At 60.1% G+C, this 56746-nt stretch carries 58 protein-coding genes (2 of these 58 running past the window's edge); 46 read left to right on the top strand and 12 right to left on the bottom strand.

The features are described 5' to 3' along the window. The 4 genes from CWI75_RS01275 to CWI75_RS01260 all read left to right on the top strand — a co-directional run. Positions 1–65, top strand: the 3' portion of a protein-coding gene (locus CWI75_RS01275) for an SDR family NAD(P)-dependent oxidoreductase (protein ID WP_101519650.1). 826 nt of this gene lie to the left of the window's left edge; only the last 65 of its 891 coding nucleotides appear in the window; its start codon lies beyond the left edge, outside the window; the stop codon is at positions 63–65. A 49-nt stretch (positions 66–114) separates the two neighbouring features. Continuing rightward, positions 115–1290, top strand: coding sequence for a saccharopine dehydrogenase family protein (locus CWI75_RS01270; protein ID WP_101519649.1), 1176 nt, complete (start codon positions 115–117; stop codon positions 1288–1290). Between the two features lie 184 nt (positions 1291–1474). Continuing rightward, positions 1475–2776, top strand: a complete 1302-nt coding sequence (locus CWI75_RS01265) for an ATP-grasp domain-containing protein (protein ID WP_101519648.1) — start codon at positions 1475–1477, stop codon at positions 2774–2776. Positions 2777–2803: 27 nt separating this feature from the next. Further along, complete coding sequence (locus tag CWI75_RS01260; RefSeq protein ID WP_101519647.1) at positions 2804–4828, top strand: CocE/NonD family hydrolase; 2025 nt, start codon at positions 2804–2806, stop codon at positions 4826–4828. Positions 4829–4843: 15 nt separating this feature from the next. Here the strand turns inward: CWI75_RS01260 and CWI75_RS01255 are convergent, their stop codons facing one another. The 3 genes from CWI75_RS01255 to CWI75_RS01245 are packed head-to-tail and all read right to left on the bottom strand — an operon-like array spanning position 4844 to position 6992. Next, positions 4844–5275: a DUF6691 family protein gene (locus CWI75_RS01255; RefSeq protein WP_101519646.1), complete on the bottom strand. Its 432-nt coding sequence runs from the start codon at positions 5273–5275 to the stop codon at positions 4844–4846. Further along, complete coding sequence (locus CWI75_RS01250) at positions 5272–5730, bottom strand: YeeE/YedE family protein (RefSeq protein WP_101519645.1); 459 nt, start codon at positions 5728–5730, stop codon at positions 5272–5274. Before CWI75_RS01250 ends, CWI75_RS01255 begins: the two co-directional genes overlap by 4 nt. Then, positions 5730–6992, bottom strand: a complete 1263-nt coding sequence (locus CWI75_RS01245) for an OmpP1/FadL family transporter (RefSeq protein ID WP_241521033.1) — start codon at positions 6990–6992, stop codon at positions 5730–5732. The genes CWI75_RS01250 and CWI75_RS01245 overlap by 1 nt, the downstream gene beginning before the upstream one ends. Positions 6993–7218: 226 nt before the next feature. Between CWI75_RS01245 and ectB the strand changes: the two genes are divergently transcribed. Both ectB and CWI75_RS01235 read left to right on the top strand, forming a co-directional pair. Then, positions 7219–8487 (top strand): diaminobutyrate--2-oxoglutarate transaminase, encoded by a 1269-nt coding sequence (gene ectB / locus CWI75_RS01240; protein ID WP_101520078.1) that lies wholly within the window; start codon positions 7219–7221, stop codon positions 8485–8487. Between the two features lie 65 nt (positions 8488–8552). After that, a complete protein-coding gene (locus CWI75_RS01235) occupies positions 8553–9917 on the top strand; it encodes an aspartate kinase (RefSeq protein ID WP_101519643.1) in 1365 nt (454 codons plus the stop codon). Positions 9918–9925: 8 nt separating this feature from the next. On the opposite strand, the gene CWI75_RS01230 is transcribed toward CWI75_RS01235, so the two are convergent. Both CWI75_RS01230 and CWI75_RS01225 read right to left on the bottom strand, forming a co-directional pair. After that, positions 9926–10558 (bottom strand): superoxide dismutase family protein, encoded by a 633-nt coding sequence (locus CWI75_RS01230; protein WP_101519642.1) that lies wholly within the window; start codon positions 10556–10558, stop codon positions 9926–9928. Between the two features lie 143 nt (positions 10559–10701). Continuing rightward, positions 10702–11547 carry a hypothetical protein gene (locus CWI75_RS01225; protein ID WP_146003524.1) on the bottom strand — a complete coding sequence of 282 codons (846 nt, stop codon included), beginning with the start codon at positions 11545–11547 and terminating at the stop codon, positions 10702–10704. Between the two features lie 196 nt (positions 11548–11743). Here CWI75_RS01225 and CWI75_RS01220 point away from each other — a divergent pair, with 196 nt between their 5' ends. After that, complete coding sequence (locus CWI75_RS01220) at positions 11744–13888, top strand: putative bifunctional diguanylate cyclase/phosphodiesterase (protein ID WP_101519640.1); 2145 nt, start codon at positions 11744–11746, stop codon at positions 13886–13888. A 74-nt stretch (positions 13889–13962) separates the two neighbouring features. On the opposite strand, the gene CWI75_RS01215 is transcribed toward CWI75_RS01220, so the two are convergent. Both CWI75_RS01215 and CWI75_RS01210 read right to left on the bottom strand, forming a co-directional pair. Beyond that, positions 13963–15006 carry an NADP(H)-dependent aldo-keto reductase gene (locus CWI75_RS01215; RefSeq protein ID WP_101519639.1) on the bottom strand — a complete coding sequence of 348 codons (1044 nt, stop codon included), beginning with the start codon at positions 15004–15006 and terminating at the stop codon, positions 13963–13965. 57 nt (positions 15007–15063) lie between these two features. Further along, positions 15064–15978, bottom strand: a complete 915-nt coding sequence (locus CWI75_RS01210; RefSeq protein WP_101519638.1) for a cation diffusion facilitator family transporter — start codon at positions 15976–15978, stop codon at positions 15064–15066. 284 nt (positions 15979–16262) lie between these two features. On the opposite strand from CWI75_RS01210, the gene CWI75_RS01205 reads away from it, so the two are divergent. After that, entirely contained in the window at positions 16263–18149 is a 1887-nt protein-coding gene (locus CWI75_RS01205) for a putative bifunctional diguanylate cyclase/phosphodiesterase (RefSeq protein WP_101519637.1), read from the top strand. Between the two features lie 14 nt (positions 18150–18163). Here CWI75_RS01205 and CWI75_RS01200 read toward each other — a convergent pair whose 3' ends face one another. From CWI75_RS01200 to flgA, 5 genes are all read right to left on the bottom strand, one after another. After that, positions 18164–19450 (bottom strand): EAL and HDOD domain-containing protein, encoded by a 1287-nt coding sequence (locus CWI75_RS01200; RefSeq protein WP_101519636.1) that lies wholly within the window; start codon positions 19448–19450, stop codon positions 18164–18166. Between the two features lie 20 nt (positions 19451–19470). Further along, positions 19471–20166, bottom strand: a complete 696-nt coding sequence (locus CWI75_RS01195; RefSeq protein ID WP_101519635.1) for a flagellar brake protein — start codon at positions 20164–20166, stop codon at positions 19471–19473. 42 nt (positions 20167–20208) lie between these two features. Beyond that, positions 20209–20703, bottom strand: coding sequence for a flagellar protein FlgN (locus CWI75_RS01190; RefSeq protein WP_101519634.1), 495 nt, complete (start codon positions 20701–20703; stop codon positions 20209–20211). Next, on the bottom strand, positions 20703–21005 hold the full coding sequence (gene flgM, locus CWI75_RS01185) for a flagellar biosynthesis anti-sigma factor FlgM (protein ID WP_101519633.1): 303 nt from the start codon (positions 21003–21005) through the stop codon (positions 20703–20705). Before flgM ends, CWI75_RS01190 begins: the two co-directional genes overlap by 1 nt. Positions 21006–21106: 101 nt before the next feature. After that, positions 21107–21799 (bottom strand): flagellar basal body P-ring formation chaperone FlgA, encoded by a 693-nt coding sequence (gene flgA, locus CWI75_RS01180; RefSeq protein WP_162299961.1) that lies wholly within the window; start codon positions 21797–21799, stop codon positions 21107–21109. A gap of 267 nt (positions 21800–22066) precedes the next feature. On the opposite strand from flgA, the gene flgB reads away from it, so the two are divergent. The 38 genes from flgB to CWI75_RS00990 form a co-directional block, all read left to right on the top strand. After that, positions 22067–22471 (top strand): flagellar basal body rod protein FlgB, encoded by a 405-nt coding sequence (flgB, locus tag CWI75_RS01175; protein ID WP_101519631.1) that lies wholly within the window; start codon positions 22067–22069, stop codon positions 22469–22471. Next, a complete protein-coding gene (gene flgC / locus CWI75_RS01170) occupies positions 22471–22881 on the top strand; it encodes a flagellar basal body rod protein FlgC (protein ID WP_101519630.1) in 411 nt (136 codons plus the stop codon). Before flgB ends, flgC begins: the two co-directional genes overlap by 1 nt. A gap of 3 nt (positions 22882–22884) precedes the next feature. After that, positions 22885–23556, top strand: a complete 672-nt coding sequence (locus tag CWI75_RS01165) for a flagellar hook assembly protein FlgD (RefSeq protein ID WP_101519629.1) — start codon at positions 22885–22887, stop codon at positions 23554–23556. A 12-nt stretch (positions 23557–23568) separates the two neighbouring features. Beyond that, positions 23569–24783 (top strand): flagellar hook protein FlgE, encoded by a 1215-nt coding sequence (gene flgE / locus CWI75_RS01160; protein WP_101519628.1) that lies wholly within the window; start codon positions 23569–23571, stop codon positions 24781–24783. 27 nt (positions 24784–24810) lie between these two features. Further along, positions 24811–25554: a flagellar basal body rod protein FlgF gene (locus tag CWI75_RS01155; protein ID WP_101519627.1), complete on the top strand. Its 744-nt coding sequence runs from the start codon at positions 24811–24813 to the stop codon at positions 25552–25554. 80 nt (positions 25555–25634) lie between these two features. Continuing rightward, the gene (flgG, locus tag CWI75_RS01150) at positions 25635–26417 is read left to right on the top strand and encodes a flagellar basal-body rod protein FlgG (RefSeq protein WP_101519626.1); all 783 of its coding nucleotides are present in this window, start codon (positions 25635–25637) and stop codon (positions 26415–26417) included. An 11-nt stretch (positions 26418–26428) separates the two neighbouring features. Then, complete coding sequence (flgH, locus tag CWI75_RS01145; RefSeq protein ID WP_101519625.1) at positions 26429–27124, top strand: flagellar basal body L-ring protein FlgH; 696 nt, start codon at positions 26429–26431, stop codon at positions 27122–27124. Positions 27125–27135: 11 nt separating this feature from the next. After that, on the top strand, positions 27136–28254 hold the full coding sequence (locus CWI75_RS01140) for a flagellar basal body P-ring protein FlgI (RefSeq protein WP_206604599.1): 1119 nt from the start codon (positions 27136–27138) through the stop codon (positions 28252–28254). A 2-nt stretch (positions 28255–28256) separates the two neighbouring features. Beyond that, positions 28257–28775, top strand: a complete 519-nt coding sequence (locus CWI75_RS01135; RefSeq protein ID WP_101519623.1) for a rod-binding protein — start codon at positions 28257–28259, stop codon at positions 28773–28775. After that, entirely contained in the window at positions 28775–30652 is a 1878-nt protein-coding gene (flgK, locus tag CWI75_RS01130) for a flagellar hook-associated protein FlgK (protein WP_101519622.1), read from the top strand. Before CWI75_RS01135 ends, flgK begins: the two co-directional genes overlap by 1 nt. Before the next feature lie 5 nt (positions 30653–30657). Then, the gene (flgL, locus tag CWI75_RS01125; protein ID WP_101519621.1) at positions 30658–31845 is read left to right on the top strand and encodes a flagellar hook-associated protein FlgL; all 1188 of its coding nucleotides are present in this window, start codon (positions 30658–30660) and stop codon (positions 31843–31845) included. Between the two features lie 225 nt (positions 31846–32070). Continuing rightward, a complete protein-coding gene (locus tag CWI75_RS18785) occupies positions 32071–33579 on the top strand; it encodes a flagellin N-terminal helical domain-containing protein (RefSeq protein WP_101519620.1) in 1509 nt (502 codons plus the stop codon). A gap of 85 nt (positions 33580–33664) precedes the next feature. After that, complete coding sequence (locus tag CWI75_RS01115) at positions 33665–34057, top strand: flagellar protein FlaG (RefSeq protein WP_101519619.1); 393 nt, start codon at positions 33665–33667, stop codon at positions 34055–34057. 86 nt (positions 34058–34143) lie between these two features. Continuing rightward, positions 34144–35508, top strand: a complete 1365-nt coding sequence (gene fliD / locus CWI75_RS01110) for a flagellar filament capping protein FliD (RefSeq protein WP_101519618.1) — start codon at positions 34144–34146, stop codon at positions 35506–35508. 58 nt (positions 35509–35566) lie between these two features. Next, positions 35567–36007: a flagellar export chaperone FliS gene (gene fliS, locus CWI75_RS01105; RefSeq protein WP_206604596.1), complete on the top strand. Its 441-nt coding sequence runs from the start codon at positions 35567–35569 to the stop codon at positions 36005–36007. Beyond that, entirely contained in the window at positions 36004–36372 is a 369-nt protein-coding gene (fliT, locus tag CWI75_RS01100; protein ID WP_101519617.1) for a flagellar protein FliT, read from the top strand. The genes fliS and fliT overlap by 4 nt, the downstream gene beginning before the upstream one ends. Before the next feature lie 21 nt (positions 36373–36393). Beyond that, positions 36394–36927: a PilZ domain-containing protein gene (locus CWI75_RS01095; protein ID WP_101519616.1), complete on the top strand. Its 534-nt coding sequence runs from the start codon at positions 36394–36396 to the stop codon at positions 36925–36927. Positions 36928–37080: 153 nt separating this feature from the next. Beyond that, positions 37081–38184, top strand: a complete 1104-nt coding sequence (locus CWI75_RS01090; RefSeq protein ID WP_241521032.1) for a sigma-54 interaction domain-containing protein — start codon at positions 37081–37083, stop codon at positions 38182–38184. A gap of 75 nt (positions 38185–38259) precedes the next feature. Then, the gene (locus tag CWI75_RS01085; RefSeq protein WP_101519614.1) at positions 38260–39477 is read left to right on the top strand and encodes a sensor histidine kinase; all 1218 of its coding nucleotides are present in this window, start codon (positions 38260–38262) and stop codon (positions 39475–39477) included. Further along, positions 39474–40835 (top strand): sigma-54-dependent transcriptional regulator, encoded by a 1362-nt coding sequence (locus CWI75_RS01080; RefSeq protein WP_101519613.1) that lies wholly within the window; start codon positions 39474–39476, stop codon positions 40833–40835. The genes CWI75_RS01085 and CWI75_RS01080 overlap by 4 nt, the downstream gene beginning before the upstream one ends. 47 nt (positions 40836–40882) lie before the next feature. Further along, a complete protein-coding gene (gene fliE / locus CWI75_RS01075) occupies positions 40883–41200 on the top strand; it encodes a flagellar hook-basal body complex protein FliE (protein WP_101519612.1) in 318 nt (105 codons plus the stop codon). A 28-nt stretch (positions 41201–41228) separates the two neighbouring features. Beyond that, positions 41229–42908, top strand: a complete 1680-nt coding sequence (gene fliF / locus CWI75_RS01070) for a flagellar basal-body MS-ring/collar protein FliF (protein ID WP_101519611.1) — start codon at positions 41229–41231, stop codon at positions 42906–42908. Beyond that, entirely contained in the window at positions 42901–43917 is a 1017-nt protein-coding gene (gene fliG / locus CWI75_RS01065) for a flagellar motor switch protein FliG (protein ID WP_277621754.1), read from the top strand. Before fliF ends, fliG begins: the two co-directional genes overlap by 8 nt. Continuing rightward, positions 43910–44587, top strand: a complete 678-nt coding sequence (locus tag CWI75_RS01060) for a flagellar assembly protein FliH (RefSeq protein ID WP_162299960.1) — start codon at positions 43910–43912, stop codon at positions 44585–44587. The genes fliG and CWI75_RS01060 overlap by 8 nt, the downstream gene beginning before the upstream one ends. Before the next feature lie 62 nt (positions 44588–44649). After that, positions 44650–45948: a flagellar protein export ATPase FliI gene (fliI, locus tag CWI75_RS01055; RefSeq protein ID WP_175580187.1), complete on the top strand. Its 1299-nt coding sequence runs from the start codon at positions 44650–44652 to the stop codon at positions 45946–45948. A 48-nt stretch (positions 45949–45996) separates the two neighbouring features. Beyond that, positions 45997–46440, top strand: a complete 444-nt coding sequence (gene fliJ / locus CWI75_RS01050) for a flagellar export protein FliJ (RefSeq protein ID WP_101519608.1) — start codon at positions 45997–45999, stop codon at positions 46438–46440. Continuing rightward, positions 46437–47519 (top strand): flagellar hook-length control protein FliK, encoded by a 1083-nt coding sequence (locus CWI75_RS01045; RefSeq protein WP_101519607.1) that lies wholly within the window; start codon positions 46437–46439, stop codon positions 47517–47519. Before fliJ ends, CWI75_RS01045 begins: the two co-directional genes overlap by 4 nt. A 264-nt stretch (positions 47520–47783) precedes the next feature. Further along, on the top strand, positions 47784–48317 hold the full coding sequence (locus CWI75_RS01040; RefSeq protein ID WP_101519606.1) for a flagellar basal body-associated FliL family protein: 534 nt from the start codon (positions 47784–47786) through the stop codon (positions 48315–48317). Positions 48318–48329: 12 nt separating this feature from the next. Next, the gene (gene fliM, locus CWI75_RS01035; protein ID WP_101519605.1) at positions 48330–49313 is read left to right on the top strand and encodes a flagellar motor switch protein FliM; all 984 of its coding nucleotides are present in this window, start codon (positions 48330–48332) and stop codon (positions 49311–49313) included. 88 nt (positions 49314–49401) lie between these two features. Further along, positions 49402–49716, top strand: coding sequence for a flagellar motor switch protein FliN (gene fliN, locus CWI75_RS01030; protein ID WP_241521065.1), 315 nt, complete (start codon positions 49402–49404; stop codon positions 49714–49716). Next, positions 49713–50105, top strand: a complete 393-nt coding sequence (fliO, locus tag CWI75_RS01025) for a flagellar biosynthetic protein FliO (protein WP_101519604.1) — start codon at positions 49713–49715, stop codon at positions 50103–50105. Before fliN ends, fliO begins: the two co-directional genes overlap by 4 nt. After that, complete coding sequence (gene fliP, locus CWI75_RS01020; protein ID WP_101519603.1) at positions 50102–50854, top strand: flagellar type III secretion system pore protein FliP; 753 nt, start codon at positions 50102–50104, stop codon at positions 50852–50854. The genes fliO and fliP overlap by 4 nt, the downstream gene beginning before the upstream one ends. Further along, entirely contained in the window at positions 50854–51129 is a 276-nt protein-coding gene (fliQ, locus tag CWI75_RS01015) for a flagellar biosynthesis protein FliQ (RefSeq protein ID WP_101519602.1), read from the top strand. The genes fliP and fliQ overlap by 1 nt, the downstream gene beginning before the upstream one ends. After that, positions 51126–51914, top strand: a complete 789-nt coding sequence (gene fliR, locus CWI75_RS01010; RefSeq protein ID WP_101519601.1) for a flagellar biosynthetic protein FliR — start codon at positions 51126–51128, stop codon at positions 51912–51914. Before fliQ ends, fliR begins: the two co-directional genes overlap by 4 nt. After that, positions 51914–53053: a flagellar biosynthesis protein FlhB gene (flhB, locus tag CWI75_RS01005; protein ID WP_101519600.1), complete on the top strand. Its 1140-nt coding sequence runs from the start codon at positions 51914–51916 to the stop codon at positions 53051–53053. The genes fliR and flhB overlap by 1 nt, the downstream gene beginning before the upstream one ends. A gap of 74 nt (positions 53054–53127) precedes the next feature. Next, positions 53128–55230, top strand: a complete 2103-nt coding sequence (gene flhA / locus CWI75_RS01000; RefSeq protein WP_241521031.1) for a flagellar biosynthesis protein FlhA — start codon at positions 53128–53130, stop codon at positions 55228–55230. Between the two features lie 30 nt (positions 55231–55260). Beyond that, on the top strand, positions 55261–56604 hold the full coding sequence (gene flhF / locus CWI75_RS00995) for a flagellar biosynthesis GTPase FlhF (protein ID WP_101519599.1): 1344 nt from the start codon (positions 55261–55263) through the stop codon (positions 56602–56604). Continuing rightward, on the top strand, positions 56591–56746 hold the 5' end (the start) of the coding sequence (locus CWI75_RS00990) for a MinD/ParA family protein (protein ID WP_241521030.1). It continues 702 nt past the right edge of the window; 156 of the gene's 858 nt are visible here — the first part of the coding sequence; it begins with the start codon at positions 56591–56593; the stop codon falls past the right edge of the window. The genes flhF and CWI75_RS00990 overlap by 14 nt, the downstream gene beginning before the upstream one ends.

Below are 56746 nucleotides of genomic sequence, written 5' to 3'. Positions count from 1 at the left end.
GCGCTGCGGCCAGTCCCTTGCTGGCCGGTGTGCTGAACGAGGATGTCGTCGGATTTACAGATTAGTTGGTGCTCACTCTGTTACTCTTTCATTCAGGAAAAAAGGAACAAGCGTATGTCTGTCTCCCGTGAACTTGGCATTATCGTCTACGGCGCAACCGGTTATACCGGGCGTCTGGTATGCGAGTACCTGAACACCCAGTACGGCGTTAACGGCAAGGTTAAATGGGCCATGGCCGGGCGCAGCAAGGACAAACTGGTGGCGGTGCGCGATGAACTGGGCATAGCCGGGGACATTCCGCTGGTCGTTGCCGATGCCGAGAACCCGGATTCCATTAAGGAAATGGTTGGACGTACCCAGGTTCTGTTAACCACGGTCGGCCCCTACCAGTTATACGGTTCCGACCTGGTGGCCGCCTGTGCCGCTGCCGGCACTGATTACGTGGACCTGTGCGGTGAGCCGGCCTGGATGCACGAGATGATTGCCGCCCATGGCGAGGCCGCCAAAGCCAGCGGCGCCCGTATTGTGTTTTCCTGCGGCTTTGATTCCATTCCCTTTGATCTCGGTGTGTGGTTTTTGCAGCAGGCCGCGAAGGAAAAGTTCGGTGCGCCGGTTCCCCGGGTTAAAGGGCGTGTGCGAGTGATGAAGGGCACATTTTCCGGAGGCACCCTGGCGAGCTTCAAGGCCACTATGGCCGCGGCTGCCAAACAGCCCGAAATGATCAATGTGTTAATGGACCCGTTTGCCCTCACAGAGGGGCACAGCGGCGTCGAACAGCCATCCGGTATGGCGCCCGTGTACGAGGAGGACCTGAACAGCTGGTCCGCTCCCTTTGTCATGGCCACCATTAACACCAAGAACATTCATCGCTCGAATTTTCTGCTGGGCCATGAATACGGCGACGATTTTGTCTACGACGAAATGCTGCTGACCGGTCCCGGTGAGGAAGGCGAGGCGATGGCCCGCGCCGTTGCGGCCGACAAATCCATGGCCAACGACCCGCGCCAGCCCGGCGAAGGGCCTTCGAAAGAAGAGCGTGAGAACGGACGTTACGATGTCCTGTTTGTCGGTTCGAACGAACAGGGCGAAGTCATCAAGGCCAGCGTCAAGGGCGACAAGGACCCAGGCTACGGCTCAACGTCCAAGATGATTGCGGAGAGCGCCGTGTGCCTGCTGGAAAATCCCGGTAACGTGCCTGGGGGTATCTACACGCCCGCCCCGGCAATGGATGGGTTACTGGTAGAGCGCCTGCAGCAAAATGCCGGGTTGACCTTCCAGCTCGAAGACTGAGTGAACAGCTCTGCCTTCCTCTTCTGGAGGGAGGCAGAGCCCCCTGCAAATATCGTGCGTAAAGTGCCGTATCGGTAACGTCAGCAACAACCGGGCGCTGCTCCGGTTAGCCCGCCGTGCATGATCGTCGTTCTTTTCTATACTCATAGTGGATTGTCATGGGTAGCAGGAAGGAGTGTATTGAATGGTGCAGAACGTATTTGTCATTGGCTACGATTCACTGGGTAAAAAACTGCTGCCGAATTTGCGCCACGTTGAGGACTGCGAGTTTCACGGGCTGCTCTCAATGGAGAAAGTCATTTCCGCCGAAACCTATGAGTTTGACCGCCTGGTTGATGAAGCTGTAGCGGAGTTGCAGGCGTTTCCGGGATCGGTTGATGCAGTGGTGGGTTACTGGGATTTCCCCACCAGTGGGCTGGTGCCCGTGGTGCGGAAAAAAATGGGACTTCCGGGGCCCTCCCTTCGCTCTGTCCTGAAATGCGAACACAAGTACTGGAGCAGGCTGGAGCAGAAGCGGTCGGTGCCGGAGTGTGTCCCGTCTTTTCAGGCAGTCGACCCCTTTGCCGATAACGCGGTTGAAACGATCACAATCGACTACCCCTTCTGGATCAAGCCGATCAAGGCGCACTCATCCCATCTGGGCTTTCTGGTAGAGACCCCGCAGCAGTTGAGTGAGGTTCTTCCGCGTATCCGGGCCGGGATCGGGCGATTCGGTGAGCCCTTTGCGGAAATGATGGCCCATCTGGATGATCTTCCCGAGGAGATCGCGACGGTTACCGGGCATCACTGTATTGCCGAAGGCATTATTTCGGGTGGCCGGCAGTGCACCCTGGAAGGTTATGCCCGCCATGGCGAGGTGCACCTGGTCGGCATCGTCGACAGCATTCGCGACCCCACCCATAACTCGGTACTGGTGCGTTATGAGTACCCTTCTTGTATTCCCGATGCCGTCAAGCAGCGAATGCTCGACTACAGTCGCCGTTTCATAACAGCCATCGGCTATGACAATTCGCCGTTCAACATAGAATTTTTTTACGATGAAGACAGCGACGAAATCCGGTTGCTGGAGGTTAACGCACGCCTGTCGCGTTCCCACGCGGTGATGTTCCAGCTGGTTGACGGTAACTCGCATCTGCAGGTGATGGTGGATCTGGCATTGGACCGTGACCCGCGGATGCCCCATCGCGAGGGCCCCTGCGCGGTTGCCGCCAAACAGATGCTGCGGGTGTTCGAACCCGGGATTGTGCGGCGGGCACCATTGCCGGAAGAAGTTCGGCAAGTAGAGACCCGGTTCCCCGGGTCGGTGGTGCAGCTTCACGTGCACGAAGGTATGGATCTGTCGGAGCTGCAACACCAGGACTCATTTTCCTGGGAGCTGGCGGTAGTGTTTATTGGCGCGGATACGGAAGCCGAGCTGAAGGAACGCATCGAAATATGCCGAAAGATGCTGCCGTTTGAAATTGAACCCGCGACAGCGGAAGCCTGACCCGCGAGTGGCCAACGAGGGACCAGCATGCGTGTAGTGACGGATTTTCCATACAGTGTGGAGTGCCACGACCCGGTATGGATCCCCATGGCCGATGGGGTGGAGTTGTGCGCTCGCCTGTGGCTGCCGGAGGGCACCCACGAGGAGCCGGTGCCGGCAATCCTGGAATACATCCCCTATCGTTTGCGGGACGGCTCTGCAAGCCGTGACGCCATGCACCATGCCTATTTTGCCGGCCACGGCTATGCGTCATTGCGGGTTGACCTGCGCGGCAGTGGTGATTCCGGTGGCGTGCTGCGCGACGAATACCTGGAGCAGGAGCTGGCGGACGGCGAGGAGATCCTGCGCTGGCTTGCGGCCCAGCCCTGGTGTAGTGGCAGGGTGGGGATGATCGGTATTTCCTGGGGTGGGTTTAACGGCCTGCAACTGGCCGCGCGCCGGCCTCCCGAACTGCAGGCGGTTGTCACTGTCTGCTCAACCGATGATCGTTACAGCGACGATGTCCATTATATGGGTGGCTGCCTGCTGGGTGACAACCTCTCCTGGGCGTCCACCATGTTCGCATTTAACTCTCTGCCGCCGGATCCGTCGATAGTCGGTGAGCGCTGGCGCCGGATGTGGCACGACCGCCTGGAAAACAGCGGCCTGTGGCTGGCGACCTGGCTTGAGCATCAACACCGCGATGCCTATTGGCAGCACGGTTCCATTTGTGAGGACTTTTCGCGGGTGCAGGTGCCGGTGCTGGCTGCAAGCGGTTGGGCTGATGGTTACTCCAATGCAGTGAAGCGTCTGGTGGAGCATTTGCCAGAATTGTGCAAAGGCATGATTGGCCCCTGGAGTCACAAATATCCGCACCTGGGTGATCCCGGTCCCGCGATCGGTTTTCTGCAGGAGTGCCTGCGCTGGTGGGACCAGTACCTGAAAGGACAGGACACGGGGGTGGATGAGGACCCGGCAATTCGGTTGTGGATGCAGGACAGTATTCCGCCAACCACGTCTTATCATACCCGGCCCGGGCGCTGGGTAGCGGAGCCCTCCTGGCCGTCGTCGAATATCAGTATCCGCGAGTTGCCATTGGCGCCGGGTCGGTTGCTTGTCGATGCCGAGCATCCCGGGCAAGAAAGCACGATGACCCTGCAGTCGCCCCTCACCTGCGGGTTGTTCGCCGGCAAATGGTGCTCCTACGCCTCCGGGCCGGATCTGGCCCACGACCAGCGCGAGGAGGATGGCGGTGCTCTTACCTTTGACTCTCCGCCCCTTGAGGAGACACTAGAGATCATGGGTGCGCCGGAGCTGGAGCTGGAACTGGCCGCCGATCGACCGGTCGCCATGATCGCCGTGCGGCTATCTGACGTGGCGGTCGACGACAAGGCCACGCGGGTCACTTACGGGCTGCTTAACCTGACCCACAGGGAGACCCATGCGGCACCCACGCCGCTGGAGCCCGGCAAGCGCTATCGGGTGCGCGTGAAACTGAATGATGTCGCCCAGGTTTTTCCTCGTGGCCACCGGCTGCGCATCTCCCTGTCAACGTCTTACTGGCCCCTGGCATGGCCGCCGCCGGAAAAGGTTCGCCTGACGCTTTACGATCTCGGTAGCAGCCTGTACCTGCCGGTGCGTGCTCCCCGGGAGGGTGACGCCGGCCTGGTGACTTTTGACGAACCCGAGGCGGCGGCTACCCTCGCACTGACCCGGCTCGAACCGGACCACCATAACTGGCTGGTACACCGGGATCTTGCGCAAGACCTGTCAACCCTTGAGGTGATCAATGACCGTGGCAGGTACCGTCTGGAGGATTCGGGCATTGAAGTGCAGACCAATATCATCGAGCGTTACAGTTCGCAAAATGACGATTTCGGTTCGTTGCGGGGCGAAACCCTGTGGACTCGCTCCCTGCAGCGCGGTGACTGGAATATCACTACCGTCACCCGTACGGTACTGACATCGAATACGCAGGCGTTTCTGCTGCACGCCACGCTTGATGCCTACGAGGGGGAGCAGCGTATCTATTCCCGCAACTGGGATTACACGATTCCTCGCCAGCTGGTCTAGGATCCCGGCGCGCTCCTAGCCGGTAGCGGTGGCTGGTCCGGCGGCTGCACCCGTTTTGGGTTTGCCCACCCATAACCCCGCGACCATACCCAGTACCACGATGGCGGCGGGCCAGAAACCGAGGCCCAGAGCCGCTACCGCCGGGCCGGGGCAAAAGCCGGTAATTCCCCAGCCAATACCGAACAGGACGCTGCCGCCCAGCAACTGGCGGGTGATTCCCGTATTGGCCGGTCCTTCTTCCACGGGGCATTCAGTGCGCCTGGCCGCGAAGCGAACACCCAGCCAGGACACCGCGATAGCGCTGGCCATCACCAGCGCCAGGGACGGATCCCAGTGGCCGCCCAGATCCAGGAAGCCGATGACCTTGGCCGGGTTCGCCATTCCCGATACCAACAGGCCGGCACCAAACAGCAGACCGGCGCCCAGTGCGCTCAGAGCAGATTTCATAAGGGCAACCCGAAAGATTCACGCCACAGGAATACGGTGACAAACCCCGCCAGCATGAAGGTGAGTACCGCCGCCAGTGACCGGGGTGACAGGCGCGCCAGGCCGCAGACACCGTGGCCGCTGGTGCAGCCGTTGGCCATGCGGGTGCCCAGGCCAACCAGGAAGCCCCCTGCCAGTAATCGCAGCAGATCCGCGATCGAGAATTGCGGCGTGACAAGGGCGCTTGGCTGCAGCTGGGACAGTACCGGTAGCAGCACCAGTGGTGACAGCAGTAATCCCGCCACAAAAGCCAGGCGCCAGGGCTCGGCGCCGCTACGCTGCAGGATGTTGCCGAGAATGCCGCTGATTCCCGCGATCTTGCCATTGGCCAGTAACAGGACACTGGCTGCCAGGCCTATCAACAGGCCCCCGGCCAGAGAGTGCCAGGGCGTGAATTCGGCCCATGCGATAGTCATCAGAATTCCTTCGTCCAGGCTATGCCCAGTATATGTTGATCCATTCTCAGGTCGGCTTCACCACCGCCAAAGGCGAGGGGAATCGAGTTATTGCCACGGATGGTTTCTTCCAGCACCCGGGTATAGGCAAAACTCCATTCCCCGAAAGTTTCCGACTGCCACGTTGCCCCGATACTGGCGTGGTCCTCGACCACTCCGGGCGCCAGGATATTGATGAACGTCTCACCTTCCGGAATCGGTTGGTCCGTGTGGCTTATGCCTGCGCGAAGTATAACGGACGGCGCCACGGTGTACACCACGCCCAGCTTGGCAACCTCTACATCCTGCCAGCCGAAACCGGGGCCACTGGCGGCACCGAACAGGTTGCCCTCGAACAACAGCGATAGTGTGTTGCCCACCGAGCGTGTTGTACCGTAGTCAATGTGCTGCCAGTCTGCAGCGACTGTCAATGCCGGCAGGGCTTGCCATGCAATACCGACACCCCAGGTTTCGGGGATGTCAAAGCCGCCGTTATCCGCAAAAAGACCGCTGTAACGGTTGAATTCATCCGTGGCAATTCTGGAAGACCAGGCGGCTCCCACGGTGAATCGTTCGTGCAGTTTTCCGGTCCAGCCAAGCTTCACGCCCCAGCCATCCGCTGTGTCGTGGCCGCGGTCAGTCAACGACCCGGGTCTGTTGCTGAATGCGGGATTATCGAAGGCGCTGAGGCCGGAGGCTTCAAAGCGCTGGTGGGCATAGGTCGCGGCGAGTCCGATGGTGTGTTCTGCGGTGACCTTGAATGCCAGTGACGGAGTGATGAAAAGCTGGGACAGGTCCACTCCGGCTCGTCCTGTCGAGCCAAACGCCGCAAAGGGATTTTCCCGGTAGGAGGTGTTCATGCCACCGTTCCCGTAGACCGCGAGCCCCCAGGATGCCCGCTCTGAAATCGTTTGGGTAAAACCGAACTCGGGAATCAGGAAGCTGGCATCGTCGCTGCCATCGTAATGGCCATCCGCACCTGCCAGGTTGCCCGTGATATCGGCCCCCCGGTTCGGCTTGAACCAGGTCATACCGAGGTCCAGGCGGTCGCCGACGAGCCCGGTCCCCGCAGGGTTGGTGGCGGCGGCGAGGCTGTCCTGGGGCAGAGCATAGCCAACCCCGGCAACGCCCTGGGCGCGCACGCCAAAGCCGTGGGTGAAATAGCCATTGGTCGCCTCGGCCTCAACAGGCGCGAGTGTGGCTGCCACAAGAACAGCCAGCAGGGGTAGGGATGCATAATTCAAATCGGTCACCATTGTTACTGCGAAGAAAATATCGCGGCGACTGTGACCGGGTAGTCGGCACTGTTACCGCGGCGGCAATGGTAGGGGCCCGCTGCGGACATGCCAACAATGAATTTATTATATGCTTATGCCTGTTCAACTCATCAACAGGCCTCCTGACAAAGCGCACTCTGGTTTGATGGTTTATATTGTCTACTGTGACTGTTATGAGCACGGAGACAAGGGCATGAGAATCTTTGAAGAAATGGAATCTGAAGTGCGCGGGTATATCCGCTCTTTTCCAACGGTTTTTGACCGCGCAGAAGGCTCTGAGTTATTCGATGAAAGCGGCGCCCGCTTTATTGACTTTTTTGCGGGTGCCGGAACGCTGAACTATGGACACAATAACCCGATAGTAACGGATGCCATGATTCAGTACCTGCAACATAAAGGTATCCTCCATGGTTTGGACAAGGCTACCGTTGCCAAGCGTGCCTTTTTGCAAAAGTTCCGTGACACGATTCTTGCGCCGCGTGATTTGAAGTACAAGGTGCAGTTTACCGGCCCCACGGGCACGAATGCAGTCGAGACTGCGCTAAAACTCGCACGGATGGTTAAAAAACGTTCCAACATAATTTCATTCACCAACGGTTACCATGGGTTAACCATGGGTGCCCTCGCCGCCACGGGCAACTACTTTTATAAAGATGAATCTTACGGTTCCCGTATAAACACGGCCTTTATGCCCTACGACGGCTTTCTCGGTGAGGGGGTGGATACGATCGATTATATGCGCCGCTTTCTGGCGGACGGCAGCAGTGGCGTTGACCTGCCCGCGGCGGTGATTGTGGAGACCGTTCAGGGTGAAGGCGGCATCAATGTTGCTGGCATTGAGTGGCTCAAAAACCTGCAGGCGGTCTGCCGGGAATTTGACATTTTATTGATCGTCGATGACATTCAGGTCGGCAATGGGCGCACCGGGACCTTTTTCAGTTTCGAGCGTGCGGGAATTCACCCGGATATGGTCTGTCTCTCCAAATCCATTGGCGGCGGCTTGCCCATGGCGCTTTTGCTTATTCGGCCAGAGCTTGACCAGTGGCAGCCGGGCGAACACACGGGCACATTCCGTGGTAACAACCTGGCCTTTGTCGCGGCCACGCAGACCCTGAGATACTGGGATAACGATGACCTGGTCAAGGCAGTTGCGTATAAAGGCGACATCATCGAAAAAACGCTGAACAAGATGGTTGAGGATTATCCACAGCTAGAGCCAAAGGTGCGGGGCATCGGCATGGTCTGGGGTCTGGAAATGGCCCCGGGGCTGGCGGGTGAGGCGTCCCGGCAAGCCTTTGCGCGAGGCCTTGTCATTGAGACGGCAGGTGCCAATGATCAAGTGCTAAAGTTTCTGCCTTCACTGTTGATAGGGGAAGATATCCTTCACGAGGGCCTCGGGATTGTGCGTGATTGCCTTGCGCTATTGGTGGAAAACCAGCAGAGCATCATGACCGGGCAATAAGGGAAGTTTGCGGGCAGGGGCGAAGCTTAAAAACTGTATCAACCACGCTGAGGAGGTAGGATATTTTGACCGACTGCATTGTCAGCAAGTTCGGTGGCAGTTCTGTTGCCAACGCAGAGCAGATCAAGAAGGTCAGAAGGATTGTGCAGCAGGATCCCCGCCGCCGGGTGATTGTGGTGTCCGCTCCCGGGCGCAGCGAGCCAAACGAGTACAAAATTACCGATCACCTGATCAATATCGCCACCGACGGCGTGCATTTGCGTCAGCAGCGCATCGAGCTGCCGGTCTCTCAATGCCGTAGTGCGGTTCTGCAGAAGTTTACTGACATAGCCGATGACCTGGATGTCGATGCGGGCTGTTTTCTGGAAGCCCTGGCGCAAGACCTTGATACCGAATTATCCGGTGACAAACGAACCGCCTTCCTGGCCTCCAGGGGAGAGCATTATAATGCCCTGATTATAGCTGCGTATTTCCAGCAGTGTGGCATGGCCGCCTCGGCCCGGTTGCCGGAACATTTTGGCCTGCGGGTCGGGGGCGACTATTTGAATGCCCGGACCTTGCCCACAGCCTATGAAAATATGGCATCTCTTGCCACCTTCCCAGACATCTCCGTGGTTCCCGGTTTTTATGGTGTTACCGAGGACGATGAAGTCGCCGTCTTTTCCCGCGGCGGTTCGGACCTGACCGGTGGTGAAATTGCCTTCGCCCTGGATGCTGAAAAATATGAGAACTGGACCGATGTCAGCGGTGTCTATGAAGTCGACCCAAGGGTCATCAGTGGCGCCCGGGTTATCACGCGCCTGACCTTCAAGGAAATTCGTTTACTGTCTTCAAAGGGCTTTAATGTCTTTCACCTGGATGCCATGTTGAGGTGTCGCGACAGCAAAATTCCCATCCATATACGTAATACCGACGATCCGATGGCTGCCGGCACACTGATTCTCAACGAGCGGGTGCCCGAAGAGGATATCGTCGGCATAGCCCGCCTCGATAACATGGCGTACATCTATCTGGAAAAGGATATGTTGGGCGAAGAGGTCGGATTTACCGCCGATCTGCTGCAAATCTTCCAGGAGTTCCGGATTAATACGTATCATTACCCGACGGACAAGGATGACATGGCCGTTCTCGTCAATCAGGATGACTTGCTGGGCAGCATTAATGATCTCCGCCGGCGCATAGATAGGAAATTAAAACCCGATTTCATGAATGTTGAGTACAATCTATCCGTGCTGACGCCCGTTGGCATCGGCCTCAAAAACAATGCCTACCCGATCATCCAGGCACTTGGTGCGCTGGGGAATGCTCATATCCCCATTGCGATGATTGACCAGAGCCCCTCACAGATATGTTTCCATATAGCCGTTGCCAACGCGGTCGCCGATGACGCCTTGCAGATACTCTATGACACGCTGCTTGACCGCTCCTGATCGGGTGATTACAGCGTTTCCTGCTCAACAGGGACGCGAATCACGCCACAGCCCACTCTGGCGCCTGCATTACCAGTCGGTTGGGTTTCAAAATCGTCCTCCTGGCTGTGAATAACGACGGCCTTGTCCAGAATTGAGGTGGGGCCGGTAAAAGTAAGGTGAAAGAACTCCAGCTCAGTGCTGACCTTGCCGTCTTCATCGGCCTCTATGTTGCCCATGTCGCCGACATGGTGTTCCTCATCGTCGGGCGAGCCGTGGCGCGTGTCTCGGGGATTGTAGTGACCCCCGGCGGAACTCGCGTCAGGCGCGGAACAGTCTCCGAACTCGTGGATATGAAAGCCGTGTAGGCCGGGCTCCAGTCCCTGGAGGTCCACTTCAACACGCATCATCGCGTCCTCGGCAGGTTGGCGGAAGCGAACCGTGCCCTCAGCATTGCCGTTGCTGGTGGGCGAAATTTCAGCAACTGCCACCGTGATTGCGGGCTCTGGCTTCTCACGAGTTGCATAGTCTGAACGGCCATTATCCACCGGGGCCCGGGTCGGTGGTTCTTCGCCGGTATCACAACCGGTAACAAGGACGGCCACGCATATCACAGCCAGGGCGGGGATACGGCTCAGCGGGTTCGATAGAATCAGTTTCATGGGCACCTCTCAAGCGTAATGGAAAGTATGGAACGTGACTGGGCGCCTGCAAATTGTGCCCTGGAAAAACCGCGGCCATTGCTTCATTTATAGAAGATAATGCCGCCGATATCAACAAACGCGCAGGCCGGGCATCAGTTGCCTTAGCCGGGCCCCAGATCAATGCGTGCGCGGAACAGTATTCCTTCCATGTCTTCGACCAGATAGTCATCATAACGGAACTCCAGTTGCCAGTTAAGCTCCGGACTCCAGATGATACTGCCACTGCCGAAAATATCGTCGCGTCCGATACGGGTATCCTCGCGTCGGTTGAGTCGGAATGAGACATCATAGTCAGAGGCGGGGCTCCAGGATATGCCAGCCTGCAGTCGCTGCTGCTCGAAGCCTGCAGTTGTCGTTCCCGATGTCCGCATAACCGTACCTGACAGGTCCAGCTGCAGCCCGGAGCCGACGTGGTAGCGGGAATCGATGTCCATTGCGGTCAGCGTATTTTGCAGCGCACGCCGGCGTTTGAATGTTTCCCGGTAGGTCCCGGTCATCGCCAGGCGACCGTCAAGCAATTCGGTGTCCAGTTGTATGGAGTAATCCGTGGTCAGCTGTTCGGATGCCCACCGAGAGGGTTTTTTCAGAGTATAGCTGCCGTGGATATCAAGATTGACATGGGCGCTGAGTGCACGACTGAACTCGGAGCTTAACTGGTGTCGATAGCGTTCTTCACGCAGTTCCAGCACGCTGGCCATACGCAGCACGGCTTTTGCCGCCAGCAGGTCGTTAAGGGCGCTACTGCGCAGAGAGCTACTAATGGACTGGGCCAGGTCGACCTGGTTTTCGGCGTCCCTGAAACGCCCCTGCCAGGCATAGTCGAGGGAGAAATCCAGCAGCTGGTGGTCTACCTCCAGATTCAATGCGGGGCTGGTAAGCGGCACCTGGTATGCCGACGCCAGGATGGAATGACCGCATAAAAACAGAGTACCTACTAGCTTGTGCAATGAGACCTCTCTGCTTTTGTTATCACCTGTTTCCCGGGAAGAAAGCCTAAATTAGCGGTCCACAAAGTTCAACCGGATTTATCGGCCATGTCGGTTCGCGAAGGGATTTTCGGGTTTTCGGTCAATCGTGGCGCAGGGGGGGTCAAACCGGCGGTCAGGTCTATACTGTAAAGCCTGACACCAACAGGGGGACGCTATGACCCGGGAACCGGCTTCAGGCCAGCCCACACTGCGCTTGCATGAATTTCTTCGCGGCGAACGCGAGACGATTCTCCGTAAGTGGGAGGATCTGGACCGGAGCATGCTGGCAGCGACAAAGAAGTTAACCAGCGAACAACAGCGCAACAATATCCCGACCATTCTCGACACGATCGCGGAACACGCGGAACAGGCTGTGGGGCCGCAGGCAATTATCGGCCTCCCGGAGGAAGGCCCTGTCACTCATGCCCGGCAGCGCTGGGAGCTGGGTTTTTCGCTGGAAGATGCGACCCGCGAATACAGCATGTTGCGCACGGTGATTATGCAGCAACTCGCACAGCAGGCCGGCACCCTGTCTGCCGATGAGCTGATATTTCTCCATGAAGCACTGGACGATGCGGTCATTCAAAGTGTCGTGACCTATGTCGAGCGCTCGAACCGGGCACTTGAAAAGGAGCGTGAACAGCTGCAGGTAACCTTGCGCAGTATAGATGATGGGGTCATCAGCACCGATACCCGGGGCTGTATCACTTACATGAACCCGGCCGCGGAAAAGATCAGTGGCTGGACCTCTGATGCGGCCATGGGCCAGCCGGCGGACAAGGTGCTGGTAGTACTGGATGCAGCCACCCGGGAGCCGGTGAATTGCCTGGTTTGCATGGCTGCCGACGCAGACCAGGCAGCGCCTCATGACGGTGAGGTACTGCTGCAGCAACGCGATGGTGCGCTGCTGGCGGTAGAGGAATTCATCGCACCACTGCGGGATTCCGCCGCCAGGTTTATCGGCCTGGTGGCAACCTTTCGCGACGTCAGCAAGATCCGCGCGTTAACCGCAGAGCTGGGCTATCTGGCAACGCATGATCCGCTTACGAACCTGCCTAACCGTTCCCTGCTGATCGACCGGCTGACCCAGGAGATCGCCCACGCAGAGCGTAATCCTGGCCGGCTGGCGTTGCTGTATATGGACCTCGACCTGTTCAAGGACGTTAACGACATGCTTGGCCACGCGGCCGGAGACGAACTGCTGAAGCAGGTGGCGAAGCGGCTGCAGGTCTGCGTTCGACGCGCCGATACGGTGTGTCGCCTGGGCGGGGACGAGTTCGTGATCCTGCTGACCGATTTTGGCGAACTGGCCGACCTGAATGAGCTGGCACTGAAGATTATGGGGCGGGTGCGGGCACCTTATGACATCGCCAGGACAACGGTTGAATTGTCCACGAGTCTCGGCGTCAGTGTTTTTCCTGAAGATGGTACCGATCCCCAGGCCCTTATCAAACATGCCGACATCGCCATGTACCAGGCCAAGAGGCAGGGCCGTAACACCATCCGCTTCTTCGCTCCCGAAATGCACCGGCGCGCTGCCGAACGCCGGGAACTGCAGGGCGATCTTCGCAAGGCGCTGGAGGCGGGGCAGCTGTCACTGCATTTTCAGCCCCAGGTTGCTCTGGATTCCGGTAACGTGGTGGGCGTTGAAGTATTGCTGCGATGGCACCATCCCCAGCTGGGGGCGGTTCCCCCGAATCGCTTTATTCCGTTGGCGGAAGATAACCGCAATGTCATGATTGCCCTGGGGAGGTGGGTGCTGGAACAGGCATCGCGGCAGGCTCGGAGCTGGCTGGATGCGGGGTACCCGGCGCTGCGAATCTCGGTTAATGTCTCTATTGTCCAGTTGCGCGATGAACACTTCACCGATCACGTCCGTGCAACACTGGAGCACTTTCGTTTGCCGCCGGACCAGCTGCAGTTGGAACTCACTGAATCCTTGCTGATGACAGAGTTCAAGGGTGCCGCAGACCGTGTGCGGGCCATTGAACGCCTGGGCGTACGGATCGCAGTGGATGACTTTGGTACCGGTTACTCCTCACTTAGCTACCTGAAAAACCTGCCCGTGGATGAGCTGAAGATTGACCAGAGTTTTGTCCACAACATCGCCGCGGGCGGCAATGCGGCGCCGATCGTTGAGGCTATTATTCGCATGGGCCAGAGTCTCAGGCTGCGGGTGGTGGCGGAAGGTGTGGAAGATTACGATACCGCGCGCTATCTCACCGCTCACAATTGTGACTGCGCGCAGGGGTTTTACTATAGCAAACCACTGCCGGCGACGGACTTTGAGCGCGAATTTCTAAGGCCACTGGGCGGTTGAAGGTTATTTGTTGCCGGATTGGAGGTACTGCCGGGCGCCGCCACAGCATGCGCACCGGCGACGGGTGTTGACCCTCAGGGTGAGGGAATGCAGTACTGTTGGTGAATGGTATCCAGTGCATTGAGCAGGGCTTTATCCAGCACGAGGTTGATACTGTCAATATTGCTGTGCAGCTGCTCCATCGTGGTGGCGCCAATGATATTGCTGGCAGTGAACTGGCGACTGTTTACAAACGCGAGCGCCATTTGTGCAGGGTTCAGCCCGTGTTCCTGTGCGAGCGCCACGTAGGCCGCCGCTGCGGCTTCTGCCTGGGGATTCCCGTAACGGACAAAGCGGTCAAAAAGCGCCAGTCTCGATCCTGCCGGACGGGCGCCGTTCAGGTATTTGCCGCTTAGCGTACCAAAGGCGAGTGGGGAGTAAGCCAGTAGGCTAACCTGTTCCCGGATGGCCATTTCCGCCAACCCCACTTCAAAGGAGCGATTGAGGAAGTTATATGGATTCTGGATACTGACGATGCGAGGCAGCTTCTTTTCCTGTGCCAGGCGCAGGTATTCCATGACGCCCCAGGGGGTTTCGTTGGAGATGCCGATGTGCCGTACCTTGCCGGCGGTGACCAGTTCTCCCAGGGCAGACAGGGTTTCTTCAATGCCAATGCCGTCATTATCCAGGTGCCGGTAGCCCAGATTGCCAAAAAAATTGGTGGCCCGTTCGGGCCAGTGCACCTGGTAGAGGTCCACATGGTCCGTGCCGAGACGCTGCAACGAGCCATCAATGGCCTCGTGAATATGGCTGCGACTGAGCCGGGGGCCGCCGCGGATATGGCTGACACCGGAATTCTGGTCGCCGCGCCCGGTCACCTTGGTGGCCAGGACGATCTGGTCGCGTTTGCCCGACTGCTTCAACCAGGCACCTACGTGGCGCTCTGATGCACCCTGGGTTTCGGGCCGGGGAGCCACCGGGTACATCTCGGCGGTATCAACGAAGTTCACGCCGCGATCAAGGGCATAATCCAGCTGTCGGAAAGCCTCTGGCTCGCTGTTTTGTTCGCCAAAAGTCATGGTGCCGAGGCAGATGAGGCTGACGTCGATGTCGGTGTTGCCGAGCTTGCGGTATTCCATTACGGATCCTCCAGTGTTAGTTGCGTGGGATGTATCCAGGCTCTTTTCGCCGAAGTGCTATTCCAGCTGTTCGTCCTGCTGCACTTCGTCGATACCCGCGGGGTCCTGGTGAATGACAACGTCAGCCGCGGGTATTTTTTTGATGATGGCGTCCTCCACCTCATCGGATATGCTGTGTGAACGCAGTAAAGACATGTTGCCATCCAGTTCCAGGTGCAGTTCGATAAACTCTACCCGTCCCGAACTGCGGGTACGCAGGTCGTGCACACCTTTTACATCGGGATGGTCCTCGGCTATTTTCTGGATCAGGGCCCGCTGCTCCTCGGGCAGTTCCCTGTCCAGTAGCTCATTGAACGCATCGCGCATGATCGCCCGTGCCGAGTACAGGATATAAATGGCGGTGGCGATCGCGAACAGCGGGTCCATCCCCGGCCAGCCAAACTGGGCGAGTATCAGCGCGACAATGACCCCTGAATTGGTCAGCACATCGGTGCGGTAATGCAGCGAGTCTGCCCGTATGGCCGCCGAGCCGGTGCGACGGATCACATAACTTTGCAACGCTACCAGGCCGATAGTCACAACAACGGTGAATACCATGACGGCAACGCCCATGCCAAAGGCCGTCAGTGGTTCCGGGTTCATCAGCCGCCGGCCGGCCTCTACAACCAGGTACAACCCTGAGCCGATAATGAGAGTGCTCTGGGCAAGGGCGGCAATGGACTCTGCCTTGCCGTGACCAAACCGATGCTGTCGATCTGCGGGCACCAGCGCATAACGTACGGCAATAAGGTTGAACAGCGAGGCGCCCGAATCCATCAGTGAATCGACCAGTGAAGCCAGGATGCTCATGGAAGAGGTTTGCCAGTAAGCCATCCCTTTGGCGGCGATCAGCAGCAATGCGACCGCGATTGAGGCGTTGGTGGCGAGCTTGAGAAGTCGTGCGCCCTCGGCCTGGGAGATTGGGTTGTTCATGCGCGGGCGTGTCTTGGTGGTGATCGGGTGTTGAAGGTTAGAGCACTTGTGACTGCTTGGCAAAGCCGCTGTAGTGTTTCAGGTGTCGCCGATTCCGGTAATTGGGGGTAGTGCGAGACAATAGTTGACTTGCCATGAAGCCGCCCGGTAGGCTCAATAGCCTATAGTGAGGCTTCGGAAGGGGCGCAGTGGCAGAGAGTCCCACGAGTTCGAACACAGTAATCACCACCATCCATGCTGGCCAGGTCAAATTGCTGTATGGATCCCTAAGGTTATCCCTGCTGATGAGCACGGTAAACGGGGTGATTCTGGGCGCCATCCTCCTGCCTGCCCTTAATGGCTTTCGGGTGGCAAGCTGGTTTGGGTGCCTGTTGTTGATGGTGGCGGCGCGATGGTGGGATATGCGGGCCTACCAGAGAGTCCCTGAAAAACGCAGCGCTACCAGCTGGGAGCGCAGAGCCGCTCTCGGTGCGGTGGCTGCAGGTATGGTCTGGGGTAGCGCCGGCGTAGTGTTGTTTGCCCCGGGGGATCCCGTAAGCCAGGTGATTCTTGCGTTTGCGCTGGCGGGGGTCACGGCAAGCGCTATATCGGTCCTGTCGTCAATACGCTATGCCGTTAACAGTTTTATGGTTTTGTCACTGGTACCCTTGATGCTCTGCTTCATGGTCGAAGGTGGGCGCCTGGGCTGGCTGATGGTGTCGATGATTCTGTTATTCCTGATCGCCATGCACGTTTCTGCCCGGCGTTTGAACGAAACCATCACCGAGTCGTTACGTGCCCGCTATGACTTCCAGGAAGCAGAGGGCTGGGCCTCACACCAGGCCCGCTTCGATGACCTGACCCAACTACCCAACAGGCGCTATCTGCGCGAGTGTATCGACCGCAATCTGGCGCGGGCGCAGCGCCATGGTATCGGCGGTGCACTGTTGTTCCTGGATCTGGATAATTTCAAGACCATCAACGATTCGCTGGGACACCCGGTAGGCGACCACGTGCTGCAGCAGGTCGCCGGCCGGCTGCGTGGCCGGCTGCGCGCCGAGGATATTGCCGCGCGGCTGGGGGGTGACGAATTTGTGGTGCTGCTTTCTGACCTGAGCGTCAACGGCGCACTGGCGGACACCTCCGCCCGCCGGTTTGCCGAAGATCTCAAGCGCGTGCTCACCGACCTGCCCTATGAGACCCAGGAACAGGCGCTTTTCATGTCAGCCAGTATAGGGATAACTGTATTTCCCCAAAACGGTGTGGATATTGACGACCTTATGCGACAGGCCGATACCGCCATGTACGATGCCAAGGCCAGTGGTCGCAATGCCATAAGTTCATACCATGGCGCCATGCACGAGGCCGCCAGTCAGCGTTTGAAGATTGATCGGGAGTTGCGGGTTGCGCTGCGCGATGACCAGTTGCGGCTTTACTACCAGCCCATGGTTGATCACGGCGGGCAGGTGATTGGCGTCGAGGCACTGGTGCGCTGGCTGCACCCCGAGCGCGGCATGGTCTCTCCCGCGGAATTCATCCCGATTGCGGAAGAGAGCGGGATTATCCTGGAACTGGGCGAATGGGTCCTGCGTACCGCCTGCACCGACCTGGTAAGGTTAATCGGGCACTTTGGTGATGCCACACCTTCGATCTCGGTAAACCTCAGTGCGCGGCAGTTTCGCTTGCCGGGCCTGATAGATACCGTTACTGCAATTGCTGCCGAGTCGGCGGCGCCGCTGTCGCGGTTGCGTCTCGAGGTGACAGAGGGCAGCCTGTTGGATAATGTCGAACGCGCAATCAGTACCATGCAGGCCCTGCGGGCGCTCGGTGTGCTGTTTTCGATAGATGATTTCGGCACCGGTTATTCATCGCTGGCCTACCTCAAGAAATTACCCGTGGATACCATCAAGATTGACCAGTCATTCGTGCTGGACGTGCTGACGGACAACAACGATGCGGGAATCGTGGAAGCCATTTTGTCCATGGCCCGGCACCTGGGGTTGGCGACAATTGCCGAGGGCGTTGAATCCGTTCAGGTACGGGACTTTCTCATGACCCGTGGCTGCAATTATTTCCAGGGCTACTATTTCTCTCGTCCACTCACATTCGAGCATCTGGTGGCGTTTATTGAACAGTCTTCAGGGCGTCCGCTTGTTGCAGCGCGGGCCCTTGATATTCTTCCTGTCGATTGAGCAAGCCTGCCCCGTCAGGTCTCTCTGCTCAGCTCGTCAAATTGCTCTCTTGCCCACTGCACCGCCTCAAGGTAGCAGGCCGCAAGATCATCCGTGCTGAACAGGCTGTTGTCGAGTTCATCCCATTGCCCTTGTTCATAGGCGATCACCGCCTTCAGCAGGCGCCCGAAGGGCCCTTCATGCCGGGTAAGCGCGTCCGCCATATCCTGGTCCAGAGGCAGTTGGGAGACAATCAATGTCATGGGCGAGTCGAGTATCGCCTCCAGCAGGGAAAACATACCGGTGGTAAACGCAGTATCTCTGGTTTCTTTCGGTAGGGTGGGGATCAGTTGTTCGCACATCCGGGCCCGGATCAATGCCTGGCGGATAATTTCTGCCGGGGTATCATCTGAACCGGCGACCAGCTGCAGGTGTGCCCAGCGCTTGACGGTTGCCATGCCCAGGATAACCACGGCATGGCCGATCGACTTCACCTCCACCGACAAGCCGTAGTAGGTTGAGTTCACGGTTCTCAGAAGACGGTAGTGCAATGCCATGTCATTGCGAATGACCGCTTCCAGGTCTTCCGGTGTGATATCCGGTTTTTGCAGTTCGGCGATAAGGCGCAGGGTATTGATCTTGCTGTCGGGGAGTCGCTGCTGCTCCACAACTGTGGGCTTGCACAGGAAGTAACCCTGGAAATAATCAAAACCCTGGGCTTTGCACCACGCAAACTCTTCCTGGGTTTCAACCTTTTGGGCCACCAGCTTCACTGGCCAGTTGCGCAATCGGATGATAGTCGAGGCCAGCCAGGCGCGGTCGGCTTTCTGGATGTCGAGCTTGACCAGGGCAGCCGAGTCCAGAAGTTGTTCAATCCCGGCCTGCCAGGAAAAGTCATCCAGTGCAATCACCACACCCTGCAGCGCCAGGACCTCAAGGGCCCGCACCACCTCACTGCCGGTTCCGGCGCTGCTGAGTAATTCAACGCCGATATTGGTTCCGTTAAGCAGCAGTCCGTTGTCGTCCAGCAAAAACTCGCGTGAAAGATTGAAGAACGCCATTTTGCCCTCGGTGAGTTTCTCCACATCCAGGTCCATGATGGAATTCAACATTACCCTGGCGGTGGCGATCTTGCCTGCTTGAGAACCCGGGGTAATGGCAGCCTCATTCTGCGGAGACTCGCGAAACAGCATCTCATAGCCATAAACCTCCAGCCTGCCGTCAAAAATTGGCTGCCGTGCAAAATGTACCTGGTGTCCTTTGCTGTCGGGCGCAGTAGCAGCTGCCTTTGCTAAAGCGTCACCCGTTTCGAGATTGTTCACTGATTATGGCTCCTCGTGTGTCAGCGATTATTGTTGCTGCGGATTTTGCGTCGTTCCAGGTCCCTGGCGATGCGCTCCAATTGTTTCTGTGCCTGCGGCTCCAGTTTCACCAACGCCGCGCCGATCCGCATGAACCGGCCCTGGGACGGTATCGTCAAATCGCGGATTTCGACCTTGCCGGAAAAATACACGCCACCGACGTCCAGTGAATAATCAATGATTTCCCCCATCACCAGGGGAGCGGATCGTTCTATCAAGGCACCAAAGCCGCTTGCGGAAAAGTCCAGTAGCTGGCCACGGAGCTGGTTGCCATCGTCGCCGTACAGTTCCATTCGGCTGTTTTCGCTACTGCCCAGGCGAACCCGAAAAGCCTTGCGTCTCTGGCGGTAGATCAACTGCTTCGGCCAACTCGTTTGTAGCGCTGGATAGCCGCGAAACCCGGCAACCGCCTGGATTCCCACGTCGAAACGCAATTCTGCGCCATCTTTATAGGTCAAGGCGGTTATCCGCTTGCCCACGGCGAAGTGCGCCGCATCAAGATTTCGTGGCGCATCAAAAATAAGTCGGCGAGGCCGGTGATCGATGGCCAGCAGCAGGGAGGGTTCCGGGGTAGCCGAGGTCTCGGCAAGGATGCGAATGGCCAGCTGTTGCTTGTGTACACTCCCGAGCAGGCTGGTCAGTTCATCGGCCTTCGAGACGACGGTATCATCGCTCATGGGGCACTACTGTGAGGAAAGTCAACGTACCGGGCTCCGGGCCTAGCCCTCGGCGAGTAACCGGGAGGAGTTGCCGAAATCGCGGTTGCCATCCGCGCCATAGATCATGGAGTCGGCGTGCGCGCTGTGCAGCACATCCAGCGCCCGCCTGACGTAGTTCAACCGTTGCTGGACCAGCAAGCCGTTGCGCCTGTTGTCGCGGTCGCATTCAGTCAGTACCAGTCGGGCTTGTTGTTGGGCGGAGCGAACATGGCCGGTATTGTCACACCAATCAAGAGCCTGTTCCAGGGCAGTTTCAGCAGTGCCGAAGGGGAGTGTGGCCAGCAGCTGTGCCTGCCTCGACCTGAGCTCTTCCAGCTGGCTCATAAGCTGGTTCTTGCCCTCCGCCGTGGTGTCCAGTTTTGCGGTATCACCATTACCCAGTGCCGTGCGTTCGAGAGCCAGCAGATCCCGCAGTGCCGTGGCGCACGTGCATTGCTCCTGGAATAATCCAATGAGTGCAGTGGCACATTGTCTGGGGCTTTGCAGCATGCTCATCAGCCGCCCAGCTGCTCATCGAACTGAAGCAGGTTGTCGGCAATTTGCCGGGTATCAACGGTGTATTGGCCATCGGCAATGGCCTGGCGGGTAGCCGCAACACGCGCGTTATCGACTGTCTCGGCGGCGGCAGCCAGCTCGACAAGCTGCTGCAGCTGTCGCGCGGAGTCTGTCAGCTGCAGGGTATCGGCGGTGCTGGCGCCGGTAGCGGTCTTCGCCTGCCCGTCACTGGCCGGTGTCGCGGCTTGGCGTGATGGCCCCTGCGGGGGCGCCGTGCCGAGACCATTGACACTGTTAGGCATTGGTTAACTCCTGTAATCGTGACCCTGATAGAGTTGTAGCGGCAATGATAAAGCAATCTTTAGGCCAGCATTCCCGGTTTGCCGCGTTTTTGTCGCGCGGCTTACTGCACTTCGACATTGCCGGGCCCTCTTACAATCCCCTCCACAACTTTTCCCGAAGACAGGTTCTTCACCCGTACCCGTTCACCCATGCGGGCATCGGCCAGTGCCTGTCCCGGTGCCTGAACGGCAATGCCAGTGCCGCTGGCGCTCAGTGAAACGCGCTGGCCCCGGCTGATGACCGCGGATTCCTCGATCAGGGCATTGGTCAGGATGGTACCAGAGGCCGCCGAGCGTTTCACCGTATGGCCGCTCACCGCGGCGATACTGGTGAAATACCCCTGGGCAAGCCGGCGGGTGTCAACCAGGACATGGCCCAGATCGGCTTCCGTCAAAATACTGCCGCGCTCAAGGGGGCGCTTGAGCGCCAGTACCCGCAGCAGGACTTCCACCTTTACCGGCACGTAGAGCTTCCAGCTTCCCGGGCAGCGCACACCCACACTGGTGTTCCCCCCAAGCCGGTCACCGGCAACGGCGAACGCCTGCAGGGGCTGTTCGCAGCGGGCCAGCCGCAGGCGCGAGTCCAGCTGTCCGGCGGTAGCGCTGGCGCCGCTCGCAGTGCTGCCGAGGCGATTTAGAACAAATTGCTCGGCGGCCGTGCGGATGGCGTCCAGCGACTGGCGAGCCTCGGTCGCACTCGCTGATGGCACGGATAAAAGGCCGGCCAGCGCTGCGATGGCAAGGTATTTTTTCACCGGCGGTATGGCCCTGGGTGAACGGTTGTCATGGTCCGGATTCCTCGATCTGGTGGTGGCCGGGCTGGGGATGCCGCTGGCTGTCATTAAACGGCAGCAAATAACATGCCACGTGGCTGTGATTTGCCACATCGGCAAGTTATTGCCGTCTGCAGGGGTTTGCCATCTGCGCAGGCCGCGCAGTTACAGGTGCCGTTGTGATGGCATGGATGTTGCTGTTGGATACGCATCAGCGTTTAGGTTGCACAGGCAGTATTGAGCCCGACTATGAGTTTTAATCTGGATAATTATTTTGGTGTCCACCAGGATGCACTCACCTTGCGCTCCCAGCGTAATACGGTGATTGCCAACAACCTGGCGAATGCCGATACCCCGGGCTTCAAGTCGCGAGATATGGATTTCAGGGAGGCCCTGGCCAATGCCGGCACCCAGGTCGGCTCGGGTACCCGGCTGCGGGTTACGGATGGCCAGCACCTGGGTGCAGGGCCCGCCGACCAGGTGACCCTCAAGTACCGAATACCCCTGCAGCCTTCCCAGGACGGCAACACGGTGGAAGCGGATCGCGAGCAGGCAGCCTTTGCCGAGAACTCCGTGCGTTACCAGGCCAGCCTGCAGTTTCTAACGGGTCGCATTACATCGATCATCAGTGCCCTCAAGGGAGGTAACAATTAATGGATCTGTTCAGGGTCTTTGATATCGCCGGGTCCGGCATGGGTGCGCAATCGGTACGCCTTAATACCACGGCCTCCAACCTGGCGAACATGAATTCTGTGAGTGGCGACCCGGAGCAGGTTTACCGCGCTCGCCACCCCATGTTCGAAACCATCATCAACGGCACGGGTAGTGACCAGAGCGCCGGGGTGCGGGTGCTGGGCGTGGTTGAAAGTGCGGCTGATCCCGTTGCGCAATACGATCCCGGCCACCCGGAGGCCAATGAAGCGGGTTACATCTATCGCAGCAATGTGGACCTGGGCGCGGAGATGACCAATATGATTTCCGCTTCCCGGGCCTACCAGAACAACGTTGAAATCCTGAATACCTCCAAGGACCTCATGTTGAGAACCTTGAGTCTGGGGAACTAAGCCATGAATGATGTATCGGCCATACAGAGCATGCTGGGTGTCAGTACCCCCAAACCGGAAGCGCGCGGCACCGGCAGCGACATGGGGCAAGAGGATTTTTTGCGCCTGATGATGGAGCAGCTGAGTAACCAGGATCCCTTCAAGCCCATGGAAAATGGTGATTTCCTGGGCCAGATCGCCCAGTTCTCCACGGTGTCCGGTATTGGCGAGCTGCAGGCGAGTTTTGAGTCTACGGCTTCTGCGTTAACCGGGAACCAGGCATTGCAGGCATCGGCGGTAGTGGATCGCGATGTGCTGGTGCCCGCCAGTAATGTTCGCTTCGACGGCCAGACAGCCGTGGCCGGGGCGATGGACATACCGGCTGGTGCCACTGCGGCGATGCTGGCGGTGACCGACGCCCGTGGCCAGCTGGTCGCCCAGTTGCCGGTGGCGCTCGATGCCGGCGGTCGCGCTACCTTCAGCTGGGACGGGCGCGACAGTGAGGGCAATATGGCACCGGCAGGCGATTACCAGCTCGCCACCGGTTACCAGTTGAACGGCAAGGCCGAAGCGGCACAGCCACTGGTTTGGGGTCGCGTTGACAGCGTCACGCTATCCGGCCCCGGCGGTGGCATTTCAGTCAATGTATCGGGTATCGGCGCAATGTCCCTGAGCCGGGCTCTGGAAATTTCCTAAGGAGAACACGCTATGCCTTTTCAAGTTGCACTTTCCGGGCTCAATGCCGCCAATGCCGATCTTAACGTTACCGCCAACAATATCGCCAACGTCAACACCACCGGCTTCAAGAGTTCCAGGGCGACCTTCGCCGAGCTGTTTGCCACCGGCCTGCAGTCGGTGTCCTCCACGGCCACCGGTCTTGGGGCGCGCCTGACAGACGTGCAGCAGCAATTCACCCAGGGCACCATTGATTTCACCGGTAATAACCTCGACCTGGCGCTGGTGGGCGATGGCTTTTTTACCCTCAGCGAGGGCGGCGAGCAGAGCTTTACCCGCTCCGGTGCCTTCGGCATAGACCGTGATGGCTTCGTGGTTAACGCCCAGGGCTCGAAGCTGCAGGCCTTTTCGCCTACCGCTAGCGGGTTCAATACCGCGCAGCTGACAGACCTGCAGTTGACCACCGGCAACAACCCGCCGCAGCAAACCACGACCGTAGAAGCGGGCCTTAACTTGCCGGCCAATGCGGCACAGCCGGTGGTGACCCCCCTGGACCCCACCGACGGCCAGTCCTTCAATCACACCACCTCACTGTCGGTAATCGATTCTCTGGGCGCCAGTCACACTGCCAGCTATTTTTTCGTTAAAACCCCCAACGCCAACGAATGGGAGGCCTCGCTGTTTGTCGATGGCAATGCCGTGGGCGGCCCCGTACCCCTGGAATTCGATGCCTCGGGCGCCCTGGTGACTCCCGCTACCGGTAGCGTTGTGTTCCCGCCGGTGCCTCTGGCAACCGGTGCCGAGCCTCTGGAGCTGACCACCGAGTTCGGTGGCGCCACCCAGTTCGGCAGCCAGTTTGTTGTTAACAGCCTGGGCCAGGACGGCTTTGAAAGCGGGCGCCTGACCGGCATCGACATCAGCCAGGAAGGGGTTGTGTTTGCCCGGTTTACCAACGGCCAGTCGTCGCCGCTGGGCAAGCTGGCCATGGCAACGTTTTCCAATCCCGAGGGCCTGGGCAACGACGGTGACACCACCTTTGTCGAGACCTTCGCCTCCGGTGAGGCATTGCTGGGCGAGGCCGGCACCTCCGGCCTGGGCCTGATTGAGTCCGGCGCACTGGAGGCGTCAAACGTGGATCTTACCGCCGAGCTGGTCAGCATGATCACCGCCCAGCGTAATTTCCAGGCCAATGCGCAGATGATTTCAACCGCCGATACCATCACCCAGACCATTATCAATATCCGCTAGGTGCCACCCGCGGCTTAAGGAGCGTCCATGGATAACATGCTGTATGTAAGCATGACCGGTATGAATCGCGTCATGGACGCCCAGGCGGGTAATGCCCAGAATCTGGCGAACGTCAGTACTACGGCGTTCAAGGCCAGCCTGGATAATGCGATCAGCCAGAAAATTGACGGCCCCGGCATTGCCAGCCGCTTCAATGTCCAGACCCGGGACATCGGGCCGGACCTGTCTCCCGGTCCGCTGGTGTCAACCGGGCGCAATCTGGATATCGCCATCCAGGGCGAGGGCTGGCTAGTGGTCCAGGCGCCCGATGGTGGCGAGGCCCTGACCCGTCGCGGTGACCTGCAGGTAGACGCCACTGGCATTGTGCGTACCGGTGACGGTAACCCGTTAATGGGTGAGGGTGGGCCTATTGCGGTCCCTCCCTATTCCCAGCTCACCTTTGGCGGCGACGGCACGGTCTCCATCGTGCCCCTGGGGCAGGGCCCGAATGCCCAGGTGGTGCTGGAACGCATTATGCTGGTGAAGCCGGAGAACGGCACCCTGGAGCGGGGCACGGACGGCCTGTTCCGGGCCCGCGATGGCCAGCTGCCGCCGGCCGATGCGGATGTTCGCGTATTGTCGGGGCACCTCGAAGGCAGCAACGTGAACATGGCGGAGGCGATGGTGGAAATGATTGACCTGGCGCGCCAGTTTGAAATGCAGGTGAAAATGATGCGCCTGGCCAACGACAACGCCGATGTCGCCGCGCAATTGACCACCATGGGCGGTTAAACGCTCACCGTGCGAGTACATGGCATTGTTATTGCTTGGCTCAACACTCAAACAGCGACACTGACAACAAGGGTAGTGGTATGAAGGCATTGTGGATTGCGAAGACCGGGCTCGATGCGCAACAGACGCGCATGGCAACGGTCTCGAACAACCTCGCCAACGTCAATACAACCGGGTTCAAGCGCGGACGCGCGGTATTCGAAGACCTGGTCTACCAGAATATTCGCCAGGCCGGTGGCCAGCAGTCCCAAAGCACTGAAATGCCCTCGGGTCTTTACCTGGGTACCGGGGCACGGGTGGTGGCCACGGAAAAAATGTTTACCCAGGGCTCGCTGGTGCAAACCGAGAACGCCTTTGATATGGCCATCCAGGGTCGCGGCTTCTTCCAGGTGTTGATGCCCGACGGCTCCCAGGCCTACAGTCGCGATGGCTCGTTCCAGATTGACTCCAACGGGCAGCTGGTGACCGCTTCCGGCTACCAGGTACAGCCTGCCATCAATATCCCCAACAACGCCCAGAGTGTAACCGTGGGGGTCGACGGCACGGTGACCGTGCAGTTGCCGGGGCAGGCGGCACCGGTGCAGATCGGCTCGGTGCAAACGGCTGATTTTGTCAATCCCGGTGGCCTGGAGCCACGCGGTGAAAACCTGTTTATCGAGACCGGCGCCAGCGGCCCCGCACTCACCGGAACCCCGGGTGTCAATGGCCTGGGTACCCTCATCCAGGGCATGGTGGAGGGCTCCAACGTCAACACCGTGGAGGAGCTGGTAAACATGATTGAAACCCAGCGCGCCTTTGAGCTGAACTCACGCTCAATACGCACCTCCGACGAAATGCTGCAGTTCATCACCAATAACCTGTAGGGGAGCGCGTAATGTCGGTTGCTGTTTACAGCGCGGGAAGAGGCTTGTGTGCGGTGGCGTTGCTGTTGCTGGTGGCGGGTTGTGCCGGCCCCACGCCCATCCGCGACTGGTCGGCGACGCTGCCTTCGCAACCGCCGATGCCCGAGCCCGCCGCGGCCAATGGCGCCATTTATCAGGCCGCCACCGGGCTGGCACTGTTTGAAGATGTGAAGGCCCGGCGGGTGGGTGACACCCTGATTGTGCAGCTCGCCGAGCGCACCAACGCCGAAACCAGTGCCACGACCAGCACCGGCAAGGGCACGTCATCCAGCATTGCCAACCCGACCCTGTTCGGCGAAGAGTTCACCCGCGGCGATGGGCTACCCCTGTTCCAGAGCTCCCTGGAGTCCTCCCACGATTTCGATGGCGAGGGCGACAGCGCCCAGAGTAATCGGGTGGATGGCAATATCGCGGTCACCGTTTACCAGCGCCTGCCCAATGGCAACCTGGTGGTGCGTGGGGAGAAGTGGATCACCATCAACCAGGGTCGCGAATTCCTGCGGGTAGCCGGTATTGTGCGCCCGGCCGATATCGGCGCCGGCAATTCGGTGCCCTCGTACAAGCTCGCGGACGCCCAGATTGAGTACAGTGGCAAGGGTGCGCTCGCCGACGCCAACCGGCCCGGCTGGCTGAGCCGGTTCTTCCAGTCCCCGATTTTTCCCTTTTGATGGCGCCGGCTATGTACTCTTTTCGTCTGTTGCAAACCCTTTTGCTGAGTGTGCTGCTGTTCGCGAGCGGCCTGTCCTCCGCCCAGACCGAGCGCATCAAGGACCTGGCCTCGGTGGGCGGTGTGCGGGCCAACCAGCTGGTGGGCTATGGCCTGGTGGTGGGCCTGGATTCCTCGGGCGACCAGACCAGCCAGGTGCCGTTTACGGTGCAGTCGCTGAACAATATGCTCAAGCAGTTCGGGATTACGATACCGGACAATGTTAACCCCCAGTTGAACAACGTAGCCGCGGTATCGGTGCACGCCGAGTTGCCCACCTTTCTCAAGCCGGGTACCCGGGTGGATGTCACCGTCAACTCCATCGGTAACGCCAAGAGCCTGCGCGGCGGCAGCCTGCTGATGACGCCCCTGAAGGGCGCCGACGGCAATGTCTACGCCATCGCCCAGGGCAATATGGTGGTCAGCGGCTTTGGTGTTTCCGGCCAGGACGGGTCCAGCATTACCGTGAATATCCCCAGCAGCGGCCGCATTCCCGGCGGTGCCACGGTGGAGCGCGAGGTACCCAGTGCCTTTCTGGACACCGAGTTCCTGCTGTTCAACCTGCACACGCCCAATTTCACCACCGCCCACCGGGTAGCCGAGGCGATCAACAACACCATGGGTGAAATGACCGCGCGACCAGTGGACTCGGTATCCATAGAGGTGCGCACCCCGGCTGACCCATTACAGCGCATCGCCTATTTGTCCGAGCTTGAAAATCTCCAGGTGACCGCGGGTTCCGGCCCGGCCCGGGTGATTATCAATTCCCGCACCGGCACGGTGGTGATCGGCAGCCATGTCCGGGTACTGCCCGCCGCCGTGGCTCACGGGTCGCTGTCGGTGACGATTACCGAGCGCCCCGAGGTCAGCCAGCCCGGCGCCTTTGCCGAGGGCGATACCGCCATTGTGCCGCGCACGGGTATTCAGGTAGAACAGGGTTCCGGGCGCATGTTCCTGTTTGAGGCCGGGGTCTCGCTTAACGAGATCATCCAGGCGGTGAACGAGGTGGGTGCCGCCCCGGGCGACCTGGTCGCGATTATGGAGGCGCTCAAGGAAGTCGGCGCCTTGCGCGCCCAGCTGGTAGTGATCTGAGCATGGCTGCCGGGCCAGTCAATCAGCCGGGCTTTGCGGCCAACGCTGCGGAATTCAGCAGCCTGCGCGCCGCGGCCCGGCGCGATGACCCGGCCGCGGTGCGCGAGGCGGCGGAGCAGTTCGAGGCGCTGCTGGTGCAGACGATGTTCAAGGAAATGCGCGCCGCCAGCAGTAGCGAGGATGACCTGTTCGGCAGCAAGGAGATGGGGACCTATTACGAAATGTTCGACCGCCAGGTGGCACTCGATATGTCCCGCAACGGCGGTATGGGCCTGGCCGATATGCTGGTGCGGCAGCTCACCACCACCCCCGCCCTTGCGCCCGGGGCTGAGCCACAGGCCACGCCGGCTGCCGCCAGTGGGACGGCAGGGCCCGCGCTGCCCCTGGCGGCTGCGCGCGAGCCCATCGCCATTCAAGAAACCCTCGCCCCTGCCGCTATGGAGCTGACAAGAGCCCGGGCGGTACAGGAATACGACACCGCTGAGGCAGGCGCCGGAGCAGATCCGGCACGGGGACGCTAATGGTTGATTTCCTGAATACGTCACTGTCCGGGCTGCAGGCAGCGCAGCGGGCACTGGCCACAACATCCAACAACATCGCCAACGCATCAACTGACGGCTACAGTCGCCAGCGGGTGGATTTTGCCACCCGCCCCGCCGAATTTTTTGGCGGCGGTTTTCTGGGTACCGGCGTACAGGTGGAGGACGTGCGGCGTATCTATGACGGCTTCCTCGCCGGAGAAGTGCGCAGTGGTACCGCCGGCGAGGCCCGGCTGAGCACGTTTTCGGAATTGTCCGGGCGAGTCGGCGACCTGCTCGGGAGTACCAGCGGCGGGTTGTCGGCGGGGCTGCAGGGTTTTTTTGACGCCCTGCAGACGCTGGCCAACGATCCCTCATCCATCCCCGTGCGGCAGACCGTGCTGGGCGAGGCCGATGCCCTGCAGCGTCGGGTGGGTGCGCTAGACACCCAGCTGGAAGCGCTGGGCAACGAAGTGAACAGCCGGGTTGGCAGTTCGGTGGCCACTATCAACAGTTTGGCGGCGTCCATTGCGGATACCAATCGCCAGATTGCGGCTTCCCCCGGCGCTGCCGATGGCCGCCTTCCCAATGACCTGCTGGACCAGCGGGACCGCCTGCTCAGGCAGTTGTCCTCTGAAATTGAAGTGAGCGTGGTGCCGGCTGACACGGGTACCGTAAATGTGTTCGTGGGTAACGGCCAGACCCTGGTGCTGGGCCAGACCGCCACGGAACTGGCCGCCGGTGCCGGTCGTTTTGGTCCCGACCAGTTTGAAGTCTCCATCGGCGGCTCGTCCGTCACCTCGCAACTCGGAGGCGGTACCCTCGGCGGTCTGCTCGATTTCCAGCGCGAGGTGCTGAACCCGGCGCGCAATGATCTCGGTCGCACTGCCGTGGCGCTCGCGGAGGGGATGAACGCAACCCATCGCCAGGGCCTGGACCTGAAGGGTGATTTCGGTGGCGACTTTTTCGCGGTGGGCGGGCCCACCGTCCGGCCTGCCAATGGCAATGCCGGTAACGCTGCCGTTGAGGTGAGAATCGAATCCGCCAATGCGCTGACCGGCGAGGACTACCAGCTGCAGTACGACGGCAGCAATTACGCCCTGGTGAATACCAGCAACAGTGAAGTGGTCACCCTGTCCGGCACCGGTACCGGCGCGGACCCGTTTCGGGCCGAAGGTCTCGCGATTACAGTAACCGGTGCGGCGGCAGCAGGAGATCGCTTTGCAATATTGCCCACCCGCAGCGCCGCCGGCGGCTTCAGTCGCGCGCTCAGTGACCCCGCCGACATTGCCGCCGCCTTCCCCCTGCGCACAGGCGCCGCCCTGGGTAACGTGAGTGCCGCTGCTATCTCCGGTGCTGAAGTGCTCGATGTGAGCAATCCCGATTTGCTGGCTCCGACGACAATCCGTTTTGTGGCGCCGGATACCTACCAGGTGAACGGCGCCAGCGCCTTTGCCTATGCCAGCGGCGATAATATCGATATCAACGGCGCCCGGGTGCAGATCAGCGGGGCCCCCGCTGTCGGTGATGAGTTCACCGTGACCGGCAATACCGGCGGCGTGGGCGATAACCGCAACGCCCAGGCGCTATCGGGCCTGCGCGATACCGGCTTGCTGGAGAACGGGCAGCGCTCGTTGGTGGAGCAGGCCGATACCCTGTTGGCGCGGGTGGGCAGCACCGCGGCGGCGGCGCAAACGGCGCTGGAATCGCAAACGGCACTGCTACAGAACTCCGAGAGCGCACTGCAGTCCGTCAGCGGTGTCAACCTGGAGGAAGAGGCGGCCAGTCTGCTGCGCTTCCAGCAGGCCTTCGAGGCCAACGCCCGGGTAATCCAGACCGCCAATACCACCTTCCAGTCGCTGCTTGCGGCCTTCAGGTAAACGCCATGCGTATTTCCACTCAAATGTTATTCCAGCAGGGCTTGAACGGTATTCTCGAACAGCAGAGCCGCTCCGCGCGCACCCTGGAACAGTTGTCCACCGGCCAACGGGTGAACCGCCCCTCGGATGACCCCGCAGCCGCGGCGCGCATCCAGGAACTGGATCGCGCAGTAGCGCAACAGGGTGTATACGTTGAAAATATCGCCCGTACCGAACAGCGGCTGGCCACGGAAGAAGGTGCCCTGACCTCCGCCAGTACCATTGTCCGCCGGGTACGGGAGCTGGCTGTGCAGGGTGCCTCCGATACCGTGGGTGAAGAGGGCCGCAAGCTCATTGCAACAGAGTTGCGCCAGCGCCTGGATGAAATGGTGGCCATCGGTAACAGCCGCAGTGGCGAGGGCGAGTTCATTTTTGCCGGGGCCCAGAGCCAGACCCCGCCGTTTGCGGCCAGCGCCGGGGTGGTCAGCTATGCCGGCGATAGCGTCCAGCGCGAGCTGATGATCGGGGCCGGTACCACCATGGCCGACGGCGACACCGGCGATAATGTGTTCATGCGTATCCGCGATGGCAACGGTGCGGTGAGTGTTGCACCGGCCGCGGCCAATACCGGCACCGGTGTCAGCATTGTCGGCGCGGGCACGCCCCTTGCCGCGGGTACCTCCTATACCATCCGCTTCACCGGGGCGGATGCCTATGAAGTAGTCGACCAGGATAGCAACACCATTGCCAGTGGCGCCTTTGCAGACGGAGACAATCTCAGTTTCAACGGTATCGGTGTGGTGGTTAACGGCAACCCGGCGGCGGGTGATGAGTTCACCGTGGCCCCGGCGCGGCTGGAAAGTGTGTTCGCCACCATTGATAAACTGGCTGCTGCCTTCGAGGCACCCGCCAACACCGATGCCAGCCGCACCGGCCAGCGCCAGGCCATTGATGATGCCCTGGGCCAGCTCGACCGGGTGGAAAGCCGGCTGCTGGAAGTGCGCGCCGGTGTCGGTGGCCGCCTCAGCACCCTGGCGGACGTGCAGGACACCCAGGAAAGCGTGCGCTTCTCCCTGGAAAAGCTGGTGTCGGAGGTGCGCGACCTGGACTTTGCCGAGGCCGCCAGCCGCCTGCAGCAGGAATTGTTCACGTTGCAGGCCGCGCAGCAGAGCTTTACCCGCATCCAGGGCAACAGCCTGTTCAACTTCATCTGACAGGCAGCGTTGCCGCGGCGTTGGCCGCTGCAACGGTTGCTTGCCGCTCCCGCGCTGCATACCTTTCCACGACCCCCCAAAATTTTTTTCTAAAGTTTCTCTCCCGTGGTCCGCTATCCCTTTCGAAGACGATGTGATCGCTCTTGTTACAGGCAGCCTGTTGCCGGCAAGCGAGATCGGTCAGTCAGCGATAAAAGTGAAAAAAATTCCCGGGAGGAATTACAGATGGCTCAGGTAATCAACAGTAACATTCTGTCGCTGACAGCTCAGCGTAACCTCGACAAATCCCAGGGTGCCCTGGCGACCTCGCTGGAGCGCCTGTCCTCCGGTTTGCGCATCAACAGCGCCAAGGACGACGCCGCCGGCCTCGCGATCTCCGAGCGTTTCAGCACCCAGATTCGCGGCTTGAACCAGGCCATCCGTAATGCCAATGACGGCATCTCCCTGTCCCAGACAGCGGAAGGCGCCCTCGGCGAAGTCTCCGCCAACCTGCAGCGTATTCGCGAGCTGGCCGTACAGTCGGTCAACGCCACCAACTCCGACACCGACCGCGCCACCCTCGACCAGGAAGTGCAGCAGCGTTTGCAGGAAATTGACCGCATCGGCAGCCAGACCTCGTTCAACGGCCGCAACGTACTGGATGGCAGCTTTGGTAGCGCCCTGTTCCAGGTGGGTGCCAACGTGGGTGAAACCATTGGCCTCGACCTGAACACCAGTGTGCGGACCGACAGTGTAGGCGCCACAGCCACAGCGACCTCGGTGGATCTGAGTACTTTGATTTCGCCGGCAGAGGATGCGGTGCCAACGACCAGCGCTGCGCTCAGTTTCAGCACGATATCCACCGGCGCTACTGATGGTGACGATGTCACCATTGCAGTTGGTGGCGTGACCTTGGCTACTGCAGCGGCAGCTGGTGGTAGTGGCGCCGTTTCCATAACCGCGGCAGATATCGACACCGCCCTTGCCGGTACGGAGGGTACTACTCTTGCGACTGCTGGAATCACGTTTACGGGTACTGCGGCCGGTGGTGATCTGGTCTTTTCGAAGGCTGACGGCACGGATTTTGATATTGCTGTCACCAGCAGCCAGGGTACGCCTACAGGTGGCGGCAGTAGCGCTCTTGATACTGTCGGAACAACTACGGTCGACAATGGCTCCGAAGCCGTTGCAGCAAACACCCTGGTCATTAACGATGACCTTAACATTCAGTTTGGCGATAACGACGCCATCGCTGTCGGCAACGGCACATATGAAACTGCGCAGTCCTTCGTTGACGCAGTCAACTCCGCGTTGGGCAGCAACGGCACCGCTTTTCTGGACAGTGACACGAATGTCCTGAGTGTGACATCCGGCGAAGCCGTCACGGTGAGTGGCGGCCAGGCGGCTACCGTGTTTACCGCCACCGAATTCGCTACTTCGGGCAGCCTTGATGATGTCGACGTGCTGACGGTAGATGGCGCGAACGCCACCATTCAGCGGATTGATGCAGCACTCACCTCAGCCAGTGACCTGCGCAGCACCTTTGGTGCGATCCAGAACCGGTTTGAGTCCACCATCGCCAACCTGAGCGGCACCTCCGAGAACCTGAGCGCCTCGCGGAGCCGGATCCTCGATGCCGACTTTGCGGCGGAAACCGCGGCCCTTACCCGGGCACAGATTCTGCAGCAGGCCGGTATCTCGGTACTGTCCCAGGCCAATACCCAGCCCCAGAACGTGCTGGCGCTTCTCAACTAGCGCGTGGCACAACATCAGCGCTTTAGCGAAAAGGGGCCTGGTGGCAACACCAGGCCCCTTTTCGCCTTGAGAGACTGGATTTATCATGGATAACACGATTTCCGGTAGTCAGCTCCAGAACCGGGTCGCCCCGGAAGCCCGTCCCCTATCGGCCCCGCGGCCTGTCACAACCCCCACCGATAATAGTGGGCCGCCCGTGGCGGTGGCGCCGCCTCCTGAACCGGGGGCGGTCACAGCCGAGACCGGGGAGAAACTGCGGGAATCCCTGGAGGCGCTCAGTGAGCGCCTGAACGAATTCGTGCAGGACAATAGCCGGGAGCTGGAGTTCATGGTCAGCGAGGAGGCCAGCAGGATCGTGATCCTGGTGCGACAATCGGAAACCGGCGAGGTATTGCGTACCATTCCCCCGGAGGAGGCAATGACCCTGGCCGAAAACCTTCGACAAGGTGGGGCGGCGTTGTTTTCCCAGCAGGCATGACCTGGGCATAGTTCTTGCTTTAAAACCTGAAGTAAGGAAGCAGATAAGCAGGAAACCGTAATGCGGGCAAAGGGAGTAATCTAGACGTGGCAACTATCCAATCACTGGGCGTGGGTTCCGGGCTCGATCTCGACAGCCTGGTCAGGCAGCTGGTCACCGCGGAACGCGAGCCCACCGAGCTGCGGCTGGCGCGCAACGAGGCCCGGTTTCAGTCGCAATTGTCCGCCCTGGGCAGCGTCAAGGGGGCACTGTCAGCCCTGCGCGACAGCAGTAACGCACTGGCCGGCGGCAGCAACCTGGGTGGGCGCACCGCAACCAGCAGTGAACCGGAGTTTTTTACCGCAACCGCGGCCGCCGGTACCGCCACCGGTAATTTCAGTGTGGAAGTGGTCTCCCTGGCCGCCGCGAACAAAGTCACCTCGGGCGCGTTTACCGACGCCGACGCAACAATCGGCACCGGTACCCTCACCCTGGGGGTTGGCGACAAGAGCTTCAGCCTGGTGCTGGAGGAGGGCGCCAACAGCCTGACGGATATCCGCAATGCCATTAACAATGCCGCCGACAACCCGGGTATTTCCGCCTCCATCCTCAATGAGGACGGCGGCAGCCGGTTGATTCTCACCGCCCGTGATACCGGCGCGGCCAATACCATTACCGCCAGCGCCGGTGGTGGCGATGGCGGCCTTGCGGCGCTGACGGGCTTGACCGAATTGACCGCCGCGGCAGACGCCGTGATCAAGGTGGATACCTTCCAGTTTTCCAGCCCCGACAACAAGGTGGACGGGGTGATAGAAGGCCTCACCCTCGACCTGGTGGCGGCAGAGCCCGGTACCCTGACCACGGTGACCATTGCCGAGGATCGTTCCGCGACGGTAGCCGCCGTGCAGAGCCTGGTGGATCGTCTTAATGCCGTGACCGGAGTCAACAACCGGGTGGCCTCGTTCAATGCCGATTCCGGGCAGGCGGGACCGCTGCTGGGCGACGCCACCCTGCGCGGCGTCAACAGCCGCATCCAGCAGTTGCTGGGTAGTCAGGTGGGTGCTTCGGGTGATCCCTTCAACAGTTTGCCGGCGCTGGGTGTTCGCACCAATGACGCGGGCCTTCTGGAGCTGGATGTCAATGCGTTGAATACGGCGCTGGACCAGCGCCCCAACGTGTTGAACGAAGTGCTGGGGGGGGAGCGTGGCATTGCCACCGCCCTGGGATCATATCTCGATGGCGTGCTGGGGAGCAGCAGCCTGATCAGCAATCGGGAGGATGGGCTGCGCTCGCAGCTGGAGGGTATTACCGCGCAGCGGGAAAGCCTGGATGTGCGTATCGCCAGCCTGGAGGCGCGTTATGTGGCGCAATTCTCTGCCCTCGACGGCCTGGTTGCGCAGCTCACCCAAACCGGTAATTTCCTGGACCAGGCGCTGGGCAACCTGCCCGGTCCTATTCAGCGTGGTCGCTAAAGTCCGTGCAGTTACCGCCGCTAACCCGGAGTGAACCCGAGCAACCGAGAGTAATCCGATGAATGAAATGGTCAGCGCCTACCGGTCAGGCAATGTCGCCCGCGCCGAATATGCCAGCCCCCACCAGTTGGTCACCATGCTGTTCGAGGGTGCCCTGGAGCGCCTGGCCCGGGCCATTGGCCATACGGAACGTGGTGATGTTGCGGCCAAGGGCGAATGCCTGGGCCGGGTCGTATTGATTCTGGATAACCTCCAGGCGAGTCTGGACGCAGGTGCCGGTGACGGTGCCATTGCCGGTAACCTCGATGATCTCTACGATTACATGATGCGGCGCCTGACCGAAGCCAACCTGCGCAATGATGTGACCATGATGACGGAAGTGCAGCAGTTGCTGTTGCCGTTGGCGGAGGCCTGGAAAGCGATTGCACCCGGCCAGGCAGAAGGTTCCGCAAGTGCCTCCGAAGAGGGACATGGCGGCATGGCGCCCGTGCACGCATGAGCCTGGATGCCGGCAGAATGCGCGCCGATGTTACCGGGACGGGCGTGTCCGCGGTAACGGCGCAGATGAGCGGTGTGGTTGCGCTGGGCGTCAGTATTCGGCAGCATATCGAGCAGGCTGACCTGGAAGGTGCCGGCGAGCTGGCGGCGGAGCGCCATCGGTGTTTGGTGGCGCTGTTTGATGTGCCTGATACCGCAGACGAGTCATTATCCTCCTGGCTGCAGGAAATCCTGCGCGAGGACCAGAGCCTGCTGCAGGCCCTGGCCGAACTGCGCGGGAAAATGGAGCTGGAACTGGGTGCAACCCGCCGCTCTGCGCGCGGCGCTCGGGAATACGCCGCGGTGGCCGAAAATCGCGGCCGCTAGGCACCGCGGAGAGCCAACGTCATGCTGAACTACAGCGACCGTTTACCCCTGGACTGGTCACCCGGTCTCACTGCCAATGCCGGCGACACCCAGCGCGCCGCGACCAACCTCTATGTGCTCGAAGCGGTCGCCGCGATTGAAGAGCAATCCCGCGACCGACTGGTGGAAGACCAGGCCGAACTGCACCAGGAGCTGCACCGGCTGGATGCCAAAGTCCAGTTATTGCTGGATATGGTGGCCAGGCTGCTGCGCAGTCACGACCGGCTGCCCCGGGAGCACCTGGTGCGGGTCGCTGTGGACGCAATTGATGTTTGTACCCAGGCTGAAATTGCCGTGGGCGATGAAGGTACGCTGTCGCTGCATCTGCATCCGGCAATCCCCGCCGCGCTGATTCTGGAAGGCCGTTTTACCGCGGAGTCCGAAGATGTCGATGGGCGCTGGCTGCGGTTTGAACTTGTGCCTCTGGCGGGACTCGAGGCCGAGGCCATGTCCCGTCATGTATTCCGTCACCACCGGCGCAGTATCGCCGCGGCCCGACAGGCGTCGATTTCCTGACGTGGGTCAGGGCAAAGTCTGGACACATCGGTTTATTAGTCAAATAAATGGCTTTTTTCCGTTTAAGCGGGTGATCCATGGCCCGGCTCGCGTTATCATGAACGTCCAGTCATCCAGTGAGAGTTTTTTGGTTTGAATGTTTCAGCAGAAGATGTGGCCCAAGACATTGCCAGCGCTGATGAGCGACCCAGCGACAGCGTAGCTGCCCGGGCGGACCGTCTGCCAAAGGCGGCGCAGCTGGTCGGTAATTCTGCTGCCCTGCGGGGCGTGCAGCGCCTCATAGAGCAGGTCGCCTCGTTCGATGACACCAACGTGCTGGTGTTGGGGGAATCCGGTACCGGCAAGGAATTGGTGGCCCAGGCAGTGCATGCGTTATCCTCGCGCAGGAACAAGCCTTTTGTGCCCATCAACTGCGGTGCGATACCGGCAGAGCTGCTTGAAAGCGAGTTGTTTGGCCATGAAAAGGGCGCTTTTACCGGTGCGCTGGCCAGGCGTCGCGGTCGTTTCGAACTCGCTGAAGGTGGCACCCTGTTCCTCGACGAGATCGGCGATATGCCGGTAGCGATGCAGGTGAAGCTGCTGCGGGTCCTGCAGGAGCGTTCTTTTGAGCGTGTCGGTGGTACCCAGACTGTGGCGTGTAATGTGCGCGTTATAGCGGCAACTCACCGTAACATTGAAAACCGTATTGAAGAGGGCCTGTTCCGCGAAGACCTCTACTATCGCCTTAACGTCTTTCCCATTGAAATTCCGCCTTTACGTGAACGCCTGGCGGATTTGCCCATGTTGATAGAGCACTTCCAGACCCACAATAAGGCACGGGGTGTGGCGCAGATCAGCTTTTCGCCCGCGGCCCTGGCCGCTCTTCAGGGCCATGACTGTCCCTGGTCCGGCAATGTGCGTGAGCTTGGTAACCTGGTGGAGCGTCTGGCGATCATCCAGGAGGGCCGCCAGGTGCAGATTCACGATCTGCCGGCCCGTTATCGTCAGGGTAGCGAACACCTTGTGGAAGCTCAGCAGGCGCCCTCAGCCGACCTGCTTGCTGCCCCGGTACCTTTTCAGGCGAGCGCCCTGCCGACCCTGCCCGTCAGCGGTGTTAACCTGAAAAAATACCTGGCGGATGTCGAGGTTTCACTGGTTCAGCAGGCATTGTTGCGAAGCAGCGGAGTGGTCGCGCATGGGGCCAAATTGCTGGGACTGCGACGCACAACCCTGGTAGAAAAAATGAAAAAGTACGGCATCGATTCCTCGCAAAAATAGTGCTCCGCCAGCCTCTGGTACGGTTCTTGCTTTAACACTGGGTACAGGACCAGTGTGAGAGGAGAAGGGTGCCGCATGGATGACCAGGGCGACCAGCTTGAAAATACCTTCAGTGCCTTTAACCGGCTTTCGGAAGAGCTGTCTGCGGCCTATACCACGCTGGCCGGGCGCGCGGTAAAACTTGAGCAGGAGCTCGCGCGTTCGCGCCGGGAAAAAGAACGTCAGCAAATCGAAAAAGAGTGCCTTGCGGATCGCCTGGCAGCATTGCTGGATTCCCTGCCCGGCGGGGTTGTTGTGTTCGACAATGCCGGGCGGGTCACCGAAAGCAATGCGCCGGCGCGAGAATGGCTGGGGGATAACCCTGAGGGTCGGGCCTGGAACTCACTCCTGGACCAGCAGCTCGTAGAGGTGCTGGATGAGGGCCGCGAGCTGCAAATCGGCGGCGCAGTGCAGCTCACCCTGTCCCGGCGCTATCTGCCGGGTCGCGGCGAAACCATTATTCTGCTCACCGATGTAACGGAACAGAGACAGCTGCAGCGTGAGCTGGAGCAAAATCGCCGGCTCGCGACCATGGGTGAAATGGCGGCCAGGGTGGCGCACCAGATTCGCACCCCGCTTTCCACCGCCATGCTATACGCCAACCATTTGACTGACCAGCCACTGCCCGCCGAGCAACGTCAGCAATTTGGCGCCAACCTGCTGGCACGACTGCGGGACCTGGATCGAATGACCCGGGACATGCTTGGCTTCGTTCGTGGTGGCACGGCTGAAACGCAGCCGTTTTCTGTTGCGACCCTACTCGACATTGTGCGCCAAAGCCTCGCTGGATTAGTGAGCGAAGGCTATGACCTGTGCATCGAAGAGCACGGCGGCAGGACCGCGCATAGCCGTAACCTCGGTGCCGCGATTATTCGTGGTGATGCCCAGGCGCTGTCCGGGGCTCTGTGCAACCTGGTTGAAAACGCCTTTCAGGTGGGCGGCAAAACGGTCACCGTGGCGTTATCGGCGCACATCGTTGAGGCTGCTGCGGTGGAGTTGTGTATTGATGACAACGGTCCCGGTATTAGCCCCGAGTTATGCGAGCGGGTGTTTGAGCCTTTCTTTTCCGGACGCACCGGCGGCACTGGGCTGGGGTTGCCGGTAGCGCGCTCGGTGGCGGAAGTACACGGCGGTTCGTTGCGGCTTGAGCCACGCCGCGACAGACAGGGGGCCCGCTTTGTCTTGCGCCTCCCGCTGGCACTCAAAAGCCAGCCACCGCATTGCCTCCCGGCACTGGCTGGGGAGGTGTTGTGAGCGGGTTTTGCGTGCGGCTGGTGGAAGACGATGCGGATCTGCGCCAGGCTCTCAACGATACCCTGGCGATCGGTGGTTTTACCGTCATCGCGGTTGACGACCCGTGCAAAGCCCTGGATGTTCTCGCCCGGCAGCCAATATCGCTGGTGCTGTCAGACATACAGATGGAACCCTGGAGCGGCCTGGAATTGCTGGCCCGTATCCGCCGGCAATACCGCGATATACCGGTCGTATTGATGACCGCCTTCGGCACCGTGCCACAGGCAGTGGAAGCCATTCGCCAGGGGGCGATGGACTATCGCGTCAAACCCGTGGAAGCGCAGGATCTGCTGGGTCTGGTGAGTCGCTTCCGCGATCGGCCCTCATCGTCTCGCGAACTGGTGGCGGTCGACCGTCGCAGCCTTGAATTGAAAACCATTGCCGGCAAAGTCGCGCGAGCGGATATCAGCGTACTGCTCACCGGACCCAGTGGCAGTGGCAAGGAAGTGTTTGCGCGCTACATTCACGATGTATCCGAGCGTGCACCGTATCCGTTTGTGGCGGTGAACTGTGCCGCGATTCCCGACCAGATGCTGGAAGCCGAGTTGTTCGGCCACGAAAAGGGTGCCTTTACCGGCGCCGTACGTACTCGGCTGGGCAAGTTTGAGGCGGCGGAAGGGGGCACCCTGTTACTGGATGAGATTTCCGAGATGGACCTGGGGTTGCAGGCGAAGCTGTTGCGGGTGCTGCAGGAGCGCGAACTGGAGCGGTTGGGCGGCAACCGGCTGATTCGCCTGGATGTGCGGGTAATCGCCACCACCAACAGGGACCTTGCGGCTGCTGTTGCCGCCGGCCGGTTTCGGGAAGACCTGTACTACCGGCTCAACGTGTTTCCCCTGCAGTTACCTTCGCTGCGCGAGCGTCCGGGGGATATCGAGCCGCTGGCGAAACGCGCCCTGGCCATGCATTTCCGCGGCGTTGGCGCGGGGCCAGCACTGACCCGGCCGGCGCTGGACCGCCTGCAGCAGCACGACTGGCCGGGCAATGTGCGTGAGCTGGAAAATGTCATTCAGCGCGCCCTCGTGCTGGCGCCCGCATCCGCTGAGTTGAGTGCCGATGACCTGTTTTTCGAGGGCCCGCCAGCGAGCGCCGCGGCCGCGGCGCCGCCCGACGCCGGCACCTTGCAGGCTGCCCTTGAAGATCGCGAGTCCAACGCGATTGTCGCGGTGTTGCGTGAGGAGGGCGGGCATCGCGGGCGCGCCGCGGAGCGCCTGGGCATCAGCCCACGTACCCTGCGCTATAAATTGACCCGTATCCGCAACAGCGGCATTACGATTCCCGGTGACGCTGGCACGAAGTTTGCTGCTGCCGGGCAATAACCCATGATTCAACCTGTACCGCAATGCAGTGCCTCAGGAGGACCGGTATGAGCGACATGACTATCCAGCAGGTGCTGACCCAGATGCGTCAGTTGAAAATTGAGGCCGGTGCTGAAGTGCAGGCCACGGAAGGCAGCGGCAAACCGGGGTTTGCCGAATTGCTCAACCGTTCCATTGAGCAGGTGAGCGACAACCAGCAGGCGTCCGGACAAATGAGTGCCGCCTTTGAACGCGGCGATCCCGGTGTGGATCTTGCCAGTGTGATGATAGCGGGGCAGAAATCGCGTATCTCATTTGAAGCCATGATGCAGGTACGCAATCGCCTGGTGGAAGCGTATCGCGAAATCCAGAACATGCCCATTTAACCGACCGAGTAACTGAGGATATCCGTCTATGGCGGCGCAGGATGTTTCGCTGGCCAATTCCCGAGAGACACTGATCGACCAGGTGCCCGGTCTGCGGCAGTTGTTGTTACTGGTGGGTATTGCCGGTGCCGTTGCCATAGGTGTCTGGGTGGTGCTGTGGTCCCAGGACGACGCCTACAGTGCATTATTTACCAACCTTGCGGATCGCGATGCGATGGAGATCGTGCAGGTGCTGGAATCGTCGGGCATTCCCCACCGCTATGAGTCCGGTGCCGGTGTGGTCATGGTGCCTGCGGGCCAGGTGCACACCGCCCGTTTGCAGTTGGCCTCACAGAGCCTGCCCAACAGTGCCGGGGTGGGATTTGAAATGCTCAATGAGAGCAACGGCATTTCCGATAGCCAGTTTATCGAGACCGCGCGCTACCAGCGCGCGCTCGAAGTGGAGCTGCAACGCACCATCGCCAGTATTAACGCCATAGGCAGCGCCCGGGTACATCTGGCGGTGCCCAGGCAAACCGTATTTGTTCGCAACCGTGCCCAGCCGGGTGCGTCGGTACTGGTTAATCTCTACCCCGGCCGTCGGCTCGAGCCTGCGCAGGTAGCCAGTATTGTCAATCTGGTGGCGTCGTCGGTCACCGATATGGAGCGCTCACAGGTTACCGTGGTTGACCAGAATGGCAATCTGTTGTCGGTTGACCCTGATGCAGAGGCCGAGGGCAATCGCAACAGCAGTGCGGTCGAGCGCCAGGGGCAGCGGATTGAAGAGCGACTCAAGCTGCGTATTGAAGAATTGCTGACGCCCATTGTCGGCAGCAACAATACCATGGCGCAGGTGGCCGTAAGCCTCAATCCCGAGACCCTGGAAGAGACCCAGGAGCTTTACGACCCAGACAACCAGGTGGTGCGCAGCGAGCAGAATAGCGCCGACCCCGCTGCCGGTTTGCAGGCGGCGCGCGGGATTCCCGGTGCACTCGCCAATCAGCCACCGGTGGCTGCAGCGGAGCCCGCAGCAGGTACAGAGGGCGCAGTAGCAGAAGATCTCGCCGACCCGCCCCTGTCCACACGCAGTCTGCGCAATTATGAGATTGGCCGCACAGTGCGCTATATCCAGGCCCCGATGGGCTCGATCCGCCGACTGAACGTCGCTGTGGTACTGAACCAGCGCACCCGGCTGAATGATGCGGGTGAGACGGAGTCGGTGCCTTATGCTGTGGAAGAGCTGGCCGAGCTCACCGAACTGGTGCGCCAGGCCGTTGGCTTTGAAGAGGCGCGCGGCGATGCGGTGACCGTAATCGGTGCCGATTTCCTGCTGGGGCCCGAGCGAGAGCAGCCCGATCTCCCGGAACCCTCGTTTCTTGACCAGTTCAACCCGATGGAGTCATTGCGCATCCTGGTTGCGGTTATTGTGGTGTTGCTGCTGATTTTCACTATTATCAGGCCCACGCTGCGGCAGCTGCTGACCTTGCCACCGCGCACTGTGATGTTACCCTCAATGGTGCCGCGGGGGCTGCCGCCGGGCGAGGATACGGCTGGCGGTCCGGGTGACAGCGGTGGTTCGGCCGCTGCCGGTCGCGCTGGCGCTGGTCCGGCACCACCCAGTGGCAACCAGGAATTTGAACAGCGGGTATCAAATGCAAAAGCAGTGGTTAACCAGGACCCCAAGCGGGTTGCGCAGGTAGTGCGGGATTGGGTGAACGAGGGTGAGTGACGCTAAAAACCCCGGCGGTGACGCTATCTCCGGTGCCGATCGCGCGGCAATCCTGCTGATGTCCCTGGGCGAAAAGGAAGCCTCTACCGTGCTGCAATTGATGGGCGCACGGGAAGTGCAGAAAATCGGTAATTCGATGGCATCCATGAGCGGGGTCTCCAGGGACCAGGTCAGCCAGGTGCTGGACTCGTTCCTGACCGCAGCGGACCAGAAAACATCGCTGGGGATGGGGTCTGACGATTATGTGCGCCGGGTCATGCAGGAGGCCCTGGGCGACAAGGCCTCAAACATGATCGACCGGATATTGCTGGGCCGTGACAGCAAGGGTCTGGAGTCCTTGAAGTGGATGGATCCGCGCAGTGTGGCCGAAATGATTCGCCAGGAGCACCCGCAGATTATCGCGATTGTGCTGGCTTACCTGGACAGTGACCAGGCCGCCGAGATTCTGGGCTTTCTTCCCGAGCGCGCGCGGGCCGATGTGATCATGCGTATCGCCACACTGGACGGGATTCCACCCTCGGCCCTGAGCGAGCTCGACGATGTCATTCAAAAACAGTCCACGGGCAGCGAGAACGTCAAGTCTTCCAGCGTGGGCGGCGTGCGCACCGCCGCGGAAATCCTCAACCTGGTTGACGGCCAGACCGAACAGAGTGTGCTGGAGGCGATGAGGGAGTCCGACGCCAGCCTGAGCCAGCAAATCCAGGACCAGATGTTCGTGTTTGAGAACCTGCTCGACATAGATGACCGCGGCATCCAGGTGATTCTGCGCGAGGTGCAAAATGACGTGCTGGTTGTCGCCCTGAAGGGATCGGACCAGTCGGTGAAGGATAAAATACTGAAAAACATGTCCAGGCGCGCCGCAGAGATGCTCAACGAAGACATGGAAGCCAAGGGACCGGTGCGGGTGGCCGATGTTGAGGCGGCACAGAAGGAAATCCTGGTGGCGGTGCGCAGCCTTGCCGATCAGGGCCAGATTGAGCTGGGCGGCAAGGGCGAGGAATATGTCTGATATTCTTCCGCGTGAGAACCTGACGGACATGGATCGATGGGAATTCGGGGACGTGACGGCGGAAAAACCGCCGAAACCGGCTGACCCCAAAACATCGGGAGGTTACCTTCATAGTGCCCGGGCACTGGAGGCCTTGCAAAAGCAGGCCCACGACGAGGCCTATGCCCGTGGGCTGGAGGAGGGCCGCGCTGCCGGCAGGGCGGAGATGATCCGCAAGGGTGCCGCCGTTGAGGCTTTGCTGGGCTCAATGCTACAGCCCCTGAAGGACATAGATGCCGAAGTAGAAGATGAGCTGGTTCAGTTAACACTGGCAGTCGCCAGGCAGGTGCTGCATCGCGAATTGTTGCTGGCTCCCGAGCAGGTCATTGCCGCAGTACGCGAAGCCATGGCCGAGTTACCCTCAAACAGTCGCGAGATTCGCCTGTTGCTGCACCCGCAGGACGCGGCCCTGGTCCGCGAGGCAATTCCCGTACCTGCCGGTCCCGCCGGCTGGCGAATAGAGGAGGATCCGGGTATCGCCCGCGGTGGCTGCAAAGTGTTCAGTGCCAATACCCTGGTGGACGCAACACTGGACTCCAGGATGCAGGCCGTCGCCGCCCGCGTGCTTGGGGGTGACCACTTTGATAACGCCGCCCCGACAGTGCCGCTCTCTGTTGAAAGGTTCACGTGACCGCGCGCAGCAGCGCCTGGGCCGCCGCGCTACAGTCGCGTCGGGAAGCGGCGGTTCCGGGAATCACGTTGTGGGCGTCAGGGCGCCTGCGACGGGTGGTGGGCCTGACCCTCGAGGCTGTCGGGGTAGAGGCGGCCCTGGGTGATCGCTGCTGGGTGATACTGGACGACGGACGCAGGCTGGAAGCGGAAGTTGTCGGTTTTGCAGACGACAGCCTCTACCTCATGCCGGTAGAGGAGGTGCGCGGCCTGTCACCCCGTGCGCGGGTGGTAGCCGCGGGCAAAACCCTCGATGCCCCGGTTGGCTGGGGGTTGCTGGGACGGGTTATCGATGGCGCCGGGCAGCCGCTGGACAGCCAGGGGCCGCTGCAGGTGAATGCCCGTGCCCCACTGATGGGGCAGCTGATGAACCCCCTGAACCGACGCCCGATTGACGAACCTCTGGATGTGGGTGTGCGGTCCATCAATGCGTTATTAACCGTGGGTCGAGGCCAGCGCCTGGGCTTGTTTGCCGGTTCCGGGGTGGGCAAATCCACCCTGCTTGGAATGATGACACGCTACACCAACGCCGATGTCGTGGTGGTTGGCCTGATTGGGGAGCGTGGTCGTGAAGTCAGTGATTTCATTACCAATACCCTGGGAGCTGAGGGCTTGCGGCGTGCAGTGGTGGTGGCCACCCCCGCCGACCAGGCACCCCTGATGCGGATGCGCGGTGCCTGGCTGGCCACAACCATTGCCGAGTATTTCCGCGACCAGGGCCTTAAGGTGTTGCTATTGATGGATTCACTGACCCGTTTTGCCCAGGCCCGACGGGAAATCGCGCTCGCTGTGGGCGAGCCGCCGGCGACCAAGGGTTATCCGCCCTCGGTATTTACCAGCTTGCCGGCCCTGGTCGAGCGCGCGGGCACCAGCACCTCGGGTGCCGGTTCAATCACGGCATTCTATACCGTACTGGTTGAAGGGGATGATACCAACGACCCTATTGCCGACGCCGCTCGTGCTATTCTCGATGGCCATATCGTATTGTCCAGGAGCCTGGCGGAAGAAGGTGTCTATCCCGCGATTGATGTCGAAGCATCGGTAAGCCGGGTCATGACTGACATTACCCCGGAGGAGCATCAGTCCCGGGCCCGACGCTTCCGGCAAGTATTTGCCGCGTACCGGCAAAACGAGGATCTGATTGCGGTGGGTGCCTATCGGAAAGGCAATGATCCGCGCATTGACGAGGCGGTGGCCATGCGACCGGCAATGCTCGATTTCCTGCGCCAGGGCAGCACGCAGCCGATGAACCTGGAGCGTAGCCTGGGGGCGCTCGGTACGCTGCTGGAGAATAGCGGTGCGGCCGAAAAAACTGGCATGTGAATTGCTTTGTAATGGAGAGGGCAGGACGACAATAAGGGTTCAGGCGTCATGAAACGTTCAGATCGATTGAAGCAGGTTGCCGGCCACATGAGCGAAGAGCGCGATGTGGCATCGCGCAAGCTGGTCGAGTTACGTGCGGAGATGGACCAGGCCGAGCAACAACTGCAGGGATTGAAGCAGTATCTGGCCTCTTACCAGGCGGAGCTGGAACAGATTCAGCAAGAGGGGGTCAGCTCGGCCAGGCTGCAGAACTATACGGCTTTCCTGGGGCAGCTACATGAAGCGCTCCAGCAGCAGGAACGTAAGACACGCAATGCCCGATTGATGTTTGAGCGACAAATGGATGTCTGGTACCAGGCGCGTACTCACGTGCGCGCGGTTGAGAAAGCGGCGGATCGCAGGGCTGTGGTCGAGTTGCATAGCGCTGACAAATCCGAGCAGCGACTACAGGATGATCTCAGCCTGTATCGTCTGGCAGCCGCCAAAAGGTGAGCGCATTAGCGACGATTTCAGCCGCGCCCGCTGCGGTCGGTGGCGCGCGTTCCGGGCAGTCCTCTGTTGAGGGAGGGCCCTCAAAAGCTGAAACCGGCCCCCTCTTCAGCGATGTGCTCGGTGGCCGGCCCAGCCCAACTTCCGGTCCAGCTGAGAGCGCGCCGCCGGCAGAGCAGAGCGGACTGGCACCCGAGCAGGAGATCGCCGAGGAGCCTGTGGCAGACGATGCAGGTACCGCGGAGCTGAAGGAAACCCTGGCGTTGCTGCAGGGCGCTGGCAATGAAATCGAACTTCCCGACGCGCTGGCGAACGCAGAGCCAATAATGCCGACTCTGCCCACGGCGGTGCCCGCGCTCGTCCAGGGGACACTGCAGGCTACCCAACAGTTATCCGTGAATGAAGCAGACTCCTTGCAGCAGTACATGGCGACGTTACGCCAGGCCCCGGCGGCCGCTGTGACGGGTTCTGAAACCGCCGCGGCGAATACAAACTCCAGTCTGTTCGAACTGCTGCAGAACATGGCCGCCGGTAAGGTGCCGCCGGCCCTGGCCGACAGTGTGGCCGGCGGATCTCGCGGCGATGGTGCCACACCCTTGTACGCGTTGGTTGCGGGCCAGCCGGCGGGTGCCACCGCCGCTGCCGCCAATCCCGCTTTACCGCTACCGGCCGCGGATGCGCAAGCGGCATTCGAGCAGACCCTGGATCGGGTGGCCTGGATGGCACGTGAAGGGCTGCAGCAGGCACGATTACAGTTACAACCGGCCCATCTCGGGCGTATCGATATTGTGCTCGATATGGAGGGCACTGAGGCCCGTCTCCACATGGCTTCCCAGCAGCCCCTGGTGCGCGACGCACTGGAGGCGCTGTTACCGCGTTTGCGTGACGCCCTGGCGGAACAGGGCATTCAACTTGCCGATGCCTCCGTCGCCGATTCCGGCAGGCAAACGGCGGAACACGATTCGAGTCGTGATTCCGGCACAATCGCTTCAGCAGACACGGCTGACGCGGCGGCTTCCGAAGGTCTCGAGCTGCAAAGCGCCAAAATGCAGTCGGTCGGGTTACTGGACCTTTACGTCTAGATCTTCAGGCTCCCGGGCTGCGCCTTCGATAGCCCTCCCCGGAGAGCTCCGGGGATACTGCGTCAGCTCATTGTCACTCTTCCCTGCAAATCACCTTTAACGTCAAAAAGATGGCGTGTTGCGACTGTCTTTTTCCTGTTGCAGGTCTATGCCGGCGCACGCCAGCCCCCTGTCCCGCGCAATAAGGGGTTGGCATGTGAATTGCAAAGACGGTGGTATGATGTGGCGGTTTTTTTACATCCACACGCGAGGCACAGGGTACACATGGCAGATCCCAACGAGATTGATGACGACATAGTGGTTGGTAAGGCAGCAGCCGCTTCACCCGGGGTAGGTAAATTACTGGTGGTTAGTCTGCTGGTGAGCCTGCTGATGTCTGCCGGGGTAGGTGCCGGCGTTTATTTCCTGTTAAAAACAGAGGACGGCGACACCGCTGAGGTGGTCGCGGGCGAAGATTCGGTAAAAGAAGAAAAAGCCAAAGGCCCCCCGATTTACCACAAGATGGCCGAGCCCTTCATCGTCAACCTGTCGACACCGGGCACCCGTTTTCTGCAGGTTACCGTCGAGTTGATGACGCGTAACACTGACGTCGTGAATGCCGTAGAAAAACACGATCCCCTCATACGTAACAATCTGTTAATGCTGCTGTCGTCCCAGTCGCCGGAATCGATTGCCACGGTTGAGGGCAAGGAAAGCCTGCGCCAGGAAGCGCTGGCCGAAATCAGGCGTGTACTGAAAAATCTGGCGGAACCCGCCGGGGTTGAAGACCTGTATTTCACATCGCTCGTTGTTCAGTAAGGCGGAGCCCGTATGAGCCAGCAGGATATTCTGTCACAGGACGAAATTGACGCACTGCTTTATGGTGTGGATTCCGGTGATGTGGAGTCCAATGGGGGTACCGCTGTTGAGGGCGAAGTGCAATCCTTTGACCTCTCCAGCCAGGACCGTATTGTTCGCGGTCGCCTCCCGACCCTGGAGATGATCAACGAGCGCTTCGCGCGTTATTTGCGGCTGGGCCTGTTCAATATGCTGCGCCGGACTGCAGAGATTTCCGTGACGGCAGTGGACATGGTCAAGTTCCAGGACTACATGCGTACCCTGCCACTACCCACCAGTCTCAATATTGTCTCGGTACCGCCGTTGCGCGGCACCAGCCTGCTGGTACTGGATGCGCGTCTTATTTTTGCCGTGGTGGACAGTTATTTTGGTGGCGATGGCAGCTTTTACGCACGTATTGAGGGTCGCGAGTTCACCCCGGTGGAGTCGCGGATTATCGAGCGGCTGCGTGCGCTAATCTTCAATGATCTGAAAGAGGCCTGGAAGCCGGTAATGGATGTTGATTTTTCATTTCACAATATGGAAATCAATCCCCAGTTTGCCAATATCGTCAGCCCTTCCGAGCTTGTTGTTGTCAGCCGTTTTGAGATTGAACTGGGGGGCGCTACCGGTGAGGTGCATTTCACGATTCCCTATTCTTCCATCGAGCCCATTCGGGAAGCACTGGATTCCGGTATGGCCTCGGACCGGATGGAGAAGGATGAGCGCTGGATGCTTGCCCTTCGCGACGAGATCCAGGACGCGGAGGTAGACGTCAGCGTCGTGCTCTGTCGCAAGCGGATTACGGTGAGGGATCTTGTGCGCATGCGCCCGGGCGATGTCATTCCGCTGGATATTCCCGACGCTGCCACCGTCTATGTCGAAAAAGTCCCGTTGTTTGAAGGACCGGTCGGACTGTCGAAAAACAAGTATGCCGTAAAGATCTCCAAACGGCTTGTGCGCAGCGTCAAAAACTAACAGGCAAGTAAAAAGGACAGGCAAAGTGGCAAACGATAACCAGGACCAGGGTGCTGGCAAGACCCCGGAAACCGACCCGACGTCCGGACTGGAAACGGCCGGTTTCGAAACCTTTGAGCCCACCGGCGAACTCGGCCATAGCGATGTCAATCTCGATATGATCGTCGACGTACCGGTTACGTTGTCGATGGAAGTGGGGCGAACGTCCATCAGTATCCGCAACCTGCTGCAACTGAACCAGGGTTCCGTCGTGGAGCTGGACCGGGTGGCAGGCGAGCCGCTGGACGTGTTCGTCAACGGCACCCTGGTCGCTCACGGTGAAGTGGTGGTGGTTAACGAAAAGTTCGGTATCAGGCTTACGGACGTTATCAGCCCCTCGGAACGTGTAAAAAAACTGCAATGAGATGCGCATGGTTACTGATTGTTGCCCTCTCCGGCAGTGCCCGTCATGTTCACGCGCAGGAAATGATTGCCGCTGATGCAGCGGGCAACATGCTGCGTATGGTGATGGGCCTGGGTGTGGTGATCCTGCTGGTATTTGCGCTTGCCTGGCTGGCCCGGCGCGCCTCGGTAATGAAGTTCCTGAACCGTGGCGGCGAGGGCCCGATTCGCATGCTGGGGCAGTTATCCCTGGGCACCCGCGAGCGCCTGTTGCTGGTTGAAGTGGAAGGCCAGAAGATACTGCTGGGCGTGGTGCCCGGGCGGATTACCCGGCTCGACGGCATTGCGACAGGCGAGTCGGGTGATTTTGAGCGGCACCTGAAGACCGCGCAAAGTGGCGCCAGACCATGAGGTGGGCGCTGGTCGCACTGGCAACCGCCCTGTTACCGATATTCGCACAGGCTGCGCCCGGTGATCTCGAGCTGTTGAAGGTCATGCCTGCCGAGGACGGCAGCCAGACCTGGAGCCTGACCATCCAGGTGCTGGTGCTGATGACGGTGCTGACCCTGTTGCCGTCCATCCTGTTGATGTTTACCTCCTTCACCCGGATTATTGTGGTGCTGGCTATCCTGCGCCAGGCGCTGGGTACGGGTACCACGCCTTCCAACCAGGTGTTGATCGGTCTGGCGCTCTTTCTTACCCTGTTCGTGATGGCCCCGGTTACCACCGAGCTTTATGAGCTGTCTGTTGAGCCCTACATGAGTGAAGAGATCACCATGCAGGAAGCGATAACAACAGGGATAAAGCCGATACACCAATTCATGAGTAACCAGGTGCGGGAAAGTGACCTGGCGATGTTTGCGGGTTTGGGTGGTTATGAAGAGGGTTTCGAGTCACCCGCCGACGTGCCGTTTACATTGCTGATTCCGGCGTTCCTCACCAGCGAGCTGAAAACCGCTTTCCAGATCGGGTTCCTCCTGTTTATCCCCTTTGTGATTATTGATCTCGCGGTGGCCAGCGTGCTGATGTCGATGGGCATGATCATGTTGTCGCCCATGGTGGTATCACTGCCATTCAAGCTGATGTTGTTTGTGTTGATTGATGGCTGGAGCCTGGTAATGGGTACACTCGCCGCAAGTTTTTATACGGGAGTTGTCTGATGTCTCCGGATCTCGTCGTTGAAGTGGGGCGCCAGTCGCTGTGGGTCATTGCCTTACTGGTGGCGCCCCTGCTGCTATCCGCCCTGGCTACGGGCTTGCTGATTGGCATGTTCCAGGCGGCCACATCAATCAATGAGATGACCCTGAGTTTCATTCCCAAGTTGATTGTTCTGGCTATAGCCCTGATGCTGAGCGGCGCCTGGATGCTTGAATTGATTGTTTCGTTCTCGCGTGAACTGATCATGAGTATTCCGGAACTGATTGGGCTGCAATGACGCCCTATGAGTTCAGTGAGGCCTCGCTGCTCGACTGGCTGGGGCAGTTTCTCTGGACCCTGTTCCGGGTAGCTGCCATGTTCATGGTGGCACCTTTGTTCGGTGCCCGTTACATTCCCACAAGGGTTCGCGTGACCCTGGCGTTTGCCTGTTCACTTGCCATTTTCCCCATGCTGCCTCCCGGTCCTGATGTGGCCCCTTTCTCGGCCCAGGCACTGTTGTTGGTGATGCAACAGATTCTTATCGGTATCGCGGCGGGTTTTATCCTGCAGCTGGTTTTTGATGCCATCGTCATTGGTATACAAACCGTTTCCATGAGTATGGGGCTGGGCTTCGCCATCTTCATCGACAGCCAGAATGGGGTGCAGGTGCCGGTGCTGAGTCAGTTGCACCTGTTGCTGGCAATGCTATTGTTTTTGTCCTTTGACGGTCACCTGATGATCGTGGCCCTGATTGTGGACAGTTTCCAGTTGTTGCCGGTAAGTGCCGGTGGCCTGTCTCCCGAGGCTTTCTGGACGATAGCTTCCTGGGGGACCACCCTATTCCTCGGTGCCCTGAAAGTGGCGTTGCCCGCGGCAACAGCCGTGCTGATCGTGAATATGTCCATCGGCGTGATCAGCCGTGCGGCACCCACGCTTAACCTGTTCGCGATTGGCCTGCCGTTGACCATTATTGTCGGGCTGGTCGTGTTGATTATTACGCTGCCTTCGCTGGAAGTCTCGCTGATATTCTTGATTGAACAGGCCACCAGTACGATCGGCAACCTGTGGCTGATGGTGAACTGATGGCCGAGGAAGAGAGCGGCGGCGGCCAGGAACGCACAGAAGAGCCCACCCCCAAGAAACTACAGGAAAGCCGGGACAAGGGCGAGGTTCCGCGATCACGTGAGCTGACCATGACCCTGGTGATGCTGGTGGGTTCGGCCACCCTGATGATCTCGGGTGACTGGTTTGTGTCGCGCTTTGTGGCTCTGCTCACCACCGGTTTCCAGATTGAGCGGGCGGAGGTATTTGACGACGGCTACATGGTGCGCAAACTGTCGGAGCTGGCCACTGAATCGATTCTGGTGCTCATTCCCTTACTCGGCGCACTGACACTGACGGCACTGGCGGCGCCGGCATTACTCGGTGGCTGGTTGTTCAGTAGCCAGGCGATGGCACCGAAGCTGAGCAGGATGGACCCGCTCAAGGGGCTGAAGCGTATTTTTGGCGCCCAGGGCCTGATGGAGCTGATCAAGGCCATGGCCAAGTTCCTGGTGGTGGGTATTGCCGCCGGTTTTTTCCTGTGGCTTGTGGCGGACAGATTCCTGTCCCTGTCGCGCCTGCCGGTAATTTCCGCGATTGGCGAGAGTGTCTGGCTGGCGACACTGGCCCTGTTTGTGATGAGCGCATCGCTGCTGGTGATCGCCGCGGTGGACGTGCCCTTCCAGCTGGCTACGCATATGAAGCAAATGCGCATGACGCGACAGGAAGTCAAAGAGGAAATGAAAGATACGGACGGCCGGCCAGAGGTGAAGAGCCGTATCCGCAACCTGCAGATGGAAATGGCCAACCGACGAATGATGTCGGATGTACCGGATGCCGACGTGATTATCACCAACCCCACCCACTTTGCCGTAGCCGTGCGCTATGAGTCGGGCGCCATGGCCGCACCCATAGTGGTTGCCAAAGGGGTTGAACTGGTGGCGCTGGCGATTCGTGAGATTGGGGAGGAGGCGGGTGTGCCCTTGCTTGAAGCGCCGCCATTGGCCCGGGCATTGTACGCCAGTGTCGATATCGGCCAGCCGATACCACCAAAACTCTATGTTGCCGTGGCCGAGGTTCTCACCTGGGTCTACCAGGTGCGCACCCGGCCCCCGGAGACTTCGCCACCGGCACCGCCCAACCCGATCGTAGACCCCGACGAACCGACAGGACAGACATAAATCCCCTTGTCCGGCGCGCCTGTTCTGGCCCGGAATTTGCAGCACATGAAGTTGATACGGAGGAGGGTTGAGTCTTGGCCAATAACGTCAATTTCCCGGCGATTGTACAGCGTATAGGCCTGATGGGTCTCGGTGGCCCCGCCATGGTGTTGCTGGTGCTGGCGATGGTGGTCTTGCCGCTGCCTGCGGCATTACTCGATATCCTGTTCACCTTCAATATTACCCTGTCAATTGCCGTTATTCTTGGTGTGATCTACATCATGAAACCACTCGAATTCGGCGTGTTTCCCACCGTCCTGCTGTTGGGTACGCTGCTGCGACTGGCGTTGAATATCGCCTCAACCCGCGTGGTGCTGCTGGAGGGACATACTGGAGCAGATGCCGCCGGTAAGGTTATCCAGGCCTTTGGCGAGTTTGTTATTGGCGGTAACTATGCGGTGGGCCTGGTGGTCTTTGCCATCCTGGTGATTATCAATTTTGTGGTGGTGACCAAGGGTGCCACGCGGGTTTCGGAAGTGACGGCCCGCTTTACCCTCGACGCGATGCCCGGCAAGCAGATGGCCATTGATGCCGATGTGAACGCCGGCCTGATCGACCAGCACGAAGCCCGGGCCCGTCGCGAAGAGATTCGCCAGGAAGCCGACTTTTACGGCGCCATGGATGGGGCCAGTAAATTTGTCCGTGGCGACGCCGTGGCGGGGATCATCATTCTGGTGATCAATATTGTGGGCGGCCTGTTGATAGGCACCATACAGCGCGGCATGAGTTTTGGTGATGCAGTGGAACGCTACGCCTTGCTCACCGTGGGTGACGGGCTGGTTGCCCAGATTCCGGCGCTGCTGCTTTCCACCTCGGTGGCAATGATTGTTACCCGCATGTCGCGGCCGCAGGATATGGGCCAGGAGTTGTTCTCGCAGTTGTTCGGCAAGCCCAAGGTGTTGGCATATACCGGCGGGCTGCTGGCCCTGATGGGGCTTATTCCCGGCATGCCCAATTTTTCATTTTTGCTGCTGGCGGCGGCCGCGGGTGGTGCCTCGTGGCTATTGCACAAGCGGATTCAAAAAGCCGAGAGCATGGCGTTACATGAACCCTCGGAAGCGCCGAGTGCGGAAACCGAGCCGGTAAAGGATTTTGGCTGGGATGATATATCCCAGGTAGATCCCGTAGGGCTGGAAGTGGGCTATCGCCTGGTCCCGCTGGTTGACCGGCAGCAGGGCGGTGAGCTGATGGGTCGGATCAAGGGTGTACGCAAGAAGCTGTCGCAGTCGCTTGGGTTTCTGATCCCGGCAGTGCATATCCGGGATAACCTGGAGCTGGCGCCAAACCAGTACCGCATGTCGGTGTTCGGTGTGCCCTGTGCGGAAGCTGACGTGCGACCGGACCGGGAGCTGGCCATCAACCCCGGCGGGATTACCGGTACGGTGCAGGGGCTGGCGGCAACCGACCCCGCTTTTGGCATGCCCGCGGTATGGATTGATCCGGGTAGCCGGGAGCACGCACAGACCCTCGGCTACACGGTGGCCGACTCGGCCACCGTCATCGCCACCCACATGAGCCAGGTCCTGAAAAAACACGCCCACGAATTGCTTGGCCACCAGGAGGTACAGCATCTGTTCGACCAGCTCGCCAAGACCGCACCCAGACTGGTAGAAGACCTCACGCCCAAGATCCTGCCGTTGTCTACCGTGGTGCGGATATTGCAGCAGTTACTGATGGAAAAAATACCGATTCGCAATTTTCGCGGCATCTGTGAGGCGTTGGTGGAACACGGCGCACGCAGTCAGGATATTGACACTTTGCTGGCGGAGGTTCGGGTCGCCCTGGGTCGCCAGATTGTGCAGGAAATAAACGGTATGGCGATGGAGCTGCCGGTGGTGACCCTGGCACCGGAGCTGGAGCAGTTGCTGCTGCAGCTGGTGCAGCAGGGCAATACCTCGGCACTGGAGCCGGGGCTGGCGGAGCGAATCCAGGAAACGCTGCAATCCAGTGCCCAGGACCAGGAATTACGAGGGGAGCCCGCGGTGCTGCTGGTGCCCCCTGGCATCCGCCAGATGCTGGCCCGGTTTGCCCGCCAGACGGTGCCCGGGCTGCACGTACTGGCCCACAATGAGATACCGGAGGACAAGCAGCTGCGGCTGGTTCGATCGGTTACACGTTCACTGACCAATGTCGCGTGACGCGAACATAAGTAAAAAGGAAACCCATTCATGCAGATCAAGCGCTACACGGCACCGGATATGCGACAGGCCCTGAAAATGGTGCGCGATGAGCAGGGTCCGGACGCCGTCATTCTGTCATCACAGCAGGTCGCCGATGGTCTGGAAGTGGTAGCGGCCGTCGGTTATGATGAATCCCTGATGCCGTACTCCACAGATAAAAAGCCGGTGGAGCGAGCCGGCGGGGAACAGCGGCGGCCCGAACAGCCGGTGAGCTTCCTTGACTACGACACTCCCCCGCAGCCCGATGCCGATGGGCGGGTAAAATCCCCCGCAGCGATGGCTGCCGAGCGAGACCAGGACGTTTTTGATACACGGAAAGACACCGAAAAGCGCGCGCGATCAACCCCACTGCGGCCTGCCCCGGGGGCTTCGGCTGCAACAGTACCCGTCGATGATGCGTCACTGTTGAACATGCGGGACGAGATCAACGCACTGCGTCGTATGCTTGAGTGCCAGCTTTCCAGCCTCGCCTGGAACGACTTTTCCCGCAAGAGCCCGGTGCGGGCGGATTTGCTCAGGAACCTGATTCACCTTGGGCTTTCGCCACAGCTTGCGCAGGAGCTTGCCGCGCGCGTTCCCGCCGATGAGCGCGACCCGGTTCGCGCCTGGCGCCAGGCATTGGGGGAGCTGGCCGGGCGGGTGCCGGTGGCTAAAGCAGACCCCCTGGAGAACGGTGGCGCGATCGCGCTTGTCGGCCCCACCGGCGTGGGCAAGACCACCACAATTGCCAAGCTGGCGGCTCGTTACGCGCATCGCTTCGGTTCCGAACAAGTGGCCATGATCAGTGCCGACGACAGTCGTGTGGGGGCGCGTGAACGCCTGTTCACCTACGGACGAATGCTCAATATCCCGGTCTATGTAGCCGGTTGCGCCGAGGAAGTCAGCAGGCATATCGCCCGTCTGGATCACGCCCGTCTGGTGCTGGTCGATACGGCCGGTACCGGACGCAATGATCACCACCTTGAGCAGATCCTGGAGCTCACCCGTAACCCCGGTCGCCCCTTGCTGCCCTATCTGGTGCTGGCGGCCAATGCCCAGATCCAGGCCCTGGAGGAGAGCGCTATGTTGTTCGGCAGTTTGCCGCTGGCGGGCCTCATCGCTACCAAGCTGGATGAAGCCGCCAGTCTCGGCGGCTTGCTGAGTGTCATGGTGCGCCACCAGCACCCCCTGGTTTTCTCTTCGAGCGGGCAGGATGTGCCGCAGAATTTGCGGCCTGCCAATGCCCGCCTTCTGGTCAAGCGCGCAGTTGAGCTGATGCGGTCAGAACCTCGTCGAATGGATATTGAGTCCCTGGCCCAGCACATAGGCGAGGTGCAATATGCTCTTGGATGAGGCCATGACCGCTTCCGACGGCGAGCGGGCGCAGGCGGCAACCCCCCTGGTGATTACCGTGGCCAGTGGCAAGGGCGGCGTCGGCAAGACCAATGTCTCGGTGAATCTTGCCGTGGCCCTTGCCATGAAAGGCAACAAGACC

This window comes from Kineobactrum sediminis (assembly GCF_002868715.1).
GTDB lineage: Bacteria > Pseudomonadota > Gammaproteobacteria > Pseudomonadales > Halieaceae > Kineobactrum > Kineobactrum sediminis.
The sequence above is the reverse complement of the archived record's forward strand: the minus strand, read 5'-3'. Positions and strand labels throughout refer to the sequence as shown.

Bases quoted from the DNA above. Each gene is read 5' to 3' on its own strand.
- CWI75_RS01230 (WP_101519642.1), bottom strand. From the start codon at position 10,558: ATGAAACTGATTCTATCGAACCCGCTGAGCCGTATCCCCGCCCTGGCT.
- CWI75_RS01270 (WP_101519649.1), top strand. From the start codon at position 115: ATGTCTGTCTCCCGTGAACTTGGCATTATCGTCTACGGCGCAACCGGT.
- flgL (WP_101519621.1), top strand. From the start codon at position 30,658: ATGCGTATTTCCACTCAAATGTTATTCCAGCAGGGCTTGAACGGTATT.
- flgE (WP_101519628.1), top strand. From the start codon at position 23,569: ATGCCTTTTCAAGTTGCACTTTCCGGGCTCAATGCCGCCAATGCCGAT.
- flgH (WP_101519625.1), top strand. From the start codon at position 26,429: ATGTCGGTTGCTGTTTACAGCGCGGGAAGAGGCTTGTGTGCGGTGGCG.
- fliP (WP_101519603.1), top strand. From the start codon at position 50,102: ATGAGGTGGGCGCTGGTCGCACTGGCAACCGCCCTGTTACCGATATTC.
- CWI75_RS01220 (WP_101519640.1), top strand. From the start codon at position 11,744: ATGACCCGGGAACCGGCTTCAGGCCAGCCCACACTGCGCTTGCATGAA.
- fliO (WP_101519604.1), top strand. From the start codon at position 49,713: ATGAGATGCGCATGGTTACTGATTGTTGCCCTCTCCGGCAGTGCCCGT.
- CWI75_RS01190 (WP_101519634.1), bottom strand. From the start codon at position 20,703: ATGAGCATGCTGCAAAGCCCCAGACAATGTGCCACTGCACTCATTGGA.
- CWI75_RS01140 (WP_206604599.1), top strand. From the start codon at position 27,136: ATGTACTCTTTTCGTCTGTTGCAAACCCTTTTGCTGAGTGTGCTGCTG.
- fliQ (WP_101519602.1), top strand. From the start codon at position 50,854: ATGTCTCCGGATCTCGTCGTTGAAGTGGGGCGCCAGTCGCTGTGGGTC.
- CWI75_RS01195 (WP_101519635.1), bottom strand. From the start codon at position 20,166: ATGAGCGATGATACCGTCGTCTCGAAGGCCGATGAACTGACCAGCCTG.
- flhB (WP_101519600.1), top strand. From the start codon at position 51,914: ATGGCCGAGGAAGAGAGCGGCGGCGGCCAGGAACGCACAGAAGAGCCC.
- fliS (WP_206604596.1), top strand. From the start codon at position 35,567: ATGAATGAAATGGTCAGCGCCTACCGGTCAGGCAATGTCGCCCGCGCC.
- flgM (WP_101519633.1), bottom strand. From the start codon at position 21,005: ATGCCTAACAGTGTCAATGGTCTCGGCACGGCGCCCCCGCAGGGGCCA.
- flgG (WP_101519626.1), top strand. From the start codon at position 25,635: ATGAAGGCATTGTGGATTGCGAAGACCGGGCTCGATGCGCAACAGACG.
- CWI75_RS01115 (WP_101519619.1), top strand. From the start codon at position 33,665: ATGGATAACACGATTTCCGGTAGTCAGCTCCAGAACCGGGTCGCCCCG.
- ectB (WP_101520078.1), top strand. From the start codon at position 7,219: ATGAGAATCTTTGAAGAAATGGAATCTGAAGTGCGCGGGTATATCCGC.
- flgB (WP_101519631.1), top strand. From the start codon at position 22,067: ATGAGTTTTAATCTGGATAATTATTTTGGTGTCCACCAGGATGCACTC.
- CWI75_RS01255 (WP_101519646.1), bottom strand. From the start codon at position 5,275: ATGAAATCTGCTCTGAGCGCACTGGGCGCCGGTCTGCTGTTTGGTGCC.
- fliE (WP_101519612.1), top strand. From the start codon at position 40,883: ATGAGCGACATGACTATCCAGCAGGTGCTGACCCAGATGCGTCAGTTG.
- CWI75_RS01155 (WP_101519627.1), top strand. From the start codon at position 24,811: ATGGATAACATGCTGTATGTAAGCATGACCGGTATGAATCGCGTCATG.
- fliT (WP_101519617.1), top strand. From the start codon at position 36,004: ATGAGCCTGGATGCCGGCAGAATGCGCGCCGATGTTACCGGGACGGGC.
- flgC (WP_101519630.1), top strand. From the start codon at position 22,471: ATGGATCTGTTCAGGGTCTTTGATATCGCCGGGTCCGGCATGGGTGCG.
- fliR (WP_101519601.1), top strand. From the start codon at position 51,126: ATGACGCCCTATGAGTTCAGTGAGGCCTCGCTGCTCGACTGGCTGGGG.
- CWI75_RS01040 (WP_101519606.1), top strand. From the start codon at position 47,784: ATGGCAGATCCCAACGAGATTGATGACGACATAGTGGTTGGTAAGGCA.
- CWI75_RS01085 (WP_101519614.1), top strand. From the start codon at position 38,260: ATGGATGACCAGGGCGACCAGCTTGAAAATACCTTCAGTGCCTTTAAC.
- fliF (WP_101519611.1), top strand. From the start codon at position 41,229: ATGGCGGCGCAGGATGTTTCGCTGGCCAATTCCCGAGAGACACTGATC.
- CWI75_RS18785 (WP_101519620.1), top strand. From the start codon at position 32,071: ATGGCTCAGGTAATCAACAGTAACATTCTGTCGCTGACAGCTCAGCGT.
- CWI75_RS01095 (WP_101519616.1), top strand. From the start codon at position 36,394: ATGCTGAACTACAGCGACCGTTTACCCCTGGACTGGTCACCCGGTCTC.
- CWI75_RS01135 (WP_101519623.1), top strand. From the start codon at position 28,257: ATGGCTGCCGGGCCAGTCAATCAGCCGGGCTTTGCGGCCAACGCTGCG.
- CWI75_RS01205 (WP_101519637.1), top strand. From the start codon at position 16,263: ATGAGCACGGTAAACGGGGTGATTCTGGGCGCCATCCTCCTGCCTGCC.
- CWI75_RS01210 (WP_101519638.1), bottom strand. From the start codon at position 15,978: ATGAACAACCCAATCTCCCAGGCCGAGGGCGCACGACTTCTCAAGCTC.
- CWI75_RS01265 (WP_101519648.1), top strand. From the start codon at position 1,475: ATGGTGCAGAACGTATTTGTCATTGGCTACGATTCACTGGGTAAAAAA.
- flgK (WP_101519622.1), top strand. From the start codon at position 28,775: ATGGTTGATTTCCTGAATACGTCACTGTCCGGGCTGCAGGCAGCGCAG.
- flhF (WP_101519599.1), top strand. From the start codon at position 55,261: ATGCAGATCAAGCGCTACACGGCACCGGATATGCGACAGGCCCTGAAA.
- CWI75_RS01250 (WP_101519645.1), bottom strand. From the start codon at position 5,730: ATGACTATCGCATGGGCCGAATTCACGCCCTGGCACTCTCTGGCCGGG.
- fliJ (WP_101519608.1), top strand. From the start codon at position 45,997: ATGAAACGTTCAGATCGATTGAAGCAGGTTGCCGGCCACATGAGCGAA.
- fliM (WP_101519605.1), top strand. From the start codon at position 48,330: ATGAGCCAGCAGGATATTCTGTCACAGGACGAAATTGACGCACTGCTT.
- CWI75_RS01165 (WP_101519629.1), top strand. From the start codon at position 22,885: ATGAATGATGTATCGGCCATACAGAGCATGCTGGGTGTCAGTACCCCC.
- CWI75_RS01215 (WP_101519639.1), bottom strand. From the start codon at position 15,006: ATGGAATACCGCAAGCTCGGCAACACCGACATCGACGTCAGCCTCATC.
- CWI75_RS01060 (WP_162299960.1), top strand. From the start codon at position 43,910: ATGTCTGATATTCTTCCGCGTGAGAACCTGACGGACATGGATCGATGG.
- CWI75_RS01260 (WP_101519647.1), top strand. From the start codon at position 2,804: ATGCGTGTAGTGACGGATTTTCCATACAGTGTGGAGTGCCACGACCCG.